The organism is Ensifer sp. VA4 (genome assembly GCF_055710065.1).
On record NZ_JBVQPO010000006.1, the window covers coordinates 339346 to 395766 of the forward strand.

Here is a 56421-nt window from a genome sequence, read left to right on the forward strand (position 1 = left end):
TACCGGGAAGATTTATCAAAATGCGGCCGCTTGCCAGGAGTTGTCCGGGAAACAGACTGTTCTTGCTCGTCGAACAATGAACAATCACTGTTAAACGATTGGCTTATATAAATAGGAATTATCGATGAGCCCAAAAATCGTCACTGCCGCGATGGTCGCCATCGGCGACGAACTTCTGTCGGGTCGAACCAAGGACAAGAACATCGGCCATCTCGCCGACATGATGACCATGGTTGGCATCGATCTGCGCGAAGTCCGGATCGTCGCCGATGACGAGGCTGCGATCGTCGAAGCCATCAACGCCGTGCGCGGCCGCTACGACTACGTCTTCACGTCAGGTGGTATCGGCCCGACGCATGACGACATCACCGCCGACGCGGTGTCGCGCGCCTTTGGCGTCGAATGCGTCTACGATCCGGAGGCGATGGCCCTGCTCGCTGCAATGTACGAGCGCCGCGGCATGGAGTTCACCGAGGCGCGCAAGCGCATGGCACGCATGCCGCTAGGTGCACGCCATATTCCAAATCCCGTCTCCACTGCACCGGGCTTCGCCATCGGCAACGTGCATGTCATGGCCGGCGTGCCGCAGGTATTCCAGGCCATGCTCGACGCCTTGCTGCCCGGCCTTCAGGTCGGTTCGCCCCTGCTCTCCCGGACCGTGCGCTCACCTTTCGGTGAAGGCGATATCGGCAGTCCGCTGACTGAGGTGCAGAAGAACCATCCGGAGACGAGCATCGGCTCCTACCCCAAGTTCGACGGCAAGAACTTCTCGACCGATATTGTCGTGCGTGCCCGCGATCCACAGGCGCTGGCTGCGGCCGAAGCCGACGTGCAGGCAATGATCCAGGCGATCACCGAAGCGCGCGCGAAGACCTGATTGCGACTGCATAGTTCCTGAGATTGGATCGATTGAAGCACAAATATGCGGCAGGCCCGATGCCCTGCAGCGAGCTTGGCGTGTCTTAGAGGATACGCGGCGCTGTAGAGCCTTGCGCTTTGACCGCCATTGCCGTTATTGCATGTCGGCAAATCAGGATGACGCGTTCCCGCCTGCCCGATCTGCCGGACGCTTCGCCTTTACCTCGTACAGACAAGCCGGAGCCCACCCATGTCGCTGCCCGATAAAGCCTTTCCCGTCTCCTGGGACCAGTTCCACCGCGATGCCCGCGCCCTCGCATGGCGCCTTGCCGACAACGGCCAGGAATGGCGCGCCATGGTCTGCATCACGCGGGGCGGGCTGGTTCCTGCGGCGATCATCTGCCGCGAGCTCAATATCCGCATGATCGAAACCGTCTGCGTCGCGTCCTACCACGACTATGACACGCAGGGTCAGATGAAGGTGCTGAAGGGCATCGCGCCCGAAATCGCCGAGAATGGCGGCGAAGGCGTGTTGATCGTCGACGACCTGACCGATACCGGCAAGACCGCCGCGGAAGTGCGCGCCATGCTGCCGAAGGCGCATTTTGCCGCCGTCTACGCCAAGCCGAAGGGCCGGCCGATGGTCGACACCTTCGTTACCGAAGTAAGCCAGGACACCTGGATCTACTTCCCCTGGGACATGGGCTTCACCTATCAGGAGCCGATCGCGAAGGGTACGCGCGGCTAAGAGCCGGGCATTCGACCCAAGCGCCTCAAGCGGTCCCTTCGTTGAGGGCCGGTTGCTTGAGGCGCTGCTTTAGCCGGCCTCACGCCATTGGCGGTATGGCGCCAATCAATGTCTCGGCCGTCAGTCCCCGCCCGGCCTGACTGCCGGCTACACCGTGTCGCCAGACGGCGGCGGCCGCTGCCTCGAAGGCCGGCATCCCCCGAGCAAGATGTGCGCCGATGATGCCGGCGAGAACGTCTCCCGAACCGGCGGTTGCCAGCCACGGCGGCGCATTGTTGTTGATCACGGCCCGGCCGTCGGGTGCGGCGATCACCGTGTCCGCTCCCTTGTAGACGATGACAGCGTGGCTGACGCGCGCCGCCGCCTGCGCCTTCTCAATCTTGGAGAGGGCGTCGTCGCCGGCAATATCGGGAAAGAGGCGGGCGAATTCGCCTTCATGCGGCGTCATGACCATCTGGCCGCCGGCTCTCACAAGCGCGGAGAAGAGCTCTTCGCGGTTCGCCCGGAACGATGTGATGCCGTCGGCGTCGAGCACGAAGGACCGGTCGCAGAGCGCCAACACAAAATCCCTCGTCTTCTTGCCGACGCCGAAACCGGGCCCAAGGACGAAGCTGCCCAAGCGGTGATCCTGCAGCCATTTCGTCAGGTCTCGCTTACCCTCCACTTCCCTCACCATCACGGCGGTCAACTGCGAGGCGTTGATGCCGAGCGCGGCTTTTCCCGTGGCCACCGTGACCAATCCGGCGCCGGCCGCAAGGCCGGCCGTCGCAGCCAACCGCGCGGCGCCCGTCGCTTGCCGGTCCCCGGAGAAGACGACGAGATGGCCACGCTTGAACTTGTGCGTCGATGGAGCGAGATCACCACTCCAACCCGACCAGACAGCCGGCGAGTTCAGACGCAGTCGGCCGGCTCCGGCCAGCACAATGCGCGGCGGGATCCCAATATCGAAGACTTCGAGCGTCCCGCACAGGAATCGGCCAGGCAAAAGCCAATGGCCCGGTTTCGGCGCCATGAAGGTTACCGTGTGGCGGGCTGCGAAAGCTGCGCTGCGGATTTCACCGGTCCGTCCATCGATGCCGCTTGGCAGATCGACGGCAATGACCGGGAGCTTGCTTGCGTTGACACGCTCGATCAGTTGAACGGTCTCACCCGAAAGATCGCGCGAGAGCCCTGCCCCGAACAGCGCATCGACGATGACATCGCCGACCCGCGGTTCGAACTCCGTGAGCGATGCCACCGCTCCGTGCCATTCCGACCGCGCCCGTGCGGCGTCGCCCTGAAGTGCCGCGGGGTTGCCGAGTGCAAAGACCGCGACGTCCGCGCCACTCTCCGCGAGACCGCAGGCGGCGACATAACCATCGCCGCCGTTATTGCCCGGCCCGCAAAGCACGACGAAACGGAGAGCATCCGGGCAGCATCGCAGCGCCGCAGCGGTCACGGCCAGGCCGGCGTTGCGCATCAGCGTAAAGCTATCGATGCCGGATTGGGCGGCCGCCTGATCGATTGCGGTCATTTCCGAGGGCGTGATCAACAAGTGCTGAAGTTCGGAGCGCATGACCCAGACTTATCCACGCCCGGCGGCCCGAAGCAAGGCCCACCGTCGCGGCACACAATATGCCCTCTAATTATGCATCTGCACATATTTGTTGCTCAAATAACGTGCTCCACCCCGTCAATGAGCAAAGGCAACGGCCAGGACCGGGCAACTTTCGATCGAAAATCATAAAAATTAGGCAGATCACCGTCAAGAATGGCGTGGAAACGCCGCGATCCGGGTCTCGGCAGCAGATTTTTTGTCATTCCGACAGATTTTCGCAGAAAAACTGGCATGCAACGTGCATATTCAGGGCGAGCGGGCATGATCCTGCTTTAAAGGGAGAAGCGGAGAGACATTTTCTCATGAAAAAGATCGAAGCGATCATTAAGCCCTTCAAGCTCGACGAAGTGAAGGAAGCCCTTCAGGAAGTCGGCCTGCAGGGCATTACCGTCACGGAAGCCAAGGGCTTCGGGCGACAGAAGGGCCACACGGAGCTTTATCGCGGTGCCGAATACGTGGTGGACTTCCTGCCGAAGGTAAAGGTCGAAGTCGTGCTGGCGGATGAAAACGCGGAGGCCGTCATCGAGGCGATCCGCAATGCCGCGCAGACCGGCCGCATTGGTGACGGAAAGATTTTCGTTTCCAATGTGGAAGAAGTCATCCGAATTCGCACGGGCGAAACCGGCCTCGACGCCATCTGATATCTCACGGGCCGTCCGGCCCGGTTCTTTTCAAACCTCGTCATCTCACACAGGGAATTACGGCAAATGACGACTGCAAGCGATATTCTGAAGCAAATCAAGGACAACGACGTCAAGTTCGTCGACCTGCGCTTTACCGACCCCAAGGGCAAGCTGCAGCACGTAACGATGGACGTCGTCTGCGTCGATGAAGACATGTTCGCCGACGGCGTCATGTTCGACGGCTCCTCGATTGGCGGCTGGAAGGCGATCAACGAGTCCGACATGGTGCTGATGCCCGATCCGGAAACAGCGCATATGGACCCGTTCTTCGCGCAGTCGACGATGGTCATCATCTGCGACATTCTGGACCCGGTTTCCGGCGAAGCCTACAACCGCGACCCGCGCGGCACGGCCAAGAAGGCGGAAGCCTACCTCAAGGCCTCCGGCATCGGCGACACCGTCTTCGTCGGCCCGGAAGCCGAGTTCTTCGTTTTCGACGACGTCAAGTACAAGGCCGATCCGTACAACACCGGCTTCAAGCTCGACTCCTCCGAACTGCCGTCGAACGACGACACCGACTATGAGACCGGCAACCTCGGTCACCGTCCGCGCGTCAAGGGCGGCTATTTCCCGGTTCCGCCGGTCGACAGCTGCCAGGACATGCGTTCGGAAATGCTGACGGTTCTCGCCGAGATGGGCGTGACGGTCGAAAAGCACCACCACGAAGTGGCTGCCGCCCAGCATGAGCTCGGCGTCAAGTTCGACGCGCTGGTTCGCAACGCCGACAAGATGCAGATCTACAAGTACGTCGTGCACCAGGTTGCCAATGCCTATGGCAAGACCGCAACCTTCATGCCGAAGCCGATCTTCGGCGACAACGGCTCGGGCATGCACGTGCATCTGTCGATCTGGAAGGACGGCAAGCCGACCTTCGCAGGCGACGAATATGCCGGCCTGTCGGAAACCTGCCTCTACTTCATCGGCGGCATCATCAAGCATGCCAAGTCACTGAATGCCTTCACCAACCCGTCGACGAACTCCTACAAGCGTCTCGTCCCGGGCTATGAAGCGCCGGTTCTGCTCGCCTACTCGGCCCGCAACCGTTCGGCCTCCTGCCGCATTCCGTTCGGCACCAACCCGAAGGCCAAGCGCGTCGAAGTCCGCTTCCCGGATCCGACCGCCAACCCCTATCTCGCCTTCGCAGCCATGCTGATGGCTGGCCTCGACGGCATCAAGAACAAGCTGCACCCGGGCAAGGCCATGGACAAGGACCTCTATGACCTGCCGCCGAAGGAACTGAAGAAGATCCCGACCGTCTGCGGCTCGCTGCGCGAAGCGCTCGAAAGCCTCGACAAGGATCGCAAGTACCTGACCGCCGGCGGCGTGTTCGACGACGACCAGATCGATTCCTTCATCGAACTGAAGATGCAGGAAGTGATGCGCTTCGAAATGACCCCGCATCCGGTCGAGTACGACATGTACTACTCGGTCTAAGCCCACCGGCAACATCGACTTAGCTGCCGGCACGGTAAGAGCATGAAGAGCCGGCGGTTCCTCGAAGAGCCGCCGGTTTTTCTTTCGGCTTTCGCTTTCGTCCGCGGAGGCGGCCCCTTGCGCAGGCGGCACCGTTTGCGGAATTGTGTGATATTATGATGGCGGCAACCTTTGCGCGTCCAGCCGGGCGCACGGCGCCGAAGGTCAACGCAGGGCGGAAGGGAGATCCCTATTGATGTTTTGGGTTCGCCAACCCAGATAATCTCCTGAAAGGATGTGTTGCGTCATGAAACAAAGAAACGCCAAATTCGAGATCGGACAGGTGGTTCGCCATCGGATTTTCCCGTTCCGCGGCGTCATTTTCGACGTCGATCCGGAATACGCCAACACCGAAGAGTGGTGGAACGCTATTCCGCAGGAGATCCGCCCGAGCAAGGATCAACCCTTCTACCATCTGTTCGCCGAAAACGATGACAGCGAATATGTCGCCTACGTTTCCGAGCAGAACCTGGAGTTCGACGACAGCGACCGGCCGATGCGCCACGCCCAAGTCGATGCCCTGTTCGATAAGGATGGCGTCGGCCACTACAAGCCCAAGGCGACTTTCCGTCACTGAAGCATGCCGCAAAAGTGCGTGGCGTTTTGAGATGAAATATCGAAGGCTCAACGAACCCTAAGATCGCGACGCGCTTCAAGGCTTTTGCCCCGGATAAAATGAAAACGCCCGGACGTTAAGTCCGGGCGTTTCTTTTGGCGATCGCGAGCGATCGCTCAGTTCTGCTTGGCAGCCTTCTGGGCTTCCTCGAGCTTCTTGCGGGCGTCCTCGGCCTTCTTCTGCATTTCTTCCTGCAGGAGGCGCTGGCGCTCTTCGAGCTGCGACTGTTCGATCGGTTCGCCGTCGAATACACCGGTGAAGCCTGTGAGGGCCATCTTGATCGGGTTCGGCGCACGCTGGAAGTTCACCGACGTGAAGACGACTTCATTGCCCTTCTTCAGGCTTGCGATCAGCTGGTCGGAGAGCGGCGCTTCAGCGACGCACTTGTCCGGCATGCAGATGGCGTAGTCGAGCTTCACCGGCTTGCCGCCGTCGATCTGCATCTGGACACCGGTCGGGATGAGGCGTGCGGACGGTACGGAAACCTGCAGGACCTTGCGATTGACCTTGCCGCTTACGGTGATGAGGCCGACAGCGGTCACGAGCTGGCCGTTATTGGCGGTCAGCAGGTTCTGAACGATGCAGACGTCATTGTCTTCCTGCTTGGTGCAGACCTTGAACCAGCCCTGCGGCGGCTTGCCACCCGCCTGCTGGGCGGATGCAACACCCGGCACGCCCGCAGCAGCTACAGAGAGCGCCAGCGCTGCCATACCCGAGCGTTTGGTAAAATTCGACTTGAAGATCATTGTGATTCCGTCTCCTGAAATCCGGTAACGGAACAATTCGTTCCGCAGGTGAGTATCGTCAGCCGCCGTTGTCCTGTTGGCCAAATAAGGCAAATGCATGACCCCGTTTCCGGAAACACCTGTTACATTGGCTCGCTTCGATTATCCAGTGTTTCCTGTCATTTTTTGACTTGCGACTGGGTGGAATTTGGGCGGCGGATCGGTTGGATTCATCGGTCACCGTTGCTAACGTTTAGGGAATCGGCCTGTTGATACCCCTTCACGGGAGGTGACTTTGCGTTCAATTCTCTCCGGTCTGGCACTGCTCATGACCGTCACTTCGTTCGCCAACGGCGCGGCAGCCGCTCCTGTCCATGCCATCGCGATGCATGGCGAGCCGGCGCTGCCAGCCGATTTCAAGAACTTTCCCTACGTCAATCCGAACGTGAAGAAGGGCGGGAAGATCTCTTACGGCGTCGTCGGCAGCTTCGACAGCCTCAATCCCTTCATCCTGAAAAGCATGCGCACGACGGCGCGCGGCATGTGGGACCCGGAATACGGCAACCTCGTCTACGAATCGCTGATGCAGCGCTCGCGCGACGAGGCCTTCACCATGTACGGCCTGCTCGCCGAATCGGTCGAATGGGATGACGACCGGACCTTCATCCAGTTCAACCTCAATCCCAATGCCCGCTGGGCCGACGGGCAGCCGGTAACCGCTGAAGACGTCATCTTCAGCTTCGAACTGCTGCGCGACAAGGGACGGGTTCCCTTCAGCAACCGCCTGGCCAAGGTGGCAAAGATGGAGAAGGTGGGCGACCGCAGCGTCCGCTTCACCTTCACCGAAGAGGCGGACCGCGAACTTCCGTTGCTGCTCGGGCTCTCGCCGGTGTTGCCGAAGCATGCAATCGACGTTGCGACCTTCGAGCAGACCAGCTTGAAACCGCCGCTCGGCTCCGGTCCCTATCGCGTCGCCGAAGTGAAGCCCGGCGAGCGCATCGTCTACAAGAGAAACCCGGACTATTGGGCGAAGGACCTGCCGTCGAAAGTCGGCCAGGACAATTACGACGAAATCTCCGTCGAGTATTTTCTCCAGGAAAATTCGCTGTTCGAGGCGTTCAAGAAGGGCGAGATCGACGTCTATCCCGAAGGCAGCGCCACCAAATGGGCGCGCGGCTATGATTTTCCGGCTGTCCGCACCGGCGAGGTCGTCAAGGAAACCTTCAAGCCGAAGACGCCCTCGGGCATGCTCGGCATCGTATTCAATACCCGCAGGCCGATGTTCGACAATCTCAAGCTCCGGCAGGGTCTGGCGCTGGTGTTCGACTTCGAGTGGGTCAACAAGAACCTCTTTGACGGCGCCTATACGCGCACCCAGAGCTACTGGCAGAATTCGACGCTGAGCTTCCTCGGCGCGCCGGCCGACGACCGCGAACTCGGCCTCATCGGCGATGCGCGCGAGCGTATCAATCCGGCGATTCTCGATGGCACATACCGGCTGCCGGTGACCGACGCCTCCGGTCGCGATCGCAACGTGCTGCGCGTCGCCGTTTCGCTGATGCGGGAGGCCGGCTTCCAGATAAAGGACGGCAAGATGGTGAACGCCAACGGCGCGCCGCTCGCCTTCGAGATCATGAGCCAGAATGCGGGCCAGGAAAAGATCGCGCTGGCCTACCAGCGCTTTCTCGCCCCGCTCGGTATTCAGGCTTCCGTACGCACCGTCGACGATTCGCAGTACCAGCAGCGCAGCCAATCCTTCGACTACGACGTGATCATCAAATCCTTCCCGTCGACTTTGTCGCCCGGCGTCGAACAGGTCGGGCGCTGGTCCTCCCAGTCGCGGGACCGGCAGGGGAGCGACAACTTTGCCGGCGTAGCCGACAAGGATGTCGACCGCATGATCAACAACATTCTCCAGGCCCGGACGACCGAGGATTTCACGGCCGCCGTACGTGCGCATGACCGGTTGCTGGTCAATAATTCCTACCTAGTGCCGCTCTATCACCTGGACGCGCAGTGGGTGGCCAGGCACAAGCATATCGGCCGCCCCGATGTATTGCCGCTTTACGGCTATCAACTTCCGACCTGGTGGGATCAAAACGCGCAGTAGAGGGTTGGTTCCCTTTTGGTAACGCATTGAAAGCCGGGTCAAACCGGCTTATCTCGCCGACATACCAAATAAGGAAAGGCACCCGCACCATGGAAACCGTCAGCATCGATATCGTCTCGGACGTCGTCTGCCCCTGGTGCTATCTCGGCAAGGCGAGACTCGATCAGGCGATCGCCAATGTTCCGGACGTGCTCGTCACGGTCAATTGGCGTCCCTATCAGCTCAATCCCGACCTGCCGCCCGAAGGCGTCGACCACAAGCAGCATCTGGCCGCAAAGCTCGGCGGTCAGGCAGCCGTCGATCGCGCGCATGACATGCTGCGCGAGCTCGGAAACGCCGACGGCATTGCCTTCGACTTCGATGCCGTGAAGATCAGCCCGAACACGCTCGATGCCCATCGGCTCGTGCGCTGGGCTGCAACCAACGGCGAACCGACGCAATCGGCCGTCGTCGGCCTGCTCTTCAAGGCCAATTTCGAAGAAGGTCGCAACGTCGGCGATCACGCCGTGCTGCTGGATATCGCCGAGAAGGCCGGTCTCGATCGGCCCGTCATCGCCGCATTGCTGAACTCCGACGCCGACAAGGACGCCGTCAAGGAAGAGGTCGGGATGGCGCGCGAGATGGGCGTGACCGGCGTGCCCTGCTTCATTCTCGACGGACAATATGCCGTGATGGGAGCGCAAACCGTCGACGTATTGACGAATGCGCTGCGCGAAATCGCGCAAATGAAGGCGAGCGGCAAACCCAACTGAGCAGCCCTGTCTCCTTAAGTCGATTCGAGGAGACATGCAGCAAATCTAAAGCGCTACGGCGACCTTCGCGCGTCTGAAAAGGCGCGCGGCGCTGTAGTCTGGCGCTACGGCAGCACGCTACAAAACGTGGCTACTTCGCCAGGCCCGCGAGCTGCGTCATCACCATCGCAGCGCCTGAAAGGCGCTTCTCCGGCGTTGCCAGCTCCCTTTGGAAGAAGATGCTGTGATCCGGCCGGATCTTCGCGAGCGTGCCCTGCTTGGCGATGTAACCGACCAGCGCCGCCGGGTTCGGGAACTCCTTGTTGCGGAGCTGGACGACGACCCCCTTCGGCCCGGCATCGAGCTTCTCGACATTGGCCGTACGGCAGAGCGACTTGATGTATACGATCTTCAGGAGGTGCTGGACCTCGATCGGCAACGGCCCGAAGCGGTCGATCATCTCGGCGCCGAAGCCGTCGATTTCCTTGAGATCCGTCAGTTCACCCAGGCGGCGGTAGAGACCGAGCCTCAGGTGCAGGTCCGGCACGTAGTGTTCGGGGATCATCACCGGGGTACCGACCGAGATCTGCGGCGACCAGCCGGTATCGTGGATTTCTTCCTCGCCCTTGAGTTCGGCGACCGCTTCCTCGAGCATCTGCTGGTAAAGTTCGAAACCGACCTCCTTGATGTGGCCCGACTGTTCCTCGCCGAGCAGGTTGCCGGCGCCGCGGATATCGAGGTCGTGGCTGGCAAGCTGGAAGCCGGCGCCGAGCGTGTCGAGCGACTGCAGCACCTTGAGCCGGCGTTCGGCCGTTCCCGTGAGCGTCTTGTTGACCGGCAGAGTGAACAGCGCGAAGGCACGCACCTTCGAGCGGCCGACGCGGCCGCGAAGCTGGTAGAGCTGGGCGAGGCCGAACATGTCGGCGCGGTGCACGATCAGCGTATTGGCCGTCGGGACATCGAGACCGGATTCGACGATCGTCGTCGACAGCAGCACGTCGTAACGCCCGTCGTAGAAGGCGTTCATGATGTCTTCGAGCTCGGTCGCCGGCATCTGGCCGTGAGCGACCGCCACCTTCAGTTCCGGAACGTCGGATTTCAGGAAGTCATGGATCTCCGAGAGATCACTCAAGCGCGGGCAGACATAGAAGCTCTGGCCGCCGCGATAGTGCTCGCGCATCAGCGTTTCGCGGATCACCAGCGCGTCGAAGGGTGAAATGAAGGTGCGCACCGCCATGCGATCGACCGGCGGCGTGGTGATCAGCGACAACTCGCGAACACCTGTCAGGGCGAGCTGCAGCGTGCGCGGGATCGGCGTTGCCGAAAGCGTCAGCACGTGCACGTCGGACTTCAGCTCCTTCAGCCGTTCCTTGTGCTTGACACCAAAGTGCTGCTCCTCGTCGATGATCAGCAGACCGAGATTGGCGAAATTGACCGAGGTGCCGAGCAGCGCATGGGTGCCGACGACGACGTCGGTTTTTCCATCGGCCACTTCCTTCTTGGTCAGCGCCAGTTCCTTCGAGCCAACGAGACGGGAAGCCTGCTGGATGCGGATCGGCAGACCGCGAAAGCGCTCGGAAAAGGTCTTGAAATGCTGGCGCGCGAGCAGCGTGGTCGGCACGACGACGGCAACCTGCACGCCGTTCATGGCCGCGATGAAGGCGGCACGCAGTGCCACTTCTGTCTTGCCGAAGCCGACGTCGCCGCAGACGAGGCGGTCCATCGGGCGGCCGCTGCCGAGATCGTCGCGCACCGCCTCGATCGAGTTCAACTGATCCTCGGTCTCGTCATAGGGGAAGCGGGCGGCGAATTCGTCATAGACACCATCCTGAGCGACGAGAACCGGCGCCCGGCGCGTGTGGCGTTCGGCGGCGATGCGGATGAGCCCACCCGCCATGTCGAGCAGCCGCTTCTTGAGCTTGGCCTTGCGCGCCTGCCAGGCAACGCCACCGAGCTTGTCGAGGATCGCATCGGTCCCCTCCGCACCATAGCGCGACAGAAGCTCGATGTTTTCGACCGGCAGGAACAGCTTGGCGTTTTCGGCATAGACAAGCTCGAGGCAATCGTGCGGCGCTCCGACGGCCTCGATGGTGCGCAGCCCGACGAAGCGGCCGATGCCGTGCTCGGCGTGCACCACATAGCTGCCCTCGTCGAGGCCAGCGACTTCGGCGATGAAGTCGGCCCCGCGCTTGCGGCGCTTCGAACGCCGCACCATGCGGTCGCCCAGGATATCCTGTTCGCCGATAACAACGAGATCGCCGGTCTCGAAGCCGGCCTCGATGCTGAGGACGGTCGATCCCACCTCGCCCGGCTTCAGGCTCTTGACCTCGGCCAGTGCCTTGATCGGCTTGATGTTGCCGAGCCCATGTTCGACGAGCACCTGCAACAGCCGGTCCAGCGATCCCTCGCTCCAGCCCGAGATGACCACCTTGGCGCCCTTCGAACGGCGCTCGGCAATGTACTTGACCGCCTGGTCGAAGACGTTGACGCGTTCGCTCTCCGTCTCCCCCTCGCCCGCCGACTTCGCCCAGCGCATGCCCTGGCGCGCATCGACCGATATCACCTGTCGGGCTTCGCCTTCATGCTCGTTGAACGGCGACAGGCGAATGGCGTCGCGCGAGGCAAGAGCAGCGTTGAAGCCCTGCGAATTCAGATAGAGCAATTCCGGCGGAACCGGCTTATAGGGCGTACCCTGCGTGGTCTGCGCCTTGCCGGGAGAGGCCGATGCCAGACGGGCATCGTAATAGTCGAGAATGAGCTTCGAGCGTTCGGCGGCGGCTTCGCGCGCCAGATGGTCGGTGACGATGCGGAAACCGTCGAGATAGTCGAAGACCGTCTCCAGCCCATCATAGAAGAGCGGCAGCCAGTGCTCCATGCCGGCGTAACGCCGCCCTTCGGAGACAGCCTGATAGAGTGCATCGTCGCGGGTCGTGGCGCCGAAGAGCGAAAGATACTGCCTGCGGAAGTGGCTGATCGTCTCCGGCGTCAGCGACACCTCGCTCATCGGATTGAGATCGAGAGAGCGAACCTGGCCGGTCGTGCGCTGGCTTGCGGGATCGAAGGAGCGAATCGTCTCGAGCGTGTCGCCGAAGAAATCGAGACGCAGCGGCTCGGCGCTGCCGGGCACGAAGACATCGAGGATGCCGCCGCGGACCGCGTATTCGCCCACTTCGCGCACCGTCGCGACCCGCTCGAAGCCATTGCGCTCAAGCCGGGTGGCGATGTCATCCATGCGTACCTGATTGCCCGGGCGGGCCGAAAACGCCAGGCTCTCGATCACCTCCTGCGGCGAAATCTTCTGCAGGGCGGCATTGACCGTCACCAGCACGATCGCCGCATGCGGCTTCTTCTTGTGCGCAATCAGCGCGCTGAGTGCCGCGAGACGCCGTGCTGACGTGTCGGCGCTCGGCGACACGCGGTCATAGGGAAGGCAGTCCCAACCCGGCAGTGTCAGGACCGGAATATCCGGCGCTACGAAGCTCAAGACCTGCTCCAGGTCAGCGATCCGCTGGCCGTCCGACAGAATATAGGCGACCGGCTGGCCCGCCCGCGCAAGTTCGGCCAGAACCAGTGCCTCGGCACCGGCGGGAACCGGGCCGATCGTGATCTCCCGCTGCGCTTCGACGATCTTCTTCGGATCAAGGCCAACCAGCATCATCGGTCTATTTCATTCCTTCGGGAAGCTTGTCGAAATCGGGACGATAGGCGGCGATGCGCTCGAACATCGGCGTCTGATAGCGAACGGGCACCGGCTGTTCACCGGTGATCCACCTGACGAGATCGTTGTCCTCTTCGCGCATGATCGTCTCGAGTTCATCGAGTTCGACTTCGGAAAGCGCCGAAAGCTCAGCCTCGGCAAACTGCCCAAGAATCAGATCCATCTCGCGAATGCCGCGATGCCAGGCACGGAACAGGATCCGCCGTCGCCGCGGATCGAGATCGGCGCTGGTGCGTGAGATGCCAGTCATGGAAATTCCTTCCTGCCGCCCGCTACCGCGCCGCGCGTCTTCCAAGGCGCACGAAAGTCGCTGTAGCACTTGAGATTGCTGCATGTTTTTGCCCCTGATCCGGACTGGGTTCAGGGAGAAAGAAAACATGCAGGAGAGCGCCGCGCATTCGGACGAACACGCGAAAGACGCTCCAGCGCTTTGATTCCAGAGCACCTTGTCACCTTCAGTGGTACCACTTGAAAGCGGGACGCTCCAGGCTACGGTTTGTCGTCACTGGGCTCTATAAACTCTGAATAGGTGATTGTCAGCCTTGCCAAAGCCCGATTTATCATCGCAATTTCATCGCCATGCGCCCCGCCCTGCTCGATCCGCTCTTCTCACCGCTCGACACGCTTCCAGGCATCGGCCCGAAGATCGGGGAGCTCTATGCCAAGCTGCTCGGTCGTGAAACGATCGAGGATTGCCGTGTCGTCGATCTTGTCTTCCACGCGCCGCACTCGCTGATTGACCGCCGGCAGCAGCCCGGCATTGCCCATGCGCCGCAAGGGGTCATCGTCACCATTACCGGCCGGGTCGACCGCCATCAGCCGCCGCCGCGCGGCAAACCCAACCTGCCCTACCGCGTCTTCCTGCATGACGAGACCGGCGAGCTGGCGCTCACCTATTTTCGGGTCAAGGGCAACTGGCTGGAAAAGTCGCTGCCGGTGGATGAGACGGTCATCGTCAGCGGCAAGGTCGACTGGTTCAACGGCCGGCCATCCATGGTGCATCCGGACTATGCGGTTCGGGCGAGCGAGGCGGAAAACCTGCCGCTGGTCGAGCCGGTCTATGGCCTGACCGCCGGGCTTTCGCCGCGGACATTGCGCAAGTCGATCGAGGCGGCCGTCGCCCGCGTGCCGGAAATGCCGGAATGGGTGGACGATGCGCTGCTCACCAGACAGGGTTTCGCCAGTGCCGCGGAGAGTTTCCGCGCGCTGCATGATCCCCGGGATGCAACGGATATCGATCCGCAGGCGCGCGCGCGCCGCCGGCTTGCCTATGACGAATTTCTCGCCGGACAGTTGTCGCTCGCGCTCGTCCGCCAGCGCCTTCGCAAGGTCGCAGGTACGCCGGTTCACGCCACCGGCACGCTCTCCCGGCCCGTCATCGATGCACTTCCGTTTTCGCTGACGGCGAGCCAATCGACGGCCATTGCCGACATCCTCAAGGACATGGCCGGGACCGAGCGCATGCTGCGGCTGCTGCAGGGCGACGTCGGCTCCGGCAAGACGATGGTGGCGTTGATGGCGATGCTGGCAGCGGTCGAATCCGGCGGACAGGCCGTGCTGATGGCGCCGACCGAAATTCTCGCCCGGCAGCACCATGCGACCCTTGCGCGGATGGCCGCGCCGGCCGGCATCACGATTGACGTCCTGACCGGCCGCACCAAGGGCAAGGAACGCGATGCCATCTTGGATCGTATCGCGTCCGGCGAGACGCGGATGGTGATCGGCACGCACGCGCTTTTCCAGGATACGGTGAACTACAAGGAACTGACACTGGCGGTGGTGGACGAGCAGCACCGCTTCGGCGTTCACCAGCGCCTGCGCCTGACGGCCAAGGGGATCTCTCCGCATATGCTCGTGATGACGGCCACACCGATCCCGCGGACGCTGGTGCTCGCGGCCTTCGGCGACATGGATGTCTCGAAGCTGACGGAGAAGCCTGCCGGGCGTAAGCCGATCCAGACCGTGACGATCCCGACGGAGCGTACCGGCGATATCGTCGATCGTCTGGACGCAGCCCTTCGCGAGGGCAAGAAGGCCTACTGGATCTGCCCGCTCGTCGAGGAGTCGGAAGCCGTCGACGTCATGTCTGCCGAAGAACGATACGAAGGCCTCGCCAAGCGCTTCGGCAACAATGTCGGCCTCGTACATGGCCGCATGAATGGAGCCGAGAAGGACGCCGTCATGCTCGCCTTCAAGAATGGCGAGATCCGGTTGCTGGTCGCCACCACCGTCGTCGAGGTCGGCGTCGACGTGCCCGATGCGACAATCATGGTGATCGAACATGCGGAACGTTTCGGCCTTGCCCAGCTTCATCAGTTGCGCGGCCGCGTCGGGCGCGGCGACGAGGCTTCGACCTGCATCCTGCTCTACAAGGGTCCGCTCAGCGAAAATGGCCGATCACGGCTCTCGATCCTGCGTGACAGCGAGGACGGCTTCCTGATTGCCGAGGAGGACCTGAAGCTGCGCGGTGAAGGCGAGTTGCTCGGCACGCGCCAGTCGGGCACGCCGGGCTTCCGCATCGCCAGCCTGGAAGCCCATGGCGATCTCCTGGAAATCGCCCGCAAGGACGCCGCCTATGTGATCGAGCGCGACCCGGATCTGACGTCGGAACGCGGCGAAGCGCTGCGGACACTGCTCTATCTCTACCGGCGCGACGAGGCGATCCGCTTCCTGCGCGCCGGCTAGATGCCAACCAGGACAGTGTGAGCCGGTTTCGACCGGACGGACGCCTGGTCGTCAGGCGGTCTTCTGCTGGCCGATCTTCAACGGCGCATTGGCAAGCGGCTTGTGGTCAGGCGTCACAAGGCCACCGGAGATCAACAGCTTGGCGGCATCCTCCGCACTCATATCGAGCGGAATGATCTTGTCGCGCGGTACGAACAGCAGGAAGCCAGCCGTTGGGATGGGAGTCGGCGGGAGAAACACCGTGACCATGTCCATGCCGCGGTCGTCGAACTTGGCGGCGATCTCCCCTTTGACATCCGTTGCGATGAAGACGAGCGCCCAGAGGCCCGGGCTCGGATATTCGATCAGTCCTGCCTTTTTGAAGGACGACGACTGCTCCTGAAGCACCGTCTGGAAGATCTGCTTGGTCGACTTGTAAATCGTGCGCACCAGCGGCGTGCGGTTGACGAGGGACTCGCCGAAATTCACGATCGACCGGCCAACGAGGTTTGCGGTCAGGAAGCCGACGAGCGTGATCACGACGATGGCGACGAGCAGTCCGAAGCCGGGGATTGCAACGGGAGAATAGGTGTCCGGATTATAGAAATTCGGCAGATACGGCTTCACCCAACCATCCGCCCATTCGATGAAGGAGCGGACGAGCCAGGCCGTGATCGCTATCGGTGCACAAATGATCAGACCAGTCAGGAAATAGTTTCGTAGCCGGGTTGCGATGAAGCTCTTCTTCGTCGTCATGCGTCTTTCGCCTTAGATCACGCTTATGATTTCGGGTCGGATCGACCGAAAATCATAAACCTGATCGCTTCTCCAGTTAGAGCGGGATTCGGGCGGAAGACCGCGCACATTTTTCCTCAATCCCGCTCCAGCCTCACGCGACCCCGAAGGCCGGATGATAGGCGACAGTGCCCGCCGCCATCGCGCCGGAGAGTGCCAGCGCCATGAAATATTGCGGCGCACAACCGGGGAATACAAGAGCCGATTCGTTGCGGAAACCGAACTTTTGATAATAGGCGGGATCGCCGACGACGACGCAGCCGGCAGCCCCTTCCGCCCGCAGCCATTCGAGCCCCTCGAGGATCAGCTGCCGGCCAATGCCCTGCGCCTGAACCTCCGGCTTGACTGACACAGGCCCAAGCCCGAACCAGCCGGATTCTGCCGGCGTCAGGGTGACGGGCGAAAAGGCGATGTGCCCGACAATCTCATCGTTCATCTCGGCAACCAGCGAGACGCTGAGCGCACCAGCTTCGCGCAGGCGTTCGATGATGAGGGGCTCGCTCTGATCACTGTGCGGATGCCCTTCAAAGGCGGCAGCGGTCACGTCACGAATCGCCTTCTCATCGCCTGGACGCTCTTGCCGGACGTAGATCATTCGACGGTGACCGATTTGGCGAGGTTGCGGGGCTGGTCGACGTCGGTGCCCATGAACACCGCCGTGTGGTAGGCGAGCAGTTGGATCGGCAGCGAGAAGATCATCGGCGCGATGACCTCGTCCACGTCAGGCAGCACGAGCGTCGCCATGGTTTCGAGCTTGGAGGCGGCAGCCCCCTTCTCGTCGGTGATCAGGATGATCCGGCCGCCGCGCGCGGCCACCTCCTGCATGTTGGAAACCGTCTTCTCATAGAAGCGGTCATGCGGCGCGATGACGATGACGGGCATGTTCTCGTCAATCAGCGCGATCGGCCCATGCTTCAGCTCGCCGGCGGCATAGCCTTCGGCGTGGATATAGGAGATTTCCTTGAGCTTCAGCGCACCTTCCATCGCCAGCGGGAAGCTGGTGCCGCGGCCGAGATAGAGCACGTCATCGTACTTGGCGAGCTGGTGCGACAATTGCTCGATCTTCGGCTGGATGGCATTCAGCACCTGGCCCATGATGCGCGGCATCTCGGCGAGGCAGCGAACCAGCGCCTGCTCCTCCTCGGCGCTGACCGTGCCGCGGGCGCGGCCGGCGCCGATCGCCAGCGACGCCAGCACCGCGAGCTGGCAGGTGAAGGCCTTGGTCGAGGCGACACCGATCTCCGGACCGGCAAGGATCGGGAACACCGCATCGGACTCGCGCGCAATCGTCGATTCGCGGGCGTTGACGACGGCACCGATCTTCAAGCCGAGCTCCTTGCAGTAGCGCAACGAGGCGAGCGTGTCGGCGGTTTCACCCGACTGCGAGATGAACAGTGCTGCCGACTGCGCCGACAATGGGATTTCGCGATAGCGGAACTCGGAAGCGACGTCGATTTCCACCGGCAGGCGGGCATAGCGCTCGAACCAGTATTTGCCGACTAGGCCAGCGAGATAGGCCGTGCCACAGGCGGAGATCGCCAGGCTCGGAACCTTTGCAAAATCGATCGTGCCGGCGAGCGGCTTGATGCGGTTGCCGGCGAAGTCGATGTAGTGGCTCAGCGCGTGCGCGATCACCTCCGGCTGCTCATAGATCTCCTTCTCCATGAAGTGCCGGTGGTTGCCCTTGTCGATCATATAGGCGGCAGCCGACGAGATCTGGCGCGGCCGATCGACGACATTGCCGGCGAGATCGAAGATATGCACGCCGTTCGCACCGATCACCGCCCAATCGCCGTCGATCAGGTAGGTGATCTCGTTGGTGAAGGGCGCAAGCGCGATCGCGTCGGAGCCGAGGAACGTTTCGCCCTTGCCGTGGCCGATCGCCAGCGGCGGCCCGTTGCGCGCCGCCATGATCGTCGACGGGTCGTCCTGATAGAGCACGGCGAGCGCATAGGCGCCGGTGACCCGCTTCAGCATCGCGTGCATCGCCTCGCGCCGGCCAAGGCCTTCGCGGCGGAACTTGGAGAGCAGATGCGCCACGACCTCGGTGTCGGTGTCGGTCTCGAACCTAGCGCCATCGGCGATCAGTTCGTCCTTCAATTCGGCGAAGTTCTCGATGATGCCGTTGTGGACGACGGCGACACCGTCGGTGAAATGCGGATGGGCATTGCGCTCGGTCGGCGCACCATGGGTCGCCCAGCGCGTATGGGCGATACCGATCGTGCCGGCGAGCGGCTGTTCGCGCAGCCGGATCTCGAGATTGACGAGCTTGCCCTCGGCGCGCCGGCGCTCCAGCGTTCCGCCATTGATGGTTGCCACACCGGCGGAATCATAGCCGCGGTATTCGAGGCGCTTCAGCGCATCGACCAGTCGCTCCGATACCGGCTGGTCGCCAACGATGCCCACAATACCGCACATAGTCGTCTCCGATTTGTCCCCGCGCCCGTCGCGGCGCCTCAGTCAATGAGGGCAGATGTCCCGCCCGACGCGCTGCCTTGGTAAAGCATTTGCCGGGTGAGGCAATCCGCCCCGATTTCACTTTCGGTTTCAGTATTTAACGCTCCGCATGTTTCCCTGAATCGCAGCCGATTCAAGCAAGCTGCAGCGGACCTTTACGTGCCTGATGAGGCCACGGCGCCATCGGCCTAGCCGGCGGCTTTTGCGGCCTTCTTGGCCGCCTTAACCGCCTGGTAGCGTTCGCGCAGCAGCCGCGCCCGACCCGGCTTGATCTTCTGGCGGGCGCGGCCGAAGGCAACGGCGTCGGCGGGCACGTCCTCGGTAATCACGCTGCCCGAGGCAACCAGGGCCCCATCGCCGATCGTCACCGGCGCGACCAGCGACGAATTCGACCCGATGAAGGCATTTTCGCCGATTCGGGTCTCGTGCTTGTTCACGCCATCATAGTTGCAGGTGATCGTACCGGCACCGATGTTCGAACCGGCACCGACGAAGGCGTCGCCGATATAGGTCAGGTGGTTGACCTTGGCGCCAGCGCCGATCTCCGCCTTCTTGACCTCGCAGAAGTTGCCGACCTTCGACTTTTCGCCGAGATCGGCGCCCGGACGCAGCCGGGCAAAGGGACCGACCGTGGCCCCGGCCCGGACCGTTGCGCCTTCGACATGCGAGAAAGCGTGGATGACGGCACCGCTCTCGACGCGCGCGCCGGGACCGAAGACGACATTTGGTTCGATCAGCACATCTTGCTCGAGCACCGTATCCCAAGCGAGAAACACCGTTTCCGGCGCGATCATCGACACGCCCGACAACATGAGTTCGTGGCGGCGGCGCTGCTGCCACAGCCGTTCGATGAAGGCGAGCTCGGCGCGCGTGTTGCAACCGGTCAACTCTTCTTCCGGCGCCTCGACGGCAATCGCCCGGCCGCCGATCTCGCGGACGATCTCCACGAGGTCCGTCAGGTAATACTCGCCCTTGACGTTGGCGTTGCCGATGCGGCCAAGCAGATCGAGCGCCTTGCGACCGTCGATCGCCATTAGTCCACCGTTGCAATAGGTGATGCGGCGCTCTTCCTCGGTGGCATCCTTGTGCTCGCGGATGGCGAGCAAGGCGCCGTCCTTGACGATCAGACGTCCATAGCCACTCGGATCGGCGGCCTCGAAGCCGATCACCACCACGTCGTTGCCGGCGGCAAGACCGTCACGCGCGGCCTTCAGAGGTTCCGGCGTGATCAGCGGCGTATCGCCGAAGACGACGAGAACGTCGTCATAACCTTTTGCCAGCGCTTCACGGGCAGCCAGCACCGCATGCCCCGTACCCAGCCGTTCCTTCTGCAGATAGGAAGAGACCGACACGCCGCCGATATCGGCAGCAGCCGACACCGAATCTGCGTCGCGGCCAACCACCAGGGCGATGTCGGAGATCGAGGCGCTCGCCAGCGCCTGAACGACATGGGCGATCATCGGCCGGCCAGCGACCGGATGCAGCACCTTCGACATGGACGATTTCATCCGCGTGCTTTCACCCGCAGCCAGAATGATGGCCAGGCACGTCCGTTCCATACAATACTCTCCTTGGTCTTTCCGAGGCTGACGCCTCCCACACAATTTCTTAAATCGAAATCGGTTCAAGCACAAAATCACGCACGATTCGGCGCTGTGGTACCGCCAAGATATTGCGAGAAGCATAATTCTCACAATCACGTCGCATTAACCGGCTTAAAACCGGATGATGGCATAAGAAGGCGCGGGGCCTGTATCAGTGCGCGGGTGCATCGCTCCCAAGAGGGAGACGAGACCGCAATGCACAGCCGCACCGAATTCGATCTAGAGGCGCAACAGCCAAGCGCGGCACGCACCTTCGTCCGCTCCCCGCTTTTCCTGCTCGTCATCACAGCTGGCGTGCTCGCGCTGCTGCTCTGCGTGACGGTCCCGCAGCCGATCGGCCCGATGTTCTGGGATCATTACCTCTATCTCGATGCCGCGAACCGAATTCGTGACGGGCAAATCCCTTCGGTCGATTTCTTCACGCCCGTCGGCGCCCTCGGCTATTACCTTTTCGCAGGCCTGCAGGTCGTCTTCCCCAACGGCCAGCCACTGCTGCTCGCGAGCTGGTGTCTGCTGCTCGTCACCGGGCCGCTGATGGCGCTCGTCGTCTTCGACGTGCAAAAGCGCTCGGCGCTCTTTGCCCATGCGATCCTGTTGCCGTTCCTGTTGTTCTCGGTCTTGCCGTTCAACACCGGCGATTTCTACCCCTATCCCGGCTCAGACGGCTTCGGCATCTACAATCGCCAGGTCTGCCAGCTCCTTTATGTGCTCGCCGCGGCATTGGTTCATGTTCGCGACCGTCGTAGCCTTGTATTCGTCGTTGCCGCGGCGATGCTCGCTCTCTTCTTCGTGAAGATCACGGGCGCTGTCGCCGGCACTGTTCTTTGCCTGATGGCTTTTGCCGCAGGCCGCATGCCCTTCAAATCGGCGCTGGCCGCAGCATTGCTGTTCTTCGCCGTGCTCGCCGTGGCCGAGATTTCCGTGAGCGCCGTATCGGCCTATCTCAACGACATCCTGGCGCTGCTGGCCGTCAATGACGACAGCCTGTTGCCACGCCTGCTGCAGGCGGCGTCGCTCAACGCCGGCCTGCTGATTCCGGCCGGGCTGCTCGGCCTGGTGCTATTCGTGGCGCACCTTTCATCCTTTGCACAGTCCCTGCGGCGGCTTGGCGGGCAACCCTCTCTATCAGCACTCGCGAAGGTCTTCGACCAACCGTTCCTCTGGCTGGCCACCTTCGTCCTTGCCGGCATTCTCTTCGAAAGCCAGAATACCGGCAGCCAGGCGCTGATCTTTCTGCTGCCTTTGCTGCTCAAGATCGTTTCCGACGAGGTCACCGGTGCCGCGCTTCAGCCGCGTGCGATCGCAGTAGCGATACTCGCCCTGGCGGCCACCCTCCCACCAGCCACCGCCGTCCTTCAAAAAAGCGCTCGCGCGTGGATCGGGGCCATCAACAATGTGCCACTCGAAAGCCGGAACCTCAAAACGATGGGCGCCGTCAATCTCCGGCCCATTCTGGCGCTGCGCGCCGAACGCCTGCGCGATATCTATACTGCCCATCGCCCCGCCTTCGATGCCTTCGCGAATGCCGGCGAGCTACCGTCGTTCCTGCTCTACAGCGATTTCGACTTCCAGGCCGGCTGGCTGACAAATGTCGATGAAGCCATCGATGCGATGCGCGCCTATGAGGCGGCAAATGGCGTGCGTTTCGAAACGATCCTCAACATCGATTTTACCAATCCGTTCCCGTGGCTGATGGATCGTAGCGCCCCGAAACATGTCGCGATCGGTGCAGATCCGTTCCGCGCCGTCCCTCCGCCGGATGAGAATGTCCGCGCCGCCCTGCGTTCGGTCGACATCGCGCTCGTGCCGACCTGTCCGGTCACCAACGTCAATCGGATGCTGCTTTCGCTCTATCAGCCGAGCCTCGAGCCCGGCCATGAGCGCATGACGCTGACAAGGTGCTTTGACGCCTTCATCCGCAAAGAGCTTAGAGCCACGGCATCAGCCGCGAGCAGCTCCTGATGACCGACGACTAGGCCTCGGGCCGCAGCCGGCTCTCGCTCAGAAGCCCGCTCTCCTCCAGGATCGGATAGGCGACGGACGCGATGTGCGCGTTGACGCGCTTGAGATCGCGCAGCATGTCGAGATGCAGCGAGCTCGTCTGGAGGCTCTGGACCAGCCCGTCTCGCAGACGCTCGATATGCCGCTCGGCCGAACGCTTCTCCATATGGCGAACGCTCACCTTCACCTCGATGAGCTGCCGGGCCAGATCGGCATTGCGACTGACGAAGATGGATTGGGCAACGCGAAGATTGTCGATCGTAAGATTGAACAGGCTTTTCAGCTCCTGATAGCCCTCCTCCGAGAACTTCAGACCGTTGTCGACCTTTTTGACGATCTCCTCGCAAAGCCCCTTCTCGATGATGTCGCCCATATGTTCGAGGTTGATGGCGTAGTCGATGATGACGATCGAGCGCCGACCGTCTTCCTGGCTCAAGCCATCACGTCCCAAGCGCGACAGAAAGATTTTCACTTCCTGCTGCAACTGGTCCACCTGCTTCTCGAACTTGGCGACGTCGCGAATTTCGGAGAGATCGTTGTTTTCGAAGGCGGCGGCTGCGCGCATCAACATGATCTCGACCAGATCGCCCACGCGCAGAACTTCGCGGGTCGCCCCGGAGAGCGCCATGACCGGCGTATGCAGGGTACTTTCATCGAGATAGCGCGGCCCGCTCTCTTCCGTTTCCGCATCGGGAATGAACCGGATCATCAGTTGCGACAGCAGGCCGGCAAAGGGCCAGGCGAGGATCGCAACGGCAAGATTGAAGGCAAGGTGGATATCGACAGGCAGGTTCTGTCGCGGCAGCGGCAGGTTCTGCAGGAATTCTACACTCACGCTCGTCAGCGGCAGTGCGATCAAACAGCCGGCTGCGCGAATGACGAGATTGCCAAGGGTGACGCGGCGCGGCGATGGCGCGGAGGCCAAGGTCGCCATGACCGGCGGGATCGCGCCCCCGAGATTGGCGCCAAGCACGAGCGCCACCGTCAATCCCACGGTCAGAATGCCCGCGGACGAGAGCGACAGGACCAGCATGACGATCGCCAGGCTGGAGGACGAAGCGAAAGCCAGCCCGGCGGATATGAGGAGTGCGACAGGCCAGGCGCTGTCTAGCATACCAAGGAACGCCGCCAGCGCCGGAGAATCGCGCATCGGCTCTGTCGCGGAGCCCAGCAGATGCAATGACAGGAGCATGAGGCCGATGCCGACGAAGGCGGCCCCGAGACCCTGGCGGGCGTTCGAGCGGCTGGCACGGTGCAGAACGACACCGACCAGGATCACGAGCGGCGACAGCCATTCGATGCCGGTCGCGACGATCCACGCGGTCATGGCCGTGCCGACATTGGCGCCGAGGAGCACGATCTGGGCCATGCGCGAGCGCACCAACCCCTTCTCCACGAAGGAAGCGGTCATCAAGGCGGTGGCCGTCGAACTCTGCAGGGCAAGCGTCGCGATCAGTCCCGTCGCGAAAGAGCGGACGGCCCCATTGGTTCCCTGCGCGAGACCGGCGCGCAATCGCGCACCGAAGGCGCGTGTCACGCCGTCCTTGACGAGCGACAGGCCGAAGAGGAGCAGTGCGACCGCTCCGAAAAGATTGACCATCACGATTGTCGACTGCATCGCATGCCTTCCCGCGGGGACTTCAGAATCGCCCCTTACCCTTGCAACAGAACCACAGTTCCAATGCGTATTCGACTCAATCTGACAGATAAATTTCGATTGCCGGCTAATGAATCCGACATGGGTTGTGCCGCGCGCGCCCGATGGGTTTGCAGGTCCTTCGCGGATCTCCTATGCCCGCTGCAACGCGTCGGTGGCAAGGCATTGAAAGCCGGGGGGATCGCGACCCACCAACGATCCCGTGAGCGCGCGCAATTTGCGGCAAACGACCCTTCATTTCCTGTTTCGTTTGTTTTAAGGAACGAATTCGTTTGGCCCATGGCCGCCGCATTGCAACGAGGTTTCTACCCCATGCTCGAATCCCTGAGAACTGCCGCCCAGACCTGGGTAGTCAAAGGCCTGCTAGTCATTCTCGTTCTGTCGTTCATGGTGTGGGGCGGCTCATCTCTGACGATGACGAGCCAGTCGGACGCGGTGGTGGTTGTCGGCGACGTCAAGGTCAAGGCGCCGGAGTTCCGGCTCGCCTATGAAACCATGCTGGCTCAGGCCTCCCGCCAGCTCGGCACCCGCCTGACGCCGCAGCAGGCACGGGCCTTCGGCATCGAACAGCGGGTCTATTCGCAAGTCGTTGCAGGTGCGGCTCTCGACCAGCTTGCAGACGACATGAACCTCGGCCTGTCGCAGGACCGACTGGCCAAGCTGATCGCCGACGATCCGGCGTTCCACAGCGTCAATGGCCAGTTCGACCGGCTGACGTTCTCGAGCGTGCTGCGCAATGCGGGCCTGCGCGAACAGGATTACATCAACAGCCAGAGCCAGACCGCGATCCGTTCGCAGATCGTCGATGCGCTCTCGGACGGTTATGCCGCTCCCAAGGTTCTCACGGATGCGATCGGCGCCTACCGTCACGAAAAACGCACCGTCGACTATCTGCTGCTCTCGAACGCCAATATCGACGCGGTGAAGGTACCGGGCGACGATGTACTGGCGCCCTGGTACGATACCCGCAAGGCAAACTACCGCGCCCCCGAATATCGCAAGTTCAGCTATGTAAAGCTCGAGCCGGCCGACGTCGCCGATACGGCAGCCGTGACGGATGAAGAGATGCGAGCCGAATATGACCGGCGCAAGGAGAGCTTCCGCACCGCTGCGACGCGGACCATCGAGCAGCTCACCTTCCCGTCACGTGAAGCGGCTGACGCTGCAGCGACCAAGCTCTCCTCCGGCACGAGCTTCGATGATCTGGTGAAGGCCGAAGGCAAGACCTCGGCGGACGTGCTCCTCGGCGAGTTCACCAAAGATCGCGTGCCCGACGCCAAGATCGCCGAAGCGGCCTTCGCGGTTGCTGCCGACGGCGGCGTATCTCCGGTTGTCGACGGCGCCTTCGGCCCGGTCATTCTGCGCGTGACGAACATCCGTCCGGAAGCGGTACGCAGCTTCGATGACGTCAAGGAAGAATTGCGCAAGGACATCGCCCTTTCGGCAGCGAGCGAAGAGGTCATGCGCCTCCACGACAAGATCGAGGACGAGCGCGCTTCCGGCGCTCCGATCAAGGAGGTCGCCGACCAGCTCAAGCTGAAGCTGGTGACCATCGATGCCGTCGATGCAACCGGCAAGGACAAGAACGGCGACGCCGTTGCCGGCCTGCCGGAGCAGGCTGCCCTTCTGCAGGAGGTCTTCAAGGCGGATGTCGGGGCGGAAACTCTGCCGGTCAATGTCGGCCGCGACGGCTATGTCTGGTTCGACCTCGATGAGATTACCCCCGCGCGCGATCGCACGCTGGACGAGGCTCGCGATGAAATCGGCGCCGATTGGATGGCGGAACAGCAGCGTGCGGCCCTTGCCAAGAAGGCTGGTGAGTTGAAGCAGCGTGTCGAGCAGGGTGCAAAGCTCGCCGACATCGCCAATGAACTCGGTCTCGCCGTCGAAACGAAGTCCGGGCTGACGCGCGCTACCTCGGACGCGGCCCTGAGCCCGGCGGCTGTCGCTGCTGCCTTCTCGGGTCCGAACGGCTTCGTAACCAACGCTGCCGGCATCGGCGGCGAGGGACAGGTGCTCCTGCAGGTGACGGCAGTCGAGAACGGCGGCCCCACCGATGCACTGCAGGACGATAGCCGCCAGATCGAGGCCATGGCCCGCGTCAGCGGCGAAGATATTCTGGATCAGATGGTCGCCACGCTGCAGGCCGCCTACGGCGTATCGATCAACCAGACGCTCGGCGAAACCGCAGTTGCGCAACGATAGGCTCGAGGAAACAACCGATGAGTGATCTCAAGCCATTCGTCGCCAAGGTCGCCGCCCGCGAGGCGCTGAACCGTGAAGACGCCCGTGCCGCCTTCGAAATCATCATGTCGGGAGCCGCAACGCCATCGCAGATCGGTGGCTTCTTGATGGCACTGCGTGTGCGCGGCGAAACGGTCGATGAGATCGTCGGCGCGGTCGGCGCCATGCGTGCCCGCATGCTGCCGGTCGATGCTCCGGCCAATGCCGTCGATATCGTCGGAACCGGCGGTGACGGCGCCGGCACCTACAATATCTCGACGCTCGCTTCGCTCATCGTGGCCGGTGCGGGCGTTCCGGTCGCCAAGCACGGCAACCGCGCACTGAGCTCGAAGTCGGGCACCGCGGATGCGCTCTCGTGCCTCGGCGTCAAGCTCGACATCGGCCCCGCGGCCATCTCGCAATGCATCCGGGAGGCGGGCGTCGGCTTCATGTTCGCGCAGCAGCATCATTCGGCGATGCGCCATGTCGGCCCGACGCGGGTGGAGCTCGGAACGCGGACGATCTTCAACCTGCTCGGTCCGCTCTCCAATCCGGCCGGCGTCAAGCGTCAGCTCGTCGGCGTCTACGCGCCGCAATGGGTGCAGCCGCTTGCCGAAGTGCTGCGCGATCTCGGCTCCGAAAATGTCTGGGTCGTTCATGGCGAAGGCCTCGACGAGATCACCACGACCGGCACGACTGAAGTCGCGGCTCTCGAGAACGGCAAGATTTCGACCTTTACGCTGACGCCGGCCGATTTCGGCCTTGAGACGGTGACGCTCGATGCACTGAAAGGCGGCGACGGGGCGCACAATGCGGCTGCGCTGCAGGCGGTGCTCGATGGTGCCGAGAACCCCTATCGGGACATTTCCCTTGCTAATGCGGCAGCAGCGCTGATGATAGCCGGACGAGCGAAGGACCTCGGCGAAGGCATGGCGCTCGCCCGCCAGTCGCTTTCGAGCGGCGGCGCCAAGTTGGCGCTGCAGCGCCTGATCAGCGTTTCGAACGCAGCCTGAGGAAGGATCGACAACGATGACGGATATCCTGCGCAAGATCGAAGCCTACAAGCGCGACGAGATCGCGGCCGCGAAGTCGCAGACACCGCTTTCCGAGCTCAAGGCGCGTATCGCCGAGCAATCCGCGCCGCGCGGCTTTCACGCCGCGCTCACCGCACGCAAGGCCGCCGGCACATTCGGGCTGATCGCGGAGATCAAGAAGGCAAGCCCGTCGAAGGGGCTCATTCGCCCGGATTTCGACCCGCCGGCCCTTGCCAAGGCTTACGAAGCTGGCGGTGCCGCCTGTCTCTCGGTACTCACGGATGCACCGAGCTTTCAAGGCGCGCCCGCCTTCCTTGAAGCGGCACGCGCGGCCTGCGCCCTGCCCGCACTGCGCAAGGACTTCATGTTCGACCCCTACCAGGTGTTCGAGGCACGGGCCTGGGGCGCCGACTGCATCCTGCTGATCATGGCTTCGCTCAGCGACGACGACGCTCGCCGCCTCGAAGAGGCGGCGTTCGAACTCGGCATGGATGTGCTCATCGAGGTGCATGACGCCGAGGAAATGGAACGCGCGCTCAAGCTCGCCTCCCCGCTCGTCGGCATCAATAACCGCAATTTGAGGACGTTCGAGGTCGATCTCGCCGTTTCCGAGCAGCTTGCAGGCATGGTGCCTTCCGACCGGCTGCTGGTCGGCGAAAGCGGCATCTTCACCCACGAGGATTGCCAGCGGCTGGAAAAAAGCGGCATCACCACCTTCCTCGTCGGCGAAAGCCTGATGCGCAAGAGCGACGTCGAAGCGGCGACACGCACCCTGCTGACCGGTACCGCAGACATATTGGCGGCCGAGTAATGGGTAAGCCGACGCTCACACATCTCGGTGGCAGCGGCGAAGCGAACATGGTGGATGTCGGCGACAAGGCCGAGACGGTGCGCATCGCGGTCGCCGAAGGCCATGTCCGGATGAAGCCGGAAACGCTGGCACTCATCCTCGAAGGAGACGCCAAGAAGGGCGACGTCATCGGCACGGCGCGGCTTGCGGGCATCATGGCCGCCAAGCAGACCGCCAATCTCATCCCGCTCTGCCATCCGCTGATGCTGACGAAGGTAACCGTCGACATCACGCCCGACCCAGCGCTTCCCGGCCTCCGAGTCGAGGCGCTTGCCAAGCTCACCGGCCGCACGGGCGTCGAGATGGAGGCACTGACGGCCGTAAGCGTCGCGTGCCTCACCGTCTACGACATGGCGAAGGCCGCCGACCGCGAGATGGAAATCGGTGGGATCCAGGTCGTCAGTAAATCTGGTGGCCGGTCCGGCGACTTTCGACGCGAAGGGAAATGAGATCATGTCGCTGCTATCCGTCGAAGATGCGCTCGACCGTATTCTTGGCAGCGCAACCCTGAGGCCACGGACGGAAGATGTCGGTCTTTACGACGCTGTCGGCCGCGTCCTTGCCGAGGATGTCTCGGCGCTCGTCACGCATCCTGCCTTCGACAATTCGGCGATGGACGGCTATGCGGTCCGCCACCAGGACATCGAGACCGTTGGCGCGGAACTTGCCGTGATCGGTCAATCGGCTGCCGGCCATGGCTTCAAGGGAGAGGTGGGGCCCGGACAGGCCGTACGCATCTTCACCGGAGCGCCCCTGCCCGCCGGCGCCGATACGGTGATCATCCAGGAGGATACCGAGCGGCTTCCGGAAGACCGGATCCGAACCAAGTTCGTTCCCGGCAAAGGGCGCCATATCCGCTTGTCCGGGCAGGATTTCGCCTTTGGCGAAGCCGCGCTGTCGGCGGGTGAGTTGCTCGATGCCGGCCGGCTGACGCTCGCCGCCGGCATGAATCACGCGCGCCTGCCCGTTTTCAAGCGCCCGAAAATCGCGATCCTTGCCACCGGCGACGAACTGCTGCCCCCCGGCAGCAAGCCGGGAGCCGACCAGATCATTGCCTCAAACAGCTTCGGCGTCGGGGCCATCGCGCGCGACAACGGCGCGGAGGTCATCGATCTCGGTATCGTCGCTGACGACCAAAAGGCGATCGCCGCCCAGGTCGCGCGGGCCCAGGCGGCCGATGTCGACGTGCTTGTCACGCTCGGCGGCGCCTCGGTCGGCGACCATGACCTGGTCCAGGCAACTCTGCTTTCCTGCGGCATGACGCTCGACTTTTGGCGCATCGCCATGCGCCCGGGAAAGCCGCTGATGGTGGGCAAGCTCGGCGATACGACCGTGCTCGGCCTCCCCGGCAACCCGGTCTCGAGCCTCGTTTGCGCACTGCTGTTCCTGGAGCCGCTGACGCGCAAGCTCGCGCGACTGCCCGCCCGCGAGCGTATGACGACTGCACGACTCGCGAGCCCGCTGCCAGCCAACGACGTCAGACAGGACTACGTGCGCGCGCGTCTCAGCAGAGACGAAGACGGGAACCTCGTCGCGCATCCCTTCTCGCGGCAGGACTCGTCGATGATGAAGGTCTTCGCGCAGTCCGACTGCCTGATCGTGCGCCGGCCGCACGCTGCGGAAGCGCCGCTCGGCGCATCCTGCGACATTCTCAGGCTGCGCTGAAACGCTCGCGTCAATTCTGCCGGCATTCCCGGATTGGCAAGCGAACATCGCTGACCCGGGAAGTCTCATTTCTGCTTCCAGGCCTGGATCGTGTCATGGCGCCGACATGATAGCGCTGTACAAAGGGAGCTACTTGATCGCCGCCGAGGACGTCCGACTACGGATGTACTAGCGGACCCGCGGTGATCTGGAGAAAGGTCGGGTTCAGCCCGGCCTTTTGCTTTTGCGCGGCAGGTCCGGGCCGTCGACGCTGCCGCGTCGAGCCGAAGCAAATGTATCTCCGGCCCCTCGACAACTTCAGGGGATGGTTCAGTTGGCCGCCTCGTCGCAGCGGCTGACGAGGATCTTGTCGATCCGCCGCGCGTCCATGTCGACCACTTCGAAACGATAACCGTGGGCGATGGCGATATCGCCTTCCTCTGGCGTCTTGCGCAACTGCTGCACCAGGAAGCCGGCGATCGTTTCGAAGTTGCCGTCGGCATCGATGCCCTCGATCCCGATCGTCAGGTGGATCTCGTCGATCGGTGTACGGCCATCGACAAGATAGCTGCCGTCCTCGCGCTGGCGGATCAGCGCGTGCTCGATGTCGTCGTAGTTCGAGGGAAGCACACCAACGATGGCCTCCAGGATGTCGGCAATGGTGATGATCCCCTCGGTGCTCCCGTATTCGTCGACAATCATCGCCATGTTGATGCTTGACGACTTGAAAGCCTCAAGTGCCTTAAGGCAGGACGCGGTCTCCGGCAGGGTGTGAATCTCGCGGATGTATTTGCGCACATCGAAGGGACCGGAGCTCGGCGCGTTCAGGATCTCTTTCGCCAGAACGGCACCGAGGACATCGCCGCTCGGTCCATCGACGACCGGATAGCGGGAATGGCCGAACTGACCGATCTTGCGGCCAACCGTCTCCAGACTGTCATTGACGTCGATGAAACTCACCTCGGTCCGGTGCGTCATGATCGACTTCACGTTGCGGTCGCCGAGCCGGATGATTCGCCGCAACATCTCGTGTTCCGACTTCTCGATGGCGCCGCTTTCGACGCCCTCAGCCATGATCGCCTGGACTTCCTCTTCCGTGACGTGATCCGGATCGTCCGGACGCATGCCGAGAAGACGCATGGTCACCGACGCGGCCGTTTCGAAGAGGTAGACGATCGGGGCCGCAATCCGCGACAGGAGCAGCATAGGCCGTGCCACGAACATTGCCAACGCTTCGGAGTTCTTCAGCGCCAGCTGTTTCGGGATGAGCTCACCGATGACGACGGACAGGAAGGTGATGAGGGTAACGACGAGTGCGACGGCGACCGTGTTGCCATACGGATTGATCCAGCCGATTTCATTGAGCAACGGCGCAAACCTGGCGGCGATCGTAGCGCCACCGTAGGCGCCAGCCAGCGTGCCGACGAGCGTAATGCCGACCTGTACTGTGGAGAGGAACTTGCCCGGGTCTTCCGCAAGCCTCAGCGCAACCTCGGCGCGGTGATTTCCCTGTTTTGCCATCTGGCGAAGCATGGGCTTGCTTGCCGAGACGATTGCCATTTCCGAGAGAGCAAAAAATGCATTGATCAAAAGCAGGACGAAAATGACAAAGAACTCGGACATGGTCTCCAGGTCACCGTTGACGAAAGCCGCTCCGCAGGGGAACGACCAAGCACCAGATAAGGCCAGCGGGCGATCTGAGCAAGCGCAAGCATTGAAATCGATGCGATCTGGCGAACATTGAAGCTCGCCGACGGCGGAATTTCGAACAATCCCGGAGCGGCGGAGGTCAGGCGCCGTTATGCAAGGCGCTGCGAACCCGCTCGCGGCCGATCTTGATGACATTCTCCATCGCGAGCCGGGCGCCGACCTCATCACGCCGGCCGATCTCCTCAACGATGCGGATATGGTTGCGGGCGACCTCGTCTATGCCGCCCCTTTCCGCGACCGGCGAACTCAGCTTGAAGACGCCGACCAGCGCCGCTTCGATCAGCCCGCCGACCGTTCGCATGAACGGGTTTCCGGAGGCCTCGGCGACGGCGAGGTGAAACTTCAGATCCGCGACGGCGAGGCTCTCTGCCGTATGCCCCTCCTCGCCCATGGCAACGGCGAGACGCATCATGCGGCTGATTTCCGCTTCCGAAGCGTTTCGCGCGGCGAGCGCTGCCGCATGCGGCTCGAATGCGAGACGCACTTCACTGAGGTGATAAAGGAACTCCTCGTCGACCCCGCACTCGAAATGCCAGGTCAGGATATCGCTATCGAACAGGTTCCAGTCGTTGCGCGGCGTCACACGCGTGCCGATGCGGGCACGGGGCACGACCAGTCCCTTGGCGGCCAGCGTCTTCATCGCCTCGCGAAGAACCGTCCGCGACACCTTGAAGCGCGCCGCGAGCTCCGGGTCCCCAGGAAGAATCGAGCCCACAGGGAATTCGCCGGATATGATCGCCTTTCCAAGTTGATCGACAACATGCGCATGACTCGTGCGTTTGCGCGAGCCGGACACAACGGTTTCCAGCAAACTCCTGTTCAACCCATCTCCTCCAGGCACTCCCCTGCCTGATTCCTGCCGGCACGAATATCGTGCCCCGAAGCACCGCCAGCGGCTCTGCCGCAAACTTGCGCAAACGAGTGTAGTTTGATCCATCGATTCCGGAAAGCCCCCGGAAAGACAGGCAGAATCGGCGTTGGCGCCATTCTCCGATCGTCGCTACGCCCTGCTTGCCCATCCTCAAAAGACAAACCCCGCCAGAGGGCGGGGTTTGCTTAACGTCCCTTCCGTAAGCCGCTTACTTCGGCAGCTGGTCGTCGACACCTTCGACGTAGAAGTTCATGCCGAGCAGGGTGCCGTCGTCCGACGACACACCGGCCGCAAGCCACTCGCTGCCGTCCTGCTTCTTCAGCGGGCCGGTGAAGGGCTTCAGTTCACCCGACTTGATCTTGGCTTCGGTTTCCTCGGCCATCTTCTTCACATCATCAGGCATGTTGGTATAGGGCGCCATCGTCAGAATGCCGTCCTTCAGACCATCCCAGCTCGATGTCGTTTCCCACTTGCCGTCGAGGAAGGCCTGGGTCCGCTTGACGTAATAGGCGCCCCAGGTATCGACGATTGCCGTCAGCTGCGTGTTTGGGCCGGCCGCGATCATGTCGGAGGCCTGGCCGAAAGCCTTGATGCCGCGTTCGGCGGCAACCTGCATAGGGGCGGTCGTATCGGTGTGCTGCGTCAGGATATCAACGCCCTGGTCGACCAGCGCCTTGGCGGCATCGGCTTCCTTGCCGGGATCGAACCAGGTGTTGGCCCAGACGACCTTGATCTTGAAGTCGGGGTTCACCGAGCGCGCGCCGATGACGAAGGAGTTGATGCCCATCACCACTTCCGGGATCGGGAAGGAGGCGATGTAGCCGGCGACGCCCTTCTGCGACATTTTCGCGGCGATCTGGCCCTGAATGTACCGCCCTTCATAGAAGCGGCTGTTGTAGGTGGCGACGTTCGGCGCGGTCTTGTAGCCGGTGGCGTGCTCGAACTTCACGTCCGGGAACTTCTGCGCGATCTTGATCGTCGCATCCATGAAACCGAAGGACGTCGTGAAGATCAGGCCGCAGCCCGAGCGCGCGAGGCGTTCGATGGCGCGTTCCGCATCCGGGCCCTCCGGCACGCTTTCGAGATACTGGGTCTCGATCTTGTCGCCGAGCTGCTTCTCCAGCTCCTGGCGGCCGATGTCGTGGGCCTGGGTCCAGCCGCCATCGGTCTTGGAGCCGACGTAAACGAAGCAGATCTTGGCCTTATCCTGGGCGCTCGCAGCCGGGGCAAAGCCGATCACGGCTGCTGTGCTTGCGAGGACGAGCAGTAGTTTTTTCATTTTCTTGACCTCTGTCGGTTTGAGAAACGTCCGTCTGAAAGGCTTGAAATCACCGGTCCGGCACAAACGGTTTGCCGAGCGATGCCGGCGTATTGATCAAGGTCATGCGCCGGTTGTGCGAGATGAGGATGAGCACGACGATCGTCGCGAGATAGGGAAGCGACGACAGGAACTGCGAGGGGATGCCGATGCCGAAGGCCTGCGCATGCAACTGGCTGATCGAAACGGCACCGAAAAGATAGCCGCCCGCCACCAGTCGCCAGGGTCGCCACGAGGAAAAAACCACCAGCGCCAGCGCGATCCAGCCGCGCCCGGCCGACATGTTCTCCACCCATTGCGGCGTATAGACGAGCGACAGCTGCGCGCCGGCGAGGCCGGCACAGGCGCCACCAAACATCACGGCAAGATAGCGGGTGCGGATGACGTCGACGCCGAGCGCATGGGCGGAGGCGTGGCTGTCACCGACGGCGCGCAGCTTCAGGCCGGCGCGGCTGCTGAACAGGAACCAGTTTACGCCGGCGACAATCGCAATCGACAAGTAGAAGATGATGTCCTGCCGGAAGAGCAGCGGACCAATCACCGGAATGTCCGCCAGGAGCGGTATCGCAATCGGCTGCAGCTTGATGCCCTGCATGCCGAGGAAGGTCTCGCCCATCATGCCGGAGACGCCGATCCCGAGCAGCGTCAACGCCAAGCCCGTTGCCACCTGGTTGGCGACGAGCGTCAAGGTCAGGAAGGCGAAGAGCTGCGAAAACAATGCGCCGCAGGCGACGCCCGCAAGCATGCCGAGATAGGGCGAGCCGGTGATCTGGGTGATCGCGAAGGCGGACACCGCCCCCATGATCATCATGCCTTCGACGCCGAGGTTGAGAACGCCCGAGCGTTCCGTCACCAGTTCGCCGATTGCGGCCAGCACCAACGGGGTCGCGGCGGTGATGACACTCAGCAGGATCGCTTCGACGATACCCATCAGCGGCTCCCCTCGGTGCTTGTCGCGGCCAACCGTTCGAAGACCAGCTTGATGCGATAGTGGATGAGCGTGTCGCAGGAGAGCACGAAGAAGAGCAACAGGCCCTGGAAGACGCGCGTGACCTTCTCGGAGACGCCGATCGACAACTGCGCCGCCTCGCCGCCGAGATAGGTCAAGGCAAGCACGAGGCCGGCGGCGACGATGCCAAGCGGATTGAGGCGACCGAGAAAGGCGACGATGATGGCGGTGAAACCGTAACCGGGCGAGATGACCGGGCGCAGCTGCTGGATGGCGCCGCTGACTTCCGAAATGCCGGCGAGCCCGGCAAAGGCGCCCGACAGCAGCATCGAGAACCAGATCATCCGCCGTGACGAGAACCCGGCAAAGCGCCCTGCCCGCTCGGACTGGCCGAGAACCGAAATCTCGAAGCCCTTCAGCGTATAGCGCATCATGAACCAGACGAGGACGGCGGCGATGATGGCAAAGGCGAAACCCCAGTGCGTGCGTCCAGAAGCGATCATTTCCGGCAGGATCGCATCGACGGTGAAAGTGCGCGTCTCCGGAAAATTCATGCCGCCGGGGTTGCGCCAGGGACCGCGCACCAACCAGTCGAGAAAGAGCTGAGCGACATAGACCAGCATCAGGCTCGTCAGGATCTCGTTGGTGTTCATATGCGCCTTGAGGAAGGCGGGAATTGCCGCAAAGAGCGCGCCGCCGAGCATGCCCATGAGCATCATCAACGGCAGCACAAGCGGTGACTGCCAATCGTAGAAGACCACCGGCAGGATCGAGCCGGCGATGGCGCCCATGATGAACTGGCCCTCGGCGCCGATGTTCCAGTTGTTGGAGCGGAAGCAGACTGAAAGCCCGACGCCGATCAGGATCAAGGGCGCCGCCTTGATTGCCAGTTCGTGCAGCGACCAGATCTCGCTCAAGGGTTCGACGAAGAAGCTGTAGAGCGCCGCCACCGGGTTCTTGCCGAGCAGCGCGAACATGATGCCGCCGAAGACGATCGTCAGCAGGAAGGCGATGAACGGCGACAGGATCGAGAAGAGCGTCGAGACCTTGCCGCGCTTTTCCAGTTCAATGCGCATGTGCGGCCTCCGTGCCTTCCGTCTTGCCGTACATCCCCCCCATCAGGAGGCCGATCTTTTCACGCGAGAGCTCTTTCGCCGGATAGGGATCGGAGAGCCTTCCGTCGCTGATGACGGCAATCTCCGTCGCGACTTCAAAGATCTCATCGAGATCCTGGCTGATGACGAGGACCGCGGATCCCGCCTTGGCAAGGTCGACGAGTGCCTGGCGGATGCGGCTCGCAGCCCCGGCATCGACCCCCCAGGTCGGCTGATTGACGACCAATACGCTCGGCTGGCGGTCGAGCTCACGGCCGACGATGAACTTCTGCAGGTTGCCGCCCGACAGCGACCCCGCCGGCGGATCCTCGCCGCTCTTGCGCACGTCCATCGCCTCGGAAATGCGCTTCGTGGCACTGGCCACCGCATCCCGCCGTATGATCTTGAGGAAACCGCCGCCGAGGAAAGCCTTGGCATCCGAGCGGCTGCGGGCAAGCACCAGATTATCAGAGAGCGGCAGCGCCGATACGGCGGCATGGCCGTGCCGCTCTTCCGGCACGAACCCAGCGCCCATCAGGCGGCGGGCATTGATGTTCCTGCTCCCGACGGGCCGTTGGCGGATCTGCACGGCATTTTCATCCGCGATGGGATACTCGCCCGACAGCGCATCGAAGAGTTCGCCCTGGCCATTGCCGGCTACACCGGCAATCGCCAGCACCTCGCCGGCATGAACCTTGAGACAGATGTTCTTCAACGATACCGCGAAGGGTGTGCGCGCCGGAACCGTCAAGTGACGCGCCTCCAGTTGCACCTGACCCTTGGCGCTCGTGCCTTCGGCCGTTACGACCGCGACATCGCTTCCGACCATCATGCGCGCCAGCGATGACGGCGTTTCCGCCTTCGGATCGCAGGCGCCGGTAACCTTGCCATGACGTAGCACGGTCGCACGGTCGCAGATGCGCTGAACCTCTTCGAGCCGGTGGCTGATATAGAGGACCGAACGTCCCTCCGCCTTCAGCTTGTAGAGCGTTTCGAACAGGCGATCGGCCTCCTGCGGCGTCAAGACCGAGGTCGGTTCGTCCAGGATGATGAGGCGCGGATTCTGCAGCAGCGCGCGCACGATCTCGATGCGCTGGCGCTCACCCACCGAAAGGTCGGCCACATGCGCCTTCGGATCGAGCGGCAGGCCGTAGGCATGCGACAGGCGTGAAGCTTCCTCCGCCACCTTTGTCAGCGAGATGTTCGCGTCCATCGAAAGTGCAATGTTCTCGGCGACGGTCAGCGCCTCGAACAGCGAAAAATGCTGGAAAACCATGCCGATGCCGAGCTTGCGCGCGGCGGCGGGGTTGGCGATGCGCACACTCTGGCCCTGCCAGAGAATCTCGCCGGCCGTCGGCGCCAATACGCCGAACAGCATCTTCACCAGGGTCGATTTTCCGGCACCGTTTTCGCCGAGAAGGGCGTGGATCTCGCCCTGTTCGATCTGCAGATCGATTCCATTGCAGGCCGCGAAGCTGCCAAACAATTTCGTCAGGTTGCTCACAGCCAATAAATGACCGTTCGCCGCTACTCCCTCAACAGGCACGCTGCCCTCTTTCCCCTCTGCTGATCCGCGTCCGCCTTCCTGCATGTTTCCTTAAATCCTAGCCGATTTAAGGATAAAAACATGCAGCAATTCAAAGTGCTACAGCGACCTTTACGCGTCTGATAAGACGCGCGGCGCTGTAGGGCTTCGATCACGGAATCAGCAGTGTTGTTCCACTTGTTTTTCTTGTCTCGAGATCCGTATGCGCCCGCCCTGCATCGGCAAGCGGATAGGTCTGATTTATATTGATACGCACTTTGTTGCTTTGCACAATATCAAACAGGGAATTTGCACACGCTTCCAGCGCAGGCCGCGTGGCAACGTAACCGAAGAGTGTCGGACGCGTCGCAAAGAGAGAGCCCTTCTGCGCCAGGATGCCGATGCTGAAAGCCTCCACCGGACCGGACGAATTGCCGAAGCTCACCCACAGGCCGCGCGGCTTCAAGCAGTCGAGCGACGCCGGATAGGTGTCGCGCCCGACGGAATCGTAGACGACGTCGACACCCCGGCCATCGGTCAGTTCCTTCACCCGCGCGACGAAGTTGTCCGTGCGGTAGTTGATCACGTGGTCGTAGCCGTGCGCCAGCGCCAGATCGATCTTGTCCTGCGAGCCCGCGGTACCGATCACGGTCGCGCCCAGCGCCTTTGCCCATTGGCCGGCAATCAGTCCGACGCCGCCGGCGGCGGCATGAAAGAGGATCGTCGTGCCGGGGCCAACCTGATAGGTCTGGTTGAGCAGGTATTGCGCCGTCATGCCTTTCAGCATCATCGCCGCCGCGGTCTCGAGGCTGATGCCGTCCGGCACCTTCACCAGTTGCGAGGCATCGACATTGCGTTCGCTGGCGTAGGCGCCGTCGGCCGATGCATAGGCGACGCGATCACCGATGGAGAAGAGATTGACGCCGTCGCCGACCGCGGTGACGATGCCAGCACCTTCCTTGCCCGGCACGAAAGGCAGGCCCGAGGCGGACTTATAGAGGCCGGTGCGGAAATAGACGTCGATGAAATTCAGGCCAACGGCGACCTGGCGGATCTGCACCTCGCCCGGGCCTGGCGGCGAGAGCGTGACGCCTTCGAGTTTCAGGACCTCCGGTCCACCGAGTTCGCGTACCACGATCGCCTGTGCCATTGCCTGCTCCTATTTCCGGCCGAGATTTGGAAAAATCTGCAGCACGAAGCCAATTACGTAGAGATAGATGCCCGCCACGACGAAGCCGGTCACGACCCAGGCCGGCGTCGCAAAGTGCAAGAGCAATGCGTAGACGCCGAGCGCCGACCAGATCAAGAAGACGCCGAGGTTCAGCGGTCGCAAACGCTGCACGCGAACCGGGTGGAGAAAATTGATCGGCAGGAAAGTCAGGACCACCGAGACGAAGACCACGACCGACGCCGTCACCTCGCTTGCCTGAATGACGAACAGCGTGAACACGATCATGTTCCAGACGACGGGGAAGCCCGAGAAGAAATACTCGTCCGTCTTCATGCCCATGTCGGCATAATAGATCGCGCTCGAAACGACGATCGCGCCTGCCGCGACGAAGGACCAGGGTTCGCCAATCATGCCGCTCTGATAGAGCGCAAAGGCCGGCAACAGCACATAGGTCACATAGTCGATGACGTTGTCGAGCGTGTCGCCCGACCAGTTGGGCAGCACTTCCTTGACGCGGACCTTACGGGCGATCGGGCCATCGATGCCATCGACGAGCAGCGCAAGACCCAGCCACCAGAACATGTCGACGAAGCGATGTTCGGCGGCGGCGACGACGCCGAGGAAGGCGAGAAACGATCCCGAGGCAGTCAAGATATGCACGGAAAAGGCGCGGATCTCGGCGTAGGGAACTCGTCTGTAGTTAAAAAACTTCATCTGCGGACGCCGCCCACCCCTACTGTTTTCCCCGTGCGGGCCTCACACCCGCCTCAACCGCTTTGCGGCGCATTGCCGGTAATATGCACCCTTTGCAACGCATCGCCACTAAAATTCAAGGTTCTCAGCTTCCGCTTGCCACATTGTTCTGTGGACACTTGCAAATTGCTTCTGCGCTGATTCTACCCATTTATTTCGCTCTCGCCCGCGACTAGAGGTATGATTGAGGTTCGACCGAGACGCCTCACAGCGTGTGCGAAAGGGTTTGGTTGCATCATGGATCACTATGACATCGCCATCATCGGTGCAGGCCTCGCGGGATCGCTCGCGGCCATCGCGCTTTCCGACGCCGGTTACCGCGTCGCTCTGATCGGCCCCGAGCCGGCGGTCGCCGACGGACGCACCACCGCGCTGATGGACCAATCGATCGAGTATCTCAAGAAGCTCAACCTATGGGAAAAGGTCGAGCCGCTGACCGCGCCGCTCGCGACCATGCGCATTCTCGACGGAACCAACCGGCTGCTGCGCGCGCCGCCTGTCAATTTCCGCGCCTCGGAAGTCGGGCTCGACGCCTTCGGCTACAATATCCCGAACGCGCCTTTCATCGACATTCTCCGCCAGCGGGCCGAAGAGAGCCCGACGCTGACGCGCATCACCGCCTCCGCAATCGGCTTCGACCTTTCGGACACTGTCGCGACCATCGACCTGGCGAACGGCAGCCAATGCAGCGCCCATCTCCTCGTCGGCGCCGATGGTCGTCGCTCCCCGGTGCGCGAAGCGGCGAAGATCTCCGTCAGCACCTGGTCCTACCCGCAGACGGCGGTCGTCTTGAACTTCGCACACGAATTGCCACACCAGAACATCTCGACAGAGTTCCACACCGAAAGCGGCCCCTTCACCCAGGTTCCCCTGCCCGGCAACCGCTCCAGCCTCGTGTGGGTGCGCAAGCCCGACGATGCTGCGCAAACGCTGACGCTCGACCTTGCCGCACTCTCCCGCGCGGTCGAGGACCGCATGCAATCGATTCTCGGCAAGGTGACGGTGGAGGGCGCGCCACAATCCTTCCCGCTTTCCGGCATGACGGCACAACGCTTCGGCAAGAGCCGCGTCGTCCTTCTCGGCGAAGCGGCGCACGCCTTTCCGCCGATCGGGGCTCAGGGGCTCAATCTCAGCCTGCGGGACGTGATGACGCTCGTCGATCTCATCGGTGCATCGAAGGGAGAGACGCTTGCCGACGATATTGGCGACCGCTTCGACAGTCGCCGCCGGCTGGATATTGTCAGCCGCACTGCGAGCGTCGATCTTCTCAATCGCTCGCTGCTTTCCGGCTTCCTGCCGGTGCAGGCGCTGCGCGCGCTTGGACTGCATGTGCTTTCCGCCGTCGGGCCGCTTCGCAGCCTGCTGATGCGCGAAGGCATTCACCCCGGCAGCGCGCTTCACGCCCTCAAGGACAGCCTACGGGAAAAGATCGGGCGGAAGAGCGCCTGAGCGGATGAGATAAAGCAGGCCGGTGACAGTCGCCACCGAAAGCGTCGTGGTGATCAGAATCGTCGCCGAGGCGCGCTCCTGCCACACACCGTACTGGTGACCGATGACGAAGACATTCGTCGCCGTCGGCAGCGCGGCGAGCAAGACTGCCGTCTGCACCCAGATCGGATCGTAGTTCCCGGTCAGGCTCATGGCCGTGAACATGACCAGCGGATGCAACAGCAGCTTCGCCGGAACGATGTAGCCGATCTCGACGGGAATGCGCTTGATCGGCCGCAGCGCCAACGTCACGCCCATGGCAAAAAGCGCACACGGTGCTGCGCACTGGGCGAGGTAATCGATAAGCCGCCGAACCGGCACCGGCGGCTGCACCGCGAAGAAGGCGGCGACGACACCGGCAAGCGTCGCAAGGATGAACGGGTGCAGGATGATCTTGCGCGCGACGCTTGCGGCGAGCGCCAGCGGCCTTTCCTGCCGGCCCCCTGATATCGCCATCATCGCCGGCGCGACGGCAAAATGCGCTGCATTCTCGAAACTGAAGATCAGCGCCACCGGCACTGCGGCCGCATCACCGAGAGCAAGAAGCGCCAGTCCAGGCCCCATATAGCCAATATTGCCGTAGGCGGCGCCAAAGCCCTGGATCGTCGCCTCGGCAATAGAATTGCGCCGCACATGGACGCCGATGAGGAAGATCAGCGAAAAAACGATGTAGGTCGCACCGACGGTCGTCAGGATGAAATCGGCGCGCGCCAACTGTTCGATCGGTGTGCGCGACACCAGCTTGAAGAACAGCGCCGGCAGAGCGAGGTAAATGATGAAGGTGTTGAGCCAACCCATCGCCTCGCCCGGATGATGGACGAAGCGCGCCGTCAGATAACCGAGAAAGATCAGGCCGAAGAACGGCAGCACCAGCCCCGCGATTTCCGTCATCTTTCCCCTCGCATCTTTCACTTCCCCGAGCCAGCCCAGGCCTTCGCGCGCCCGCAGCGCCCTGCATTCAAATGAACGCACAAGGTCGCTCTAGCACTTTGTTTCCAGAGCATCTTTCCGCTGCAAGTGATTCCACTTGAAAACGGGATGCTCTAGCCCGGATATCGGCCTGACGATTAGGCCGGCCCCAGCGAAAAGTGATTCCGAAATACGCGGGAATGCCCTAGCCGATTTTCATCAGGATCGGGAAGGTCTGCTGGAACCAGATGGCCACCGAACTGATGAAACCGAAGAGGAATGCAAGGCCGGCAAGCACGAGAAGCCCGCCCATCAGCTTTTCGACCAGGCCGAGATGGCGGCGGAAGCGGAACAGGAAGCGCATGAAGGCGCCGGAGAAACCGGCGGCGATCCAGAACGGAACGGCAAGCCCGAGCGAATAGACGGCAAGCAGCATGGCGCCGTCGGACACGGTGTCGCGCGCAGCGGCGACGCCGAGGATCGTGCCGAGCACAGGGCCAATGCACGGCGTCCAGCCGAAGGCGAAGGCGAGCCCCATGATATAGGCGCCAGAGAGTGTCGCCGGCTTGCCGCCGCCCTGGAAGCGCGCCTCGCGCGCAAGCAAACCGATCTTGAACACGCCGAGGAAATGCAAGCCCATGATGATGATGATCACGCCGCCGATGCGCGACAAGAGATCCATATGCTGCCGGAGCAGCATGCCGATCGACGAGGCCCCTGCCCCGAGCGCCACGAAGACGGTTGCGAAGCCGAGCGTGAACAGGAGTGCTGCCGGCAGGACCGCGCGCCGGGTGCTGCCGATCGTCGCCGCATCACCGCCGCGGAACTGGTCGACCGAAACGCCGGCCATGTAACAAAGATAGGGCGGCACCAGTGGCAGAACGCAGGGGGAAAGGAACGACAGGGCGCCGGCAAGAATGGCGGTCCAGATGGAAATATCGGCGATCGACAACGGCAAGAACTCCGGCATGCGGCATTTGGGCCATTCCTTAGCCGCAGGATCACGATGATACCAATCACCTTTTGGCGATCATTGCGCCATGCACGGTTTCTTCGCAAAACCCGCAATTTTTAGGTTGACCGACAGGAAACACGCGTGCATATGTCCGCCCACTTCCGCCGGGCTTCACGGCCGCGGCCAGGGAGCGCGTAGCTCAGCCGGTAGAGCAACTGACTTTTAATCAGTAGGTCCAGGGTTCGAATCCCTGCGCGCTCACCACTGGTTTTTCAATGGTTCAACAATAAGTCAAGCGTCTGTCACAGTTTGACGGATTGTCGCGGCCGGCATCCGCCAAAGACAAAGCGGCGCTTCCCGATCGGCAAAGATCGAGAGGTTGGACATTACAGCGAACGCTCGAGCAGCCGCAGAAGTCTGTCGGGGACAGAAGCAGCCCGCTGATTCAGGCGCCAATCGCGATCGGCACGCTAGAAATCGAAATAGACGGTGACGCCAGATCGACGGTAGCGGTACGGGTCATAGTAGCCATAGTACCCGCGGTCATAGCCGCGATAGTACCCGTAATGTCGCGGATAGCACCTGCCGTAGTAGTGACATGAACGCCAAGCGTACCGCCTATCCCAACGATGATGCCACCGGCGATCGGCGCGCCAATGACGATGGCTCCGGTGACTGACCTGATCGACAGTGCCGGCCTGTACTTGCTCGGGTTTGGGCACGAAAATCGGAGCGGCGCTCAACGGCACGGCGAAAGACGCAGCCAAACCAATCGCTGCGAAGGCGGATAAGAGCTTTTTCATCGTGATTCCTCCTATCTTGTAATTATTTTGGGCTATTCAGCCTGAACCGCCGATGAATACGCGAGCCGCACGGCTGGTAGCCTGGCACCGCTGGCGCCGCCCCTATGAGCGGTGCCGGGCGACGCTAACGTGCAATTACGGAACGTTCCCGTCAGGTCGACAGTTCCCTCCCTGGCCAGCCAGAGACGCACGACGTGGGGAAGATCTGAAGCGGGCCTTGCCGGAAACCGAATGAATCGCCTGCTGATGCCGTGCGCCGTAAGGCAGGCGCTGTCCGCTGTCGGGGCCGCCGATCACCCACGCACCGCAACCGGCCTAATGCTCACCGTCGGCTTCCGCGCGCTTACGATCGGCTACGTTATGGGCCGATCGTCGGCCGTCACCGGGCAAGGCTACCGGCGATAACCGCCGCTGCGCTAACAAGGTCTACAACCGGTTGACGGGATCGACGGCTGGAGGGCTTCGGGTTGTCCGATTGCGTGAATGCCAGCGATCCGCTTGCCCCCGGCATCACCCCTATCGACAATTGCGCGCGTTGCGTAGATGCTGAACCTCACGCTAAGGATGCAGAGTGGTGAACTCCCGGGTTGATTTGTAGCAAAGGGGTAAAAGGCATGAAAAAGCTTATCATTGCGATTGGAATAGTTGGTACGCTTGCTTCCTGCACGCAGACTGAGAAAGGGACCGCCATCGGCGCCGGCACGGGCGCCATCATCGGAGGCGTCGTAAGTGACAGTTGGGGCGGCGCGGCGATCGGTGCCGTGGCCGGTGGCATCATGGGCAACCTCATCGGTCGTTCCCGTGAACGCGAAGGCTACTGCATCTATCGCGATCGCTATGGCCGCCGATACGAAGCGCGCTGCCGATAACGGCCGCCTCCCGAAGCGAACAGCGTCTTTCCTGCAGCGCGCGTAACTTCGAACCTGGCAAGAAACCCTTGCGATAGCAAACAACCTGGCCGCCACGCGTCTCTCGCTTGGCGGTCGGCGTCCGGATTATGGATGGTGCTGCCGAGCCATTCGGCAGCTTTTCGTCGTCGATAAGCCGCTATCCAGGCGGGACATACCGCTAGAAGGACGAGAGCAAAGGTGCCAGCAACGGCGAGCATCGTTGCGCGCCGGGCCAGCGATAACTGCCGAACAGCATGAGACGTCCTCTATCAAGCGTGTTACACTGCTGACATGACTGATGAAGAGCAGACCTACGAATACTCGGATTTTTCTGGCCAGTTCAGTGACGATGGCGTCATCGTCGAATTGCGGATCTATCGGCCGGCGGGCACGAATCTCGATTGGGTACTCGAGGTGATCGACGAGGAAGGCTTCTCCACCACGTGGGAGGAGCCCTTCCCCACCGATCGAGAAGCCTTTGAGGAGTTCATTGCGACCGTCCAGCGAGACGGTATCCAGGCATTTACCGACGAGCCGCCACACACCGTTCACTAGCACCTGTCGTGACCTGTAGTCTGATTGCCACGCTGCAGGTCTCCTATGATCGCAGTCGGTTGGCATGCAGCAAATCAAAGTGCGCCGGCGACCTTTGCGCGCCTGAACACGCGCGGTGCCGCAGGCGGCATTCACCCACTCAGCAAATCGGCTACGCCGCAGCCGCCCTCCGCGCCGCGCGCATCTTCAATGGGCTCATCCCATATTCGCGGCTGTAGGCGCGGGAAAAGGCGGACAGGCTGTCGAAGCCGCAACGAAGCGCGATCTCGCGGATCGGGCTGCCGGAATCGCGCACCAGACGGTGTGCGACCTGGAGGCGGAGCCGAAGATAGTAGGCGCCGGGGCTGGTCGATAGCCCGCGCGCAAAAAGCAACTCCAGCTTGCGCTGCGAAATCGACAGCCGCTTCGTCAAGGCTGCGATCGTTAACGGGCGCTCGAGCGTGCGCTCCATCAGCCGTATCGCGTCTGCAAGTTCCGGATCGCGCGTCTCGATCCGCCCGAGCGATACGAATGGCTGGACATCGGTGGCGCTGTGCGTCTGGTCATAGACGAAGATGCTGGCGACATCGAGGGCCAGAGCCGAACCCAGCCTTTGCGTGATCCAGTGCAGCATCATGTCGAAAGTCGGCGAGGCTCCGCCCGACGTCCAGAACTTTCCGTCGGCGACGAAGCGATCGCCAAGCACGGTCAAGGCCGGAAAGGCCTGGCTGAAATCCTCGAGTTCTTCCCAATGGGCGGTTGCCCTGCGGCCATTGAGCAGGCCGGTCCGCCCGAGCAGCCAGCAGCCTGATTCGATGCCGGCTATGATATCGAAATGCCGGGAGGCCTCCTGCAGGATTCCGATGAATTTCTTGCCGACATGCCGATCGAGGTTGAAGCCCCCGATCACCAGCAATGCGTCGCCGGCAAGTGGCTGGGCGAACTTGCCGTCGACCACGATCGGCACGCCGCAGGTCAACGTCACCGGTTTTCCGTCGGCCGAAAGCAGCCGCCAGCGAAACACGTCGCGTCCAGAGATGCGGTTGGCGGCACGCATCGGATCCAGCACCGACGCAAGCGACATGATCGACGACTCCGGCAGGATGACGACGGAAACTTCGATCACAGATTGTAGACGTCCATCGGAAGGCATGCGGGAAATGTCAAATTTTGAGCGATAAATGTCAATTCTGGAAATGGCATTCGGGCATTATCAGACCGTATCGATCTCCCTACGCGCGGCGCTGCAGCCCCGCGCAGAGACGTTCCCCTTTCCGCCTTTTGCCGGAACGGGCCGGTCGGAGTCATCCACCGGCCCGTTTTTTTATGCGCAAGTGCAAGCGCTGCAGGTGAACGCCGAATCCGGCCTTGACCGCATTCAACATCGGAGACCTCAATCCAGCTTGATTGAGATCGAGAACCGGCAAGGCATGGGACCAGATGTCCGCCTTTTATAATTTCGGCCGGACATCAGTGAAAAATATCCACGCGCTCTTCCAGCCAGTTCGCAATCCCGCTGAAACCACAGTACATTTGCCGTCGTCTTTTCTCTCTCTACGGCCGGGCATGACGTCATGAACATCCCAAGACTTCTGCTGATCTTGCTGCTATCGGCGGTCCCGACCTATCTTCTGCTTCTCGGCTTCATCTATCTTTCGCAACGCACGCTTCTCTACCCCGGGGCCGAAGACATTGCCGCGCCTGAGCGAGCGAGTTGGGGCGAGAATGTCTCCGTCAAGACGCCGGATGGCGAGACGCTGCACGGGCTTTACAGCGAAGGCAACCCCGACAGGCCCAGTGTGCTGCTCTTTTTCGGGAATGGCGATCGGGTCGACAACTACGGCTTTCTCGCACAGGCCCTGGCCGCGCGGGGCATTGGACTGCTCGCGATTTCCTATCGCGGCTATCCGGGATCCACCGGTTCACCAAGCGAGAACGGTCTGCTGACCGACGGCATCGCGGCGTTCGACTGGCTGGCGTCTCGCGTCAAAGGGGGCATCGTCGTACTCGGTCGGTCGCTTGGCACCGGCGTCGCCGTGAACGCGGCGACACAACGACCGGCAACCGGCATGATCCTTGTCTCGCCCTATCTGTCGGTTCAGTCGGTCGCCCAGGCGCGCTACCCATTCCTTCCGGTCTCGCTTCTCATCAAGGATTCCTTCCGCTCCGACCTCAAGATAGCGGCGGTGAAACAGCCAAAGCTTTTCATTCACGGACGGTTGGACGACAGCATTCCCCTGTCTTCGGGCGAGGCGCTCTATCACATCGCTGCTGACCCCAAGCAGATGCTGGTTGGCGAGCGCTCGGGTCACAACGACATCTGGAACGACAAGACGGTAAGCGAGGTGATCCATTTCGTGGAGTCGCTGGAATCGGATGCGACCTAGGCTACCCCGCCCAACTGGAGGCAGGTCTCTCGAATTTCCGTTGAAGAACAGACGATTTGCCCGACCTGAGAGATAGGTGACGTTTCGTACCGGAGACATGGTGACACTTTTCGCTTTTTGCGGGAGGTGTTGATGCCGTGGAAAGAGACTTCGGTGATGGAAGAACGTCTGCGATTTGTCGCCCGGCTGCTTGAGGGCGAAGGCATGAGCGATGTGTGCCGGGCCTTCGGCATCTCGCGCAAGACCGGCTACAAGATCTTCAATCGCTATAAGGACGACGGTCTGGAGGCGCTGACGGATCGGTCTCGACGGCCGGTGCGCTATGCCAACCAGTTGCCCGGAGCGGTCGAGGCGATGATCGTCTCCTGCAAGAAGGAGAAGCCGCATTGGGGGGCCAGGAAGATCAGGGAACTGCTGGTGAAGCGCCTGGCCGGCGACGTGCGGGTGCCGTCAAAGAGTACGGTGCATGCCGTTCTCGATCGACATGGTCTGGTCGCCCATGCCCGCAAGCGGCAACGGCACCGGGCCGAAGGTACGGCCTTGTCCCATATGTGGACGGCTCCCATTTGCAAGTGTTTTCTGCAGATAATTTTGATCGGATCGCTTGCTTCCATATGTGCGGCCTTTGGGTGTGGCCGCACATGACCACTGGCCAAGATGGTTTCCGCGACGCGAGTTCCAAGCAGTATTTCGACCTTTAACGGCCATTGGGACAAACGGAGCATCACGCGTCTTGGATCGATCGATCACACCATCTGCTTCCTTCTTGCAAGTTCACGCATCAACTCAATACAGCAGCGGTCATTCTCTGCTCATCGTGATGGCCGATCTGTCATGCCGCCAGCGCTGCGGCCTCCTGCGGGATATCTTGGGGTTGTCTTCGGTACGCTTCCCCGCTGACCATCAGCTTCCAGGCGATCCGGGCGATCTTGTTGGCCAGCGCCACCGCAACGAGTTTTGGCTTCTTGCGTTGGAGGAGCTCAAGGAGCCAGGGAGAAGCATTCTTACTCCGACCAGTGCGAACCGGCTGAAGAACAGCGGTTGCACCCGCCACCAGCACACTTCGTAACATCTCATCACCGGCGCGGGTGATCACACCGAGCCTGACTTTGCCCGCCGTCGAATGATCTCTTGGCGTCAGGCCGATCCAGGCGGCAAAATCACGTCCGGATTTAAACATCGCCGGGTCGGGGGTTTTCATCATCAGAAGCGAGGCGCCGATCGGTCCGACACCAGGGATTTCCGCCAGCCGTTTGCTGCATTCATCAGCGCGATGCAGGGCCATCAGCTGTCCATCGACGGTTTTGATCTCGGCAAGCAGCTCGCGATATTCCTCACCCTGCATGGCGAATAGCTCGCGTGCCAGTTCCGGTAGAGACTGATCGGTGGCGATCCGCTCCAGCAATGGTTCGATCCGGCAGATGCCCTTGGCGGCGATGACACCGAACTCCATCGCAAAGCCGCGGATAGCATTAGCAAGCTGGGTGCGATTGCGGATCAATCTTTCCCTCACTCCGACCAGCATCAAGGCTGCCTGCTGATCGGCGGTCTTCACCGGCACGAAGCGCATGGTCGGCCGGCTCATCGCCTCACACAATGCCTCTGCATCTGACGCATCGTTCTTGCCGCGCTTGACATAGGGTTTTGCCAGTTGCGGCGCGATCAGCTTCACTTCGTGCCCGAACGAGCTTAGCAATCTCGCCCAGTGATGCGAACCGCCGCACGCCTCAAGCGCAACAGTGGTCGGCGGCATCTTCTCGAAGAACTTCACCATTTCCCTGCGTGACAGTTTCTTGCGAAGCACCGGCAGCTCGCTCGCATTCACACCATGCAATTGGAAAACGTTCTTTGACGTATCCATACCAATTCGAGTAATCTGTTCCACGGACGGTCTCCCTCGATTGAGCTTTCAACGAACTCATTCTGGCACATTCGATGCCGTTGGGAGCCGTCCACTTCAACAGCATTGCGGCCCAACGATCTTTGGTGTGCCGATTTCAAGGGCGAGTTCAAGCTCGGTGACGGCCGATACTGTTACCCCCTTGACGGTCACCGACCAGGCATCCCGTTACCTTCTCGCCTGCGAAGCCTTCGAGTCGACGCGCGAGCCGGGCGTCTTCGACGCCTTCCGGCGATTGTTTGCACAGTGCGGCCTGCCCATCGCGATCCGCAGCGACAATGGGCTCCCCTTCGCCTCGCCAAACGGGCTCTACAATCTGTCGAAACTATCGGTATGGTGGCTGCGGCTCGGCATCACGCTGGAGCGCATCAGGCCGGGCCGTCCCCAACAAAACGGCCGGCATGAGCGCATGCACCTGACGCTGAAGCAGGAGGCAACCAAGCCACCCGGCCAAAACATCCTCCAGCAGCAGGCCCGCTTCGATGCATTCGTCAGCGAATTCAATCAGGAGCGCCCCCACGAGGCGCTCGACATGCAGGTGCCCGCCAGCCTCTATGTCGCATCCGCAAGACCCTACCAGGGACTGCCGGAGATCAACTACCCCTTCCACGATCGAGACGCACTCGTCACCAATTGCGGCCGCATCTGCATCTACCGCAAGAAGATCAACATCTCGACCGTGCTGGCCGGACAGAAACTCGGAATCAAGGAAGTCGACGACGGCATTTGGCTCGTCAGCTTCATGCATTATGATCTGGGATATATCGACCTGGAGCAGAGAACCTTGCAAACCATCGACAACCCGTTCGGCACGAGGTTGTCACCCTTGTCTTAGGGACAAACTGTTACCTATGTCTCCGGGTCGGACAATTAGGAGATGGCGACCCCTGCAGGATTCGAACCTGCGACAACCTGCTTAGAAGGCAGGTGCTCTATCCAACTGAGCTAAGGGGCCGTCCCGGGCCAGGCCCGTCGAATGCGGCCGGAGGACTTAGTGGGTCCAGGGCTGCATCCGGTTGAAACGGAAGTTGTCCGGATAGGACACGTTCTTGCGCGTCGCTTCCTTCGGCGCGATCACGCGGTATTCGATGCCGTTGCGCTCCGCATAGGCGATGGCCTGCTCGGCATTTTCGAAGGTCAGCCGCAGTTGCTGCTTCATGTCGCCGGAACTGGTGTAACCCATGATCGGGTCGATGGTGCGCGGCTTTTCCTGATCAAACTCCAGCACCCACAGATTCGTCTTGGCCTTGCCAGACTGCATGGCGGTCTTTGCTGGACGATAGATCTTTGCGGACATGGTTTCGAACGGCTCCATACTCTCGCCGGCAACATTCATGGGCGCCGACATTCCGTCTTCCCATAACGCAGAATGATTTAAAACGGAATGACTTTCGGCCGGATAAATTTGGCTTTTCAGTCGGAGGATTGCGCCCGATACAGCGTGCCGCTGGCAGATCGTACAGGTCGCGCGCAGGACGCGTACAAAAGGGCCACGCACCAGCATCCGACGAAAGGAAGATACGCGGGAAATCGAGAACACCATCCTAGGCGTTACGATGGTCGGAGTGGAGAGATTCGAACTCCCGACCCTCTGGTCCCAAACCAGATGCGCTACCAGACTGCGCTACACTCCGTGCCAACGGCGCCGGAGATACACGGTTCGCCCTTGGGCTGCAACATGAAATTTCGTTGACGCCTGCACTAAAGAAAAGCCGGCTTTCGGCCCAGCCGCGATCCGCGACCGATAGAAATGTCCCGAATTGGGACAAAGATGCCGGTTTGTCATTCGAATTTAGTAATCACTAAATCCATTGCGGTTAGAGCCAAGCAGTGCACAACCACGCCGTGCCAGCCTTTCCAAGCCCGCCCGAGCATCTTCCCCCATGAACACCCAACTCGATCTCGCTACCGTCCTCTTGCTTCACAAATCATCGTTCCTAGTCGGTGCGTTCTGCTTCCTCTACGCCCGTTGGCAATCGCCGCGCGATGAAGGTCTTGGAATTCTCGCAAGTGGCTTCCTCTTCCTGGCTCTCGCTTCGACGCTTGCCGGCTACGGCGAACAGAAACTGCTGCCGGCCTATCTGTGGACGGTTTCGAGCTTCACGCTCGGGATCGGCGGTTATGCGTTGTTCTGGATCGGCGTGCGCCGCCTGAGCGCCGGTCGTCGACGCAAGACGGACTGGCTGGCGCTTTCAATACCGATCGCGGGCGCGGCAATCGGCCTTGCCACGCATTTCCATGTGGTCAATTACATCCGCGCCAGCGTGTTCAACGCCACCGCCTTTGTCTTCCTGGCCGCCTCCGCCCTCGCCGTCATATCTGATCGCAGCAGGGAACCGTTGCCGGTACGCGCCCTGTTTGCGGCGGCCATGGCCGTTGGCGCCAACCTTTGCCTTGCGGTGGTGATCGGGCTCGTGAAGCCCGGCATCATACCGATTACCACCACCTACGCCTTTTTCCTCTCGATCATCTGCCACTTCGCGATCGCCCTTTTTGCTCTGGTCCTCGTCAAGGAGAGAGCTGAAGCCGAACTCCGGTGTTCGGCCGACACCGATGCCCTGACCGGCGCCTGCAACCGACGCTGGTTTCTCGCGCAACTGCCCAGATCGAACTGGCACGGCGACTGCCTCGTCGTCATGGATCTGGATTTCTTCAAGCGCATCAACGATCGCCACGGCCACCAGGCCGGCGATCAGGCTTTGATCGCCTTTGTCGATCTCATCAGGAAGAATCTCAGAAAGGGCGATTGCTTTGCCCGACTCGGCGGAGAGGAGTTCGGCCTCTACCTCCCGCAGACGAGCGAAGCACAGGCGCTGGCGATCGCCGAGCGGCTCCGTCGGGCGGTCGAAGAGCTCGTGGTGATCAGCAACGACCAGTGCATAGCGCTCAGCGTCAGCATGGGGCTGGCCTTCGCCGGCGGTGACGAGGGTACGTGGGAAGATTTGTTCAACAGGGCGGATGCAGCGCTCTACGAAGCCAAGCGCAGCGGCCGCAACCGCGTCACTTCATTTTCTTCAGCGGCCGCAAGCGGCTCGAAGCCAATGGAACGCAGCCTCAGTCGCACCGGGTGAGACAGAGGCGGATGGGCGAGCCCCCCAAAAAAGAAGCGGCCATCCTCTACGGCGGCCGCCCAGGCTGGAGGTTTGATGCCTCATTTTACTCTTACTGAGAGAAATTGCCTGTGGCCAATTTTCACCTATGCCGAGCAAAAGCCACCATTGCGCGAGCGCATGGTCGTATAGAACGGATACGCAGCCGCATCGTGCTGTCTCTCCTGGAGTTTGGCTTTGCCTTTGTAAGATCCGGTCTCGCTAGTTTCACCCCGCACGCCCGATGGCGCCCGCCGCTATCGGATTGATTTTTTACGCGTTCGTTGAGGTGACGGTTCGAGACCGGAATGGCATTGCCGATCTCAAGCCCGGCGAAGCATCGCCAGGCGGAACCATCACCTAAAAACGCTGCCAGACCGTGTCCCCGGAACGGGTGCTCAAACCGTCGTCTCGATGGACTTCCATTTGGAAGAACCAGACGACATGTCTCACACACTGACGGTCCTGTGGACCATTGAACCACAAACTCCTCCGCGCCCCTGGCTTGCTTGCAGCCGCTGCCGCAGAACACGCCCCTTCGAATGCAGCGGCAAGACACGGCTGAATGCCAACGGGCGCAGGCTGGATGCCTGGCTGATCTATCGCTGCGCCGACTGCGACGGTACCTGGAATCGCCCGATCTTCGAGCGGCGGTCTGTTCGTGACATCGCGCCCGAGACGCTCGATGCGCTTCAAAACAACGACTCCGGCTGGATTCGCCAGGTCTCGTTCGATGTCGAGGGGCTTCGCCGAAACACGGACACGATTGAAGAATTCGCGGAATGCCGCGTGACAAGGCGCGTACTCGCCCAATCGCTTGACGGCTGCACCCAGCTTGAGATCGTCCTCGCGGTGCCGTTGCCGATCGGCATGCGTACCGATCGCCTGCTATCGGCGGAACTCGGCCTTTCGCGCAACAGGCTCGTTCGACTCGAGGAAGCAGGACGGTTCAGGCTGCAGTCCGGCCCACGCAAGGCGCTGCAACGGCCCATCAGGGACGGGATGCGTGTGATTCTCGATCTCGCGAACGGAGGTAAACAGGGAGACGTCGCCGATCGCGCGACGGGCCGGCTGCACTCCGCATGAACGAATCGAGGAAGCGCCGGCCACAGACCGACGCTTCCTTCATCTCGGTCATTGAGATCAGAACTTTACACCGACGCCGACGGTGAACTGGTGCTGGTCGAGATCGACATTGACGCCGCCGATGTCCTTGTCGCCATAGTCGTTGTAGCGATACTCGGCGCGTCCGAAGACGTTGTCGGTGAACGAATAATCAACGCCGGCACCGATCGTCCAACCGTTGAAGGTCTCTTTTTCCTTTGAAACGCCGGGCACGTCGACAAAGCCCCGGGTGACGGTCCAGCCACCTGCCCCATAAAGCAGCGCCTTGTCGTTCAGCACATAGCCGACACGCCCGCGTATCGCGCCGGAGACATCGGTGCCGACTTCGGCCGAGGTCCCACCGACATCGACGGACTTGTCGTTCCAGTTATAGTTGACATCGCCCTCGATGCCGTAGACCCAATCACCCTGCTGATAGTTGAAACCGGCAAAGGCACCGAGAAGGCCGCCGTTGAAATCTTCCGCGGCATTGCCGCCGGGCGCGCTGAAATCACCGTTCAGCCAGCCGCCGCCACCTTGAAGACCGACATAGCCGCCGGTCCACACGAAAACGGGCGGCGTTTCGACCACTGGCGGCGGCTCAGCCGGCTGCGCAAGGTCTGCCGCCATTGCAGTTTGGGTAAATGCCGCGGCCGCCGCGATGGCAACAAGCACATTCCGGATCATCACAGATGCCTCCTGTCGTCTTCGGCAGAACATTAGCAACTTATTAAGTTGAAGTCTGCCCAAAAGGCTTCGCAGTCATCATCGATCGGATCGAATCGTCTCGATACGGGTGATTTAGGCACCGATCCTCAAACTACAAGGCGGTGACGGAAGCCATCTGACGATTGGCGGCGCTGTAGCACTTTGATTTGCTGCATGTCTTTGTCCTTAAATCGAGGTCGATTTAAGGAGACATGCAGTAGGCCCCGGGTCAGCGGCGCGGAATTCGAGCGCCTTCGAGGCGATCTCCGGCCCGAATGGCAAGTCGTTTGACGGCGCCGGCATTGAGCTCGAGAACGAAGGCGACAGGTTCGCCGGAATCGATGATCGCCTCGGACAATGGTACGGCATCTTCGCGGATCGTGCGCACGGTGCCCTTGTTGTCGATGAACAGCATGTCGAGCGGGAGATATGTGTTCTTCATCCACATCATCACGCGACGGGTTTCGCCAAAATCGAACAACATGCCGTGATCCGGCGCCATCGACCGCCGGAACATCAGCCCCTGCTCGCGCTGATCGGGATCGACGGCCAGTTCGACGGTCAGTTCATGGACTTTCCCGTCCGCAGTCACAAGGCGCATCTTGTCCTTCGTGAAGGCGACATCGGCGAGCGCCACAGCAGCCAAGGCGAACAACAAAAAAAGCGCCGACAGGGCGCTTTTTCCGGCAAGGCTTCGGACCGTGAGCATCAATGCGACCGGCTGGTCGGCGACGGGCCGTCCGGATGAATCTCGGCAGCCATCAGGCCCTTTTCACCATCGCCGAAGCGCACCAGGACAACCTGTCCGGGACGAAGCTCGGTGAGGCCGAAGCGCCGCAGGGTCTCCATGTGAACGAAAATGTCCTCGGTGCCCTCGCCGCGCGTCAGGAAACCGAAGCCCTTGGTGCGGTTAAACCACTTGACGAGCACCCGTTCGAGGCCGCTGGTCGGCGTCACCTGGACATGGGTGCGCACCGGCGGAAGCTGAGATGGATGCACCGCCGTCGACTGATCCATCGACAGGATGCGGAACGCCTGGTAGCCGCGATCGCGCTTCTGGATGAGAGCTACGACCCGCGCGCCCTCGAGAACCGTCTGATAGCCGTCGCGCCTCAGGCAGGTCACGTGGACGAGGACGTCCTGCATGCCGTTGTCAGGCACGATGAACCCGAAGCCCTTGGCGACATCGAACCATTTGATCACGCCCGTGATTTCGATGAGGTCGAGAGCGTCACTGCCAAAGTCGTCACCATGCATGACGTCTTTTGAAGATGTCCTATCCGCCATTCTCTCCCAGCCCCTCGTTTACGCGCGACTACCGATACGGTTAACTGATTCTTATTGACCAGAATAACATCGTCCCGCCGCGGATACGCAAGACCCTCGGCATATTTTGGCCGAGATCTAATATGCGGACGCAGCCTTGCCTCTGGCTTGCTGGCAGCCCAGTATACGCCATCTTCTGCAAAACAGGGACATTGCAATGCGCTATCTGCACACAATGGTTCGCGTCAAGAATCTGGACGAGGCCTTGAACTTCTACTGCACCCTTTTCGGCCTGACCGAAATCCGCCGGTACGAGAACGAGAAGGGCCGCTTCACGCTGGTTTTCCTCGCCGCCCCCGGCGACATCGATCGCGCGCGCGGCGAGCTCTCACCCTGCCTCGAACTCACCTACAACTGGGATCCGGAAGACTACACCGGCGGGCGCAACTTCGGCCACCTCGCCTATGAGGTCGACGATATCTACGGCTTCTGCCAGCACCTGATGGACAATGGCGTAACCATCAACCGTCCGCCGCGCGATGGTCACATGGCCTTCGTGCGTTCGCCGGACGGCATTTCGATCGAGATCCTGCAGAAGGGCGAACACCGTCCGCCGCAGGAGCCCTGGGCTTCGATGGCCAATACCGGCGCATGGTAAGCCCCGCGCAATTCTGACCGGCGAGGATGACCCTATGCGGCCGGTAGTTCCGGTCGGCATGGCCGAGTCGCCGATCAGCAGCAGCTATGAATGATCTGAGGCCCGGTCGATCCGGGCCTTTGCATGTTTGAAACATGCAGGCTCAAGGTTA

The 56421-nt window shown here is 61.7% G+C and carries 48 protein-coding genes, 3 tRNA genes and 2 pseudogenes; 25 read left to right on the plus strand and 28 right to left on the minus strand.

Annotated elements, in window-relative coordinates:
* The first annotated feature begins 124 nt into the window (after positions 1-124).
* Both AC0C6X_RS13040 and gpt read left to right on the plus strand, forming a co-directional pair.
* Positions 125-877 carry a competence/damage-inducible protein A gene (locus tag AC0C6X_RS13040; protein ID WP_247958997.1) on the plus strand — a complete coding sequence of 251 codons (753 nt, stop codon included), beginning with the start codon at positions 125-127 and terminating at the stop codon, positions 875-877.
* A gap of 231 nt (positions 878-1108) precedes the next feature.
* Entirely contained in the window at positions 1109-1606 is a 498-nt protein-coding gene (gene gpt / locus AC0C6X_RS13045; RefSeq protein WP_173516497.1) for a xanthine phosphoribosyltransferase, read from the plus strand.
* Between the two features lie 79 nt (positions 1607-1685).
* Here the strand turns inward: gpt and AC0C6X_RS13050 are convergent, their stop codons facing one another.
* Complete coding sequence (locus tag AC0C6X_RS13050) at positions 1686-3161, minus strand: NAD(P)H-hydrate dehydratase (RefSeq protein WP_247958999.1); 1476 nt, start codon at positions 3159-3161, stop codon at positions 1686-1688.
* 344 nt (positions 3162-3505) lie between these two features.
* On the opposite strand from AC0C6X_RS13050, the gene AC0C6X_RS13055 reads away from it, so the two are divergent.
* The 3 genes from AC0C6X_RS13055 (at position 3506) to hspQ (ending at position 5936) form a co-directional block, all read left to right on the plus strand.
* Positions 3506-3844 (plus strand): P-II family nitrogen regulator, encoded by a 339-nt coding sequence (locus AC0C6X_RS13055; protein ID WP_003528058.1) that lies wholly within the window; start codon positions 3506-3508, stop codon positions 3842-3844.
* 66 nt (positions 3845-3910) lie between these two features.
* Positions 3911-5320 carry a type I glutamate--ammonia ligase gene (gene glnA, locus AC0C6X_RS13060; RefSeq protein ID WP_173516495.1) on the plus strand — a complete coding sequence of 470 codons (1410 nt, stop codon included), beginning with the start codon at positions 3911-3913 and terminating at the stop codon, positions 5318-5320.
* Positions 5321-5606: 286 nt separating this feature from the next.
* On the plus strand, positions 5607-5936 hold the full coding sequence (gene hspQ / locus AC0C6X_RS13065) for a heat shock protein HspQ (RefSeq protein WP_173516494.1): 330 nt from the start codon (positions 5607-5609) through the stop codon (positions 5934-5936).
* Positions 5937-6091: 155 nt separating this feature from the next.
* Here the strand turns inward: hspQ and AC0C6X_RS13070 are convergent, their stop codons facing one another.
* Positions 6092-6721 (minus strand): invasion associated locus B family protein, encoded by a 630-nt coding sequence (locus tag AC0C6X_RS13070; protein ID WP_173516493.1) that lies wholly within the window; start codon positions 6719-6721, stop codon positions 6092-6094.
* Between the two features lie 307 nt (positions 6722-7028).
* Between AC0C6X_RS13070 and AC0C6X_RS13075 the strand changes: the two genes are divergently transcribed.
* Together AC0C6X_RS13075 and AC0C6X_RS13080 are read left to right on the plus strand one after the other, a co-directional pair.
* On the plus strand, positions 7029-8810 hold the full coding sequence (locus AC0C6X_RS13075; protein ID WP_173518128.1) for an extracellular solute-binding protein: 1782 nt from the start codon (positions 7029-7031) through the stop codon (positions 8808-8810).
* 89 nt (positions 8811-8899) lie between these two features.
* Entirely contained in the window at positions 8900-9562 is a 663-nt protein-coding gene (locus AC0C6X_RS13080; RefSeq protein WP_472953488.1) for a DsbA family oxidoreductase, read from the plus strand.
* 130 nt (positions 9563-9692) lie between these two features.
* Here the strand turns inward: AC0C6X_RS13080 and mfd are convergent, their stop codons facing one another.
* Positions 9693-13196 carry a transcription-repair coupling factor gene (mfd, locus tag AC0C6X_RS13085; protein WP_173518127.1) on the minus strand — a complete coding sequence of 1168 codons (3504 nt, stop codon included), beginning with the start codon at positions 13194-13196 and terminating at the stop codon, positions 9693-9695.
* 7 nt (positions 13197-13203) lie between these two features.
* Positions 13204-13509 (minus strand): FAD assembly factor SdhE, encoded by a 306-nt coding sequence (locus AC0C6X_RS13090; protein ID WP_173516491.1) that lies wholly within the window; start codon positions 13507-13509, stop codon positions 13204-13206.
* Positions 13510-13838: 329 nt separating this feature from the next.
* Between AC0C6X_RS13090 and recG the strand changes: the two genes are divergently transcribed.
* On the plus strand, positions 13839-15944 hold the full coding sequence (recG, locus tag AC0C6X_RS13095; protein ID WP_247959001.1) for an ATP-dependent DNA helicase RecG: 2106 nt from the start codon (positions 13839-13841) through the stop codon (positions 15942-15944).
* A 51-nt stretch (positions 15945-15995) separates the two neighbouring features.
* Here the strand turns inward: recG and AC0C6X_RS13100 are convergent, their stop codons facing one another.
* The 4 genes from AC0C6X_RS13100 to glmU form a co-directional block, all read right to left on the minus strand.
* Complete coding sequence (locus AC0C6X_RS13100; protein WP_173516489.1) at positions 15996-16679, minus strand: DUF502 domain-containing protein; 684 nt, start codon at positions 16677-16679, stop codon at positions 15996-15998.
* A 133-nt stretch (positions 16680-16812) separates the two neighbouring features.
* Positions 16813-17310: a GNAT family N-acetyltransferase gene (locus AC0C6X_RS13105; RefSeq protein WP_472953529.1), complete on the minus strand. Its 498-nt coding sequence runs from the start codon at positions 17308-17310 to the stop codon at positions 16813-16815.
* The gene (gene glmS, locus AC0C6X_RS13110; protein ID WP_472953492.1) at positions 17310-19136 is read right to left on the minus strand and encodes a glutamine--fructose-6-phosphate transaminase (isomerizing); all 1827 of its coding nucleotides are present in this window, start codon (positions 19134-19136) and stop codon (positions 17310-17312) included. The genes AC0C6X_RS13105 and glmS overlap by 1 nt, the downstream gene beginning before the upstream one ends.
* Positions 19137-19363: 227 nt before the next feature.
* Positions 19364-20734, minus strand: coding sequence for a bifunctional UDP-N-acetylglucosamine diphosphorylase/glucosamine-1-phosphate N-acetyltransferase GlmU (glmU, locus tag AC0C6X_RS13115; RefSeq protein ID WP_472953494.1), 1371 nt, complete (start codon positions 20732-20734; stop codon positions 19364-19366).
* Positions 20735-20974: 240 nt separating this feature from the next.
* On the opposite strand from glmU, the gene AC0C6X_RS13120 reads away from it, so the two are divergent.
* On the plus strand, positions 20975-22741 hold the full coding sequence (locus AC0C6X_RS13120; RefSeq protein ID WP_472953496.1) for a hypothetical protein: 1767 nt from the start codon (positions 20975-20977) through the stop codon (positions 22739-22741).
* 10 nt (positions 22742-22751) lie between these two features.
* On the opposite strand, the gene AC0C6X_RS13125 is transcribed toward AC0C6X_RS13120, so the two are convergent.
* Positions 22752-24398 (minus strand): Na/Pi cotransporter family protein, encoded by a 1647-nt coding sequence (locus tag AC0C6X_RS13125; protein WP_472953498.1) that lies wholly within the window; start codon positions 24396-24398, stop codon positions 22752-22754.
* A gap of 351 nt (positions 24399-24749) precedes the next feature.
* Between AC0C6X_RS13125 and AC0C6X_RS13130 the strand changes: the two genes are divergently transcribed.
* From AC0C6X_RS13130 to AC0C6X_RS13150, 5 genes are read left to right on the plus strand one after another with little or no spacing between them, the layout of a single operon-like run.
* Positions 24750-26642, plus strand: a complete 1893-nt coding sequence (locus AC0C6X_RS13130) for a peptidylprolyl isomerase (RefSeq protein WP_173516484.1) — start codon at positions 24750-24752, stop codon at positions 26640-26642.
* 17 nt (positions 26643-26659) lie between these two features.
* Positions 26660-27673 carry an anthranilate phosphoribosyltransferase gene (trpD, locus tag AC0C6X_RS13135; protein WP_173516483.1) on the plus strand — a complete coding sequence of 338 codons (1014 nt, stop codon included), beginning with the start codon at positions 26660-26662 and terminating at the stop codon, positions 27671-27673.
* A 16-nt stretch (positions 27674-27689) separates the two neighbouring features.
* A complete protein-coding gene (gene trpC / locus AC0C6X_RS13140) occupies positions 27690-28505 on the plus strand; it encodes an indole-3-glycerol phosphate synthase TrpC (protein ID WP_173516482.1) in 816 nt (271 codons plus the stop codon).
* Positions 28505-28993, plus strand: coding sequence for a cyclic pyranopterin monophosphate synthase MoaC (gene moaC, locus AC0C6X_RS13145; RefSeq protein WP_173516481.1), 489 nt, complete (start codon positions 28505-28507; stop codon positions 28991-28993). The genes trpC and moaC overlap by 1 nt, the downstream gene beginning before the upstream one ends.
* A 4-nt stretch (positions 28994-28997) precedes the next feature.
* A complete protein-coding gene (locus AC0C6X_RS13150; protein WP_472953501.1) occupies positions 28998-30209 on the plus strand; it encodes a molybdopterin molybdotransferase MoeA in 1212 nt (403 codons plus the stop codon).
* Between the two features lie 309 nt (positions 30210-30518).
* Here AC0C6X_RS13150 and AC0C6X_RS13155 read toward each other — a convergent pair whose 3' ends face one another.
* The 8 genes from AC0C6X_RS13155 to pcsA form a co-directional block, all read right to left on the minus strand.
* The gene (locus AC0C6X_RS13155; RefSeq protein WP_173516479.1) at positions 30519-31811 is read right to left on the minus strand and encodes a hemolysin family protein; all 1293 of its coding nucleotides are present in this window, start codon (positions 31809-31811) and stop codon (positions 30519-30521) included.
* A gap of 166 nt (positions 31812-31977) precedes the next feature.
* Positions 31978-32721 (minus strand): FadR/GntR family transcriptional regulator, encoded by a 744-nt coding sequence (locus AC0C6X_RS13160; protein ID WP_247959008.1) that lies wholly within the window; start codon positions 32719-32721, stop codon positions 31978-31980.
* 256 nt (positions 32722-32977) lie between these two features.
* Positions 32978-34048: a BMP family ABC transporter substrate-binding protein gene (locus AC0C6X_RS13165; protein ID WP_247959009.1), complete on the minus strand. Its 1071-nt coding sequence runs from the start codon at positions 34046-34048 to the stop codon at positions 32978-32980.
* 49 nt (positions 34049-34097) lie between these two features.
* Positions 34098-35018, minus strand: a complete 921-nt coding sequence (locus tag AC0C6X_RS13170; RefSeq protein ID WP_247959010.1) for an ABC transporter permease — start codon at positions 35016-35018, stop codon at positions 34098-34100.
* Entirely contained in the window at positions 35018-36112 is a 1095-nt protein-coding gene (locus AC0C6X_RS13175) for an ABC transporter permease (RefSeq protein WP_472953505.1), read from the minus strand. Before AC0C6X_RS13175 ends, AC0C6X_RS13170 begins: the two co-directional genes overlap by 1 nt.
* A complete protein-coding gene (locus tag AC0C6X_RS13180; protein ID WP_472953506.1) occupies positions 36102-37721 on the minus strand; it encodes an ABC transporter ATP-binding protein in 1620 nt (539 codons plus the stop codon). The genes AC0C6X_RS13175 and AC0C6X_RS13180 overlap by 11 nt, the downstream gene beginning before the upstream one ends.
* Before the next feature lie 106 nt (positions 37722-37827).
* On the minus strand, positions 37828-38805 hold the full coding sequence (locus tag AC0C6X_RS13185; protein WP_247959013.1) for a quinone oxidoreductase family protein: 978 nt from the start codon (positions 38803-38805) through the stop codon (positions 37828-37830).
* A 9-nt stretch (positions 38806-38814) separates the two neighbouring features.
* On the minus strand, positions 38815-39540 hold the full coding sequence (gene pcsA / locus AC0C6X_RS13190; protein ID WP_173516472.1) for a phosphatidylcholine synthase: 726 nt from the start codon (positions 39538-39540) through the stop codon (positions 38815-38817).
* 276 nt (positions 39541-39816) lie between these two features.
* Between pcsA and AC0C6X_RS13195 the strand changes: the two genes are divergently transcribed.
* Positions 39817-41028, plus strand: a complete 1212-nt coding sequence (locus tag AC0C6X_RS13195; protein WP_472953507.1) for a UbiH/UbiF family hydroxylase — start codon at positions 39817-39819, stop codon at positions 41026-41028.
* On the opposite strand, the gene AC0C6X_RS13200 is transcribed toward AC0C6X_RS13195, so the two are convergent.
* On the minus strand, positions 40996-41958 hold the full coding sequence (locus AC0C6X_RS13200) for an AEC family transporter (protein WP_173516470.1): 963 nt from the start codon (positions 41956-41958) through the stop codon (positions 40996-40998). The two genes, AC0C6X_RS13195 and AC0C6X_RS13200, sit on opposite strands and share 33 nt — an antisense overlap.
* A 223-nt stretch (positions 41959-42181) precedes the next feature.
* Positions 42182-42928, minus strand: a complete 747-nt coding sequence (locus AC0C6X_RS13205; RefSeq protein ID WP_472953531.1) for a cytochrome c biogenesis CcdA family protein — start codon at positions 42926-42928, stop codon at positions 42182-42184.
* A 191-nt stretch (positions 42929-43119) separates the two neighbouring features.
* Here AC0C6X_RS13205 and AC0C6X_RS13210 point away from each other — a divergent pair.
* Positions 43120-43195, plus strand: a tRNA-Lys gene (locus AC0C6X_RS13210).
* A 206-nt stretch (positions 43196-43401) separates the two neighbouring features.
* Here the strand turns inward: AC0C6X_RS13210 and AC0C6X_RS13215 are convergent.
* Positions 43402-43734 (minus strand): hypothetical protein, encoded by a 333-nt coding sequence (locus AC0C6X_RS13215; RefSeq protein WP_247959018.1) that lies wholly within the window; start codon positions 43732-43734, stop codon positions 43402-43404.
* Positions 43735-44348: 614 nt separating this feature from the next.
* Between AC0C6X_RS13215 and AC0C6X_RS13220 the strand changes: the two genes are divergently transcribed.
* A complete protein-coding gene (locus AC0C6X_RS13220) occupies positions 44349-44603 on the plus strand; it encodes a YMGG-like glycine zipper-containing protein (protein ID WP_173516466.1) in 255 nt (84 codons plus the stop codon).
* Positions 44604-44915: 312 nt separating this feature from the next.
* Positions 44916-45179, plus strand: coding sequence for a hypothetical protein (locus AC0C6X_RS13225; protein WP_173516465.1), 264 nt, complete (start codon positions 44916-44918; stop codon positions 45177-45179).
* Positions 45180-45330: 151 nt separating this feature from the next.
* Here the strand turns inward: AC0C6X_RS13225 and AC0C6X_RS13230 are convergent, their stop codons facing one another.
* Positions 45331-46311, minus strand: coding sequence for a GlxA family transcriptional regulator (locus AC0C6X_RS13230; RefSeq protein ID WP_247959019.1), 981 nt, complete (start codon positions 46309-46311; stop codon positions 45331-45333).
* Between the two features lie 28 nt (positions 46312-46339).
* On the opposite strand from AC0C6X_RS13230, the gene AC0C6X_RS13235 reads away from it, so the two are divergent.
* The 3 genes and pseudogenes from AC0C6X_RS13235 to AC0C6X_RS13245 form a co-directional block, all read left to right on the plus strand.
* The gene (locus AC0C6X_RS13235) at positions 46340-46615 is read left to right on the plus strand and encodes a hypothetical protein (protein WP_173516463.1); all 276 of its coding nucleotides are present in this window, start codon (positions 46340-46342) and stop codon (positions 46613-46615) included.
* A gap of 117 nt (positions 46616-46732) precedes the next feature.
* On the plus strand, positions 46733-47545 hold the full coding sequence (locus AC0C6X_RS13240; protein WP_472953510.1) for an alpha/beta hydrolase: 813 nt from the start codon (positions 46733-46735) through the stop codon (positions 47543-47545).
* A 132-nt stretch (positions 47546-47677) separates the two neighbouring features.
* Positions 47678-48091 (plus strand): annotated as a pseudogene (locus tag AC0C6X_RS13245) (helix-turn-helix domain-containing protein); the annotation flags it as partial.
* A gap of 286 nt (positions 48092-48377) precedes the next feature.
* On the opposite strand, the gene AC0C6X_RS13250 reads toward AC0C6X_RS13245, so the two are convergent.
* Complete coding sequence (locus AC0C6X_RS13250; protein ID WP_173516469.1) at positions 48378-49430, minus strand: IS110 family RNA-guided transposase; 1053 nt, start codon at positions 49428-49430, stop codon at positions 48378-48380.
* Between the two features lie 72 nt (positions 49431-49502).
* On the opposite strand from AC0C6X_RS13250, the pseudogene AC0C6X_RS13255 reads away from it, so the two are divergent.
* Positions 49503-50280, plus strand: a pseudogene (locus AC0C6X_RS13255) (integrase core domain-containing protein); the annotation flags it as partial.
* 43 nt (positions 50281-50323) lie between these two features.
* Here AC0C6X_RS13255 and AC0C6X_RS13260 read toward each other — a convergent pair.
* The 3 genes from AC0C6X_RS13260 to AC0C6X_RS13270 all read right to left on the minus strand — a co-directional run bounded on the left by AC0C6X_RS13260 (position 50324) and on the right by AC0C6X_RS13270 (position 51079).
* Positions 50324-50400, minus strand: a tRNA-Arg gene (locus AC0C6X_RS13260).
* 36 nt (positions 50401-50436) lie between these two features.
* Complete coding sequence (locus AC0C6X_RS13265) at positions 50437-50742, minus strand: ETC complex I subunit (RefSeq protein WP_113537239.1); 306 nt, start codon at positions 50740-50742, stop codon at positions 50437-50439.
* Between the two features lie 260 nt (positions 50743-51002).
* Positions 51003-51079: transfer RNA gene (locus AC0C6X_RS13270), tRNA-Pro, on the minus strand.
* 249 nt (positions 51080-51328) lie between these two features.
* On the opposite strand from AC0C6X_RS13270, the gene AC0C6X_RS13275 reads away from it, so the two are divergent.
* Entirely contained in the window at positions 51329-52516 is a 1188-nt protein-coding gene (locus AC0C6X_RS13275) for a GGDEF domain-containing protein (protein ID WP_472953512.1), read from the plus strand.
* A 444-nt stretch (positions 52517-52960) separates the two neighbouring features.
* Positions 52961-53620, plus strand: coding sequence for a DUF1062 domain-containing protein (locus AC0C6X_RS13280; RefSeq protein ID WP_472953514.1), 660 nt, complete (start codon positions 52961-52963; stop codon positions 53618-53620).
* A gap of 57 nt (positions 53621-53677) precedes the next feature.
* Here the strand turns inward: AC0C6X_RS13280 and AC0C6X_RS13285 are convergent, their stop codons facing one another.
* From AC0C6X_RS13285 to AC0C6X_RS13295, 3 genes are all read right to left on the minus strand, one after another.
* Positions 53678-54325 (minus strand): outer membrane protein, encoded by a 648-nt coding sequence (locus tag AC0C6X_RS13285; RefSeq protein ID WP_173516447.1) that lies wholly within the window; start codon positions 54323-54325, stop codon positions 53678-53680.
* Positions 54326-54575: 250 nt separating this feature from the next.
* Positions 54576-55055 (minus strand): DUF192 domain-containing protein, encoded by a 480-nt coding sequence (locus tag AC0C6X_RS13290; protein WP_173516446.1) that lies wholly within the window; start codon positions 55053-55055, stop codon positions 54576-54578.
* Entirely contained in the window at positions 55055-55633 is a 579-nt protein-coding gene (locus AC0C6X_RS13295; RefSeq protein WP_043623636.1) for a cold-shock protein, read from the minus strand. The genes AC0C6X_RS13290 and AC0C6X_RS13295 overlap by 1 nt, the downstream gene beginning before the upstream one ends.
* 196 nt (positions 55634-55829) lie before the next feature.
* Between AC0C6X_RS13295 and AC0C6X_RS13300 the strand changes: the two genes are divergently transcribed.
* Positions 55830-56270, plus strand: coding sequence for a VOC family protein (locus AC0C6X_RS13300; protein WP_173516445.1), 441 nt, complete (start codon positions 55830-55832; stop codon positions 56268-56270).
* The last annotated feature ends 151 nt before the right edge of the window (positions 56271-56421 follow it).

What these genes read in the sequence shown, in the direction of transcription:
- AC0C6X_RS13040 (WP_247958997.1), top strand. Translation starts at nt 125, where the DNA reads ATGAGCCCAAAAATCGTCACTGCCGCGATGGTCGCCATCGGCGACGAA.
- gpt (WP_173516497.1), top strand. Translation starts at nt 1,109, where the DNA reads ATGTCGCTGCCCGATAAAGCCTTTCCCGTCTCCTGGGACCAGTTCCAC.
- AC0C6X_RS13050 (WP_247958999.1), bottom strand. Translation starts at nt 3,161, where the DNA reads ATGCGCTCCGAACTTCAGCACTTGTTGATCACGCCCTCGGAAATGACC.
- AC0C6X_RS13055 (WP_003528058.1), top strand. Translation starts at nt 3,506, where the DNA reads ATGAAAAAGATCGAAGCGATCATTAAGCCCTTCAAGCTCGACGAAGTG.
- glnA (WP_173516495.1), top strand. Translation starts at nt 3,911, where the DNA reads ATGACGACTGCAAGCGATATTCTGAAGCAAATCAAGGACAACGACGTC.
- hspQ (WP_173516494.1), top strand. Translation starts at nt 5,607, where the DNA reads ATGAAACAAAGAAACGCCAAATTCGAGATCGGACAGGTGGTTCGCCAT.
- AC0C6X_RS13070 (WP_173516493.1), bottom strand. Translation starts at nt 6,721, where the DNA reads ATGATCTTCAAGTCGAATTTTACCAAACGCTCGGGTATGGCAGCGCTG.
- AC0C6X_RS13075 (WP_173518128.1), top strand. Translation starts at nt 7,029, where the DNA reads ATGACCGTCACTTCGTTCGCCAACGGCGCGGCAGCCGCTCCTGTCCAT.
- AC0C6X_RS13080 (WP_472953488.1), top strand. Translation starts at nt 8,900, where the DNA reads ATGGAAACCGTCAGCATCGATATCGTCTCGGACGTCGTCTGCCCCTGG.
- mfd (WP_173518127.1), bottom strand. Translation starts at nt 13,196, where the DNA reads ATGCTGGTTGGCCTTGATCCGAAGAAGATCGTCGAAGCGCAGCGGGAG.
- AC0C6X_RS13090 (WP_173516491.1), bottom strand. Translation starts at nt 13,509, where the DNA reads ATGACTGGCATCTCACGCACCAGCGCCGATCTCGATCCGCGGCGACGG.
- recG (WP_247959001.1), top strand. Translation starts at nt 13,839, where the DNA reads ATGCGCCCCGCCCTGCTCGATCCGCTCTTCTCACCGCTCGACACGCTT.
- AC0C6X_RS13100 (WP_173516489.1), bottom strand. Translation starts at nt 16,679, where the DNA reads ATGACGACGAAGAAGAGCTTCATCGCAACCCGGCTACGAAACTATTTC.
- glmS (WP_472953492.1), bottom strand. Translation starts at nt 19,136, where the DNA reads ATGTGCGGTATTGTGGGCATCGTTGGCGACCAGCCGGTATCGGAGCGA.
- glmU (WP_472953494.1), bottom strand. Translation starts at nt 20,734, where the DNA reads ATGGAACGGACGTGCCTGGCCATCATTCTGGCTGCGGGTGAAAGCACG.
- AC0C6X_RS13120 (WP_472953496.1), top strand. Translation starts at nt 20,975, where the DNA reads ATGCACAGCCGCACCGAATTCGATCTAGAGGCGCAACAGCCAAGCGCG.
- AC0C6X_RS13125 (WP_472953498.1), bottom strand. Translation starts at nt 24,398, where the DNA reads ATGCAGTCGACAATCGTGATGGTCAATCTTTTCGGAGCGGTCGCACTG.
- AC0C6X_RS13130 (WP_173516484.1), top strand. Translation starts at nt 24,750, where the DNA reads ATGCTCGAATCCCTGAGAACTGCCGCCCAGACCTGGGTAGTCAAAGGC.
- trpD (WP_173516483.1), top strand. Translation starts at nt 26,660, where the DNA reads ATGAGTGATCTCAAGCCATTCGTCGCCAAGGTCGCCGCCCGCGAGGCG.
- trpC (WP_173516482.1), top strand. Translation starts at nt 27,690, where the DNA reads ATGACGGATATCCTGCGCAAGATCGAAGCCTACAAGCGCGACGAGATC.
- moaC (WP_173516481.1), top strand. Translation starts at nt 28,505, where the DNA reads ATGGGTAAGCCGACGCTCACACATCTCGGTGGCAGCGGCGAAGCGAAC.
- AC0C6X_RS13150 (WP_472953501.1), top strand. Translation starts at nt 28,998, where the DNA reads ATGTCGCTGCTATCCGTCGAAGATGCGCTCGACCGTATTCTTGGCAGC.
- AC0C6X_RS13155 (WP_173516479.1), bottom strand. Translation starts at nt 31,811, where the DNA reads ATGTCCGAGTTCTTTGTCATTTTCGTCCTGCTTTTGATCAATGCATTT.
- AC0C6X_RS13165 (WP_247959009.1), bottom strand. Translation starts at nt 34,048, where the DNA reads ATGAAAAAACTACTGCTCGTCCTCGCAAGCACAGCAGCCGTGATCGGC.
- AC0C6X_RS13170 (WP_247959010.1), bottom strand. Translation starts at nt 35,018, where the DNA reads ATGGGTATCGTCGAAGCGATCCTGCTGAGTGTCATCACCGCCGCGACC.
- AC0C6X_RS13175 (WP_472953505.1), bottom strand. Translation starts at nt 36,112, where the DNA reads ATGCGCATTGAACTGGAAAAGCGCGGCAAGGTCTCGACGCTCTTCTCG.
- AC0C6X_RS13180 (WP_472953506.1), bottom strand. Translation starts at nt 37,721, where the DNA reads ATGCAGGAAGGCGGACGCGGATCAGCAGAGGGGAAAGAGGGCAGCGTG.
- AC0C6X_RS13185 (WP_247959013.1), bottom strand. Translation starts at nt 38,805, where the DNA reads ATGGCACAGGCGATCGTGGTACGCGAACTCGGTGGACCGGAGGTCCTG.
- pcsA (WP_173516472.1), bottom strand. Translation starts at nt 39,540, where the DNA reads ATGAAGTTTTTTAACTACAGACGAGTTCCCTACGCCGAGATCCGCGCC.
- AC0C6X_RS13195 (WP_472953507.1), top strand. Translation starts at nt 39,817, where the DNA reads ATGGATCACTATGACATCGCCATCATCGGTGCAGGCCTCGCGGGATCG.
- AC0C6X_RS13200 (WP_173516470.1), bottom strand. Translation starts at nt 41,958, where the DNA reads ATGACGGAAATCGCGGGGCTGGTGCTGCCGTTCTTCGGCCTGATCTTT.
- AC0C6X_RS13215 (WP_247959018.1), bottom strand. Translation starts at nt 43,734, where the DNA reads ATGAAAAAGCTCTTATCCGCCTTCGCAGCGATTGGTTTGGCTGCGTCT.
- AC0C6X_RS13220 (WP_173516466.1), top strand. Translation starts at nt 44,349, where the DNA reads ATGAAAAAGCTTATCATTGCGATTGGAATAGTTGGTACGCTTGCTTCC.
- AC0C6X_RS13225 (WP_173516465.1), top strand. Translation starts at nt 44,916, where the DNA reads ATGACTGATGAAGAGCAGACCTACGAATACTCGGATTTTTCTGGCCAG.
- AC0C6X_RS13230 (WP_247959019.1), bottom strand. Translation starts at nt 46,311, where the DNA reads ATGCCTTCCGATGGACGTCTACAATCTGTGATCGAAGTTTCCGTCGTC.
- AC0C6X_RS13235 (WP_173516463.1), top strand. Translation starts at nt 46,340, where the DNA reads ATGTCAATTCTGGAAATGGCATTCGGGCATTATCAGACCGTATCGATC.
- AC0C6X_RS13240 (WP_472953510.1), top strand. Translation starts at nt 46,733, where the DNA reads ATGAACATCCCAAGACTTCTGCTGATCTTGCTGCTATCGGCGGTCCCG.
- AC0C6X_RS13265 (WP_113537239.1), bottom strand. Translation starts at nt 50,742, where the DNA reads ATGTCCGCAAAGATCTATCGTCCAGCAAAGACCGCCATGCAGTCTGGC.
- AC0C6X_RS13275 (WP_472953512.1), top strand. Translation starts at nt 51,329, where the DNA reads ATGAACACCCAACTCGATCTCGCTACCGTCCTCTTGCTTCACAAATCA.
- AC0C6X_RS13285 (WP_173516447.1), bottom strand. Translation starts at nt 54,325, where the DNA reads ATGATCCGGAATGTGCTTGTTGCCATCGCGGCGGCCGCGGCATTTACC.
- AC0C6X_RS13290 (WP_173516446.1), bottom strand. Translation starts at nt 55,055, where the DNA reads ATGCTCACGGTCCGAAGCCTTGCCGGAAAAAGCGCCCTGTCGGCGCTT.
- AC0C6X_RS13295 (WP_043623636.1), bottom strand. Translation starts at nt 55,633, where the DNA reads ATGGCGGATAGGACATCTTCAAAAGACGTCATGCATGGTGACGACTTT.
- AC0C6X_RS13300 (WP_173516445.1), top strand. Translation starts at nt 55,830, where the DNA reads ATGCGCTATCTGCACACAATGGTTCGCGTCAAGAATCTGGACGAGGCC.